General features: G+C 35.9%; 65 protein-coding genes, 1 other RNA gene and 1 other annotated feature (1 of these 67 running past the window's edge). Of the genes, 3 read left to right on the forward strand and 63 right to left on the reverse strand.

Going from position 1 to position 57,671, the window contains the following annotated elements:
• Positions 1–362 precede the first annotated feature (362 nt).
• The 16 genes from F5ESL0261_RS06825 to F5ESL0261_RS06900 form a co-directional block, all read right to left on the reverse strand.
• Complete coding sequence (locus tag F5ESL0261_RS06825) at positions 363–881, reverse strand: TetR/AcrR family transcriptional regulator (protein WP_109586524.1); 519 nt, start codon at positions 879–881, stop codon at positions 363–365.
• Between the two features lie 213 nt (positions 882–1,094).
• Positions 1,095–2,456 (reverse strand): DEAD/DEAH box helicase, encoded by a 1,362-nt coding sequence (locus tag F5ESL0261_RS06830; RefSeq protein ID WP_109586525.1) that lies wholly within the window; start codon positions 2,454–2,456, stop codon positions 1,095–1,097.
• Complete coding sequence (locus tag F5ESL0261_RS06835; protein WP_122052679.1) at positions 2,449–3,405, reverse strand: bifunctional oligoribonuclease/PAP phosphatase NrnA; 957 nt, start codon at positions 3,403–3,405, stop codon at positions 2,449–2,451. Before F5ESL0261_RS06835 ends, F5ESL0261_RS06830 begins: the two co-directional genes overlap by 8 nt.
• A 49-nt stretch (positions 3,406–3,454) precedes the next feature.
• Positions 3,455–4,591, reverse strand: a complete 1,137-nt coding sequence (dinB, locus tag F5ESL0261_RS06840) for a DNA polymerase IV (protein ID WP_122052680.1) — start codon at positions 4,589–4,591, stop codon at positions 3,455–3,457.
• Positions 4,584–6,032 carry a glucose-6-phosphate dehydrogenase gene (zwf, locus tag F5ESL0261_RS06845; RefSeq protein WP_122052681.1) on the reverse strand — a complete coding sequence of 483 codons (1,449 nt, stop codon included), beginning with the start codon at positions 6,030–6,032 and terminating at the stop codon, positions 4,584–4,586. Before zwf ends, dinB begins: the two co-directional genes overlap by 8 nt.
• A gap of 146 nt (positions 6,033–6,178) precedes the next feature.
• Positions 6,179–6,643: a preprotein translocase subunit YajC gene (gene yajC, locus F5ESL0261_RS06850; RefSeq protein ID WP_233560908.1), complete on the reverse strand. Its 465-nt coding sequence runs from the start codon at positions 6,641–6,643 to the stop codon at positions 6,179–6,181.
• Positions 6,644–6,714: 71 nt separating this feature from the next.
• A complete protein-coding gene (gene ruvB, locus F5ESL0261_RS06855; RefSeq protein ID WP_370448908.1) occupies positions 6,715–7,737 on the reverse strand; it encodes a Holliday junction branch migration DNA helicase RuvB in 1,023 nt (340 codons plus the stop codon).
• Positions 7,738–7,772: 35 nt separating this feature from the next.
• On the reverse strand, positions 7,773–8,357 hold the full coding sequence (ruvA, locus tag F5ESL0261_RS06860; RefSeq protein ID WP_122052684.1) for a Holliday junction branch migration protein RuvA: 585 nt from the start codon (positions 8,355–8,357) through the stop codon (positions 7,773–7,775).
• Positions 8,358–8,362: 5 nt separating this feature from the next.
• Complete coding sequence (mutL, locus tag F5ESL0261_RS06865) at positions 8,363–10,243, reverse strand: DNA mismatch repair endonuclease MutL (RefSeq protein WP_122052685.1); 1,881 nt, start codon at positions 10,241–10,243, stop codon at positions 8,363–8,365.
• Positions 10,244–10,245: 2 nt separating this feature from the next.
• A complete protein-coding gene (gene mutS / locus F5ESL0261_RS06870) occupies positions 10,246–12,828 on the reverse strand; it encodes a DNA mismatch repair protein MutS (protein WP_122052742.1) in 2,583 nt (860 codons plus the stop codon).
• A 159-nt stretch (positions 12,829–12,987) separates the two neighbouring features.
• Entirely contained in the window at positions 12,988–13,635 is a 648-nt protein-coding gene (gene pcp, locus F5ESL0261_RS06875) for a pyroglutamyl-peptidase I (protein ID WP_122052686.1), read from the reverse strand.
• A 19-nt stretch (positions 13,636–13,654) separates the two neighbouring features.
• Positions 13,655–14,578: a DUF979 domain-containing protein gene (locus F5ESL0261_RS06880; RefSeq protein ID WP_122052687.1), complete on the reverse strand. Its 924-nt coding sequence runs from the start codon at positions 14,576–14,578 to the stop codon at positions 13,655–13,657.
• Positions 14,579–14,586: 8 nt separating this feature from the next.
• Positions 14,587–15,255 (reverse strand): DUF969 domain-containing protein, encoded by a 669-nt coding sequence (locus F5ESL0261_RS06885; RefSeq protein ID WP_122052688.1) that lies wholly within the window; start codon positions 15,253–15,255, stop codon positions 14,587–14,589.
• A 126-nt stretch (positions 15,256–15,381) separates the two neighbouring features.
• Positions 15,382–17,010, reverse strand: coding sequence for a chaperonin GroEL (gene groL, locus F5ESL0261_RS06890; protein WP_122052689.1), 1,629 nt, complete (start codon positions 17,008–17,010; stop codon positions 15,382–15,384).
• Positions 17,011–17,029: 19 nt separating this feature from the next.
• Positions 17,030–17,314, reverse strand: coding sequence for a co-chaperone GroES (groES, locus tag F5ESL0261_RS06895; protein ID WP_034980276.1), 285 nt, complete (start codon positions 17,312–17,314; stop codon positions 17,030–17,032).
• A 161-nt stretch (positions 17,315–17,475) separates the two neighbouring features.
• Positions 17,476–18,111 (reverse strand): redox-sensing transcriptional repressor Rex, encoded by a 636-nt coding sequence (locus tag F5ESL0261_RS06900; protein ID WP_045928377.1) that lies wholly within the window; start codon positions 18,109–18,111, stop codon positions 17,476–17,478.
• A 277-nt stretch (positions 18,112–18,388) separates the two neighbouring features.
• Here F5ESL0261_RS06900 and F5ESL0261_RS06905 point away from each other — a divergent pair, with 277 nt between their 5' ends.
• Together F5ESL0261_RS06905 and F5ESL0261_RS06910 are read left to right on the forward strand one after the other, a co-directional pair.
• Positions 18,389–20,311 (forward strand): ABC-F family ATP-binding cassette domain-containing protein, encoded by a 1,923-nt coding sequence (locus tag F5ESL0261_RS06905; RefSeq protein WP_122052690.1) that lies wholly within the window; start codon positions 18,389–18,391, stop codon positions 20,309–20,311.
• A gap of 300 nt (positions 20,312–20,611) precedes the next feature.
• The gene (locus F5ESL0261_RS06910) at positions 20,612–21,016 is read left to right on the forward strand and encodes a GNAT family N-acetyltransferase (RefSeq protein WP_122052691.1); all 405 of its coding nucleotides are present in this window, start codon (positions 20,612–20,614) and stop codon (positions 21,014–21,016) included.
• 405 nt (positions 21,017–21,421) lie between these two features.
• Here F5ESL0261_RS06910 and F5ESL0261_RS06915 read toward each other — a convergent pair whose 3' ends face one another.
• From F5ESL0261_RS06915 to F5ESL0261_RS07035, 25 genes are all read right to left on the reverse strand, one after another.
• Entirely contained in the window at positions 21,422–22,591 is a 1,170-nt protein-coding gene (locus F5ESL0261_RS06915) for a hypothetical protein (protein WP_122052692.1), read from the reverse strand.
• Positions 22,591–23,760, reverse strand: coding sequence for a hypothetical protein (locus tag F5ESL0261_RS06920; protein ID WP_122052693.1), 1,170 nt, complete (start codon positions 23,758–23,760; stop codon positions 22,591–22,593). Before F5ESL0261_RS06920 ends, F5ESL0261_RS06915 begins: the two co-directional genes overlap by 1 nt.
• Positions 23,760–24,377, reverse strand: a complete 618-nt coding sequence (locus F5ESL0261_RS06925; RefSeq protein ID WP_122052694.1) for an ABC transporter ATP-binding protein — start codon at positions 24,375–24,377, stop codon at positions 23,760–23,762. Before F5ESL0261_RS06925 ends, F5ESL0261_RS06920 begins: the two co-directional genes overlap by 1 nt.
• 658 nt (positions 24,378–25,035) lie before the next feature.
• Positions 25,036–26,085 (reverse strand): tRNA (adenosine(37)-N6)-threonylcarbamoyltransferase complex transferase subunit TsaD, encoded by a 1,050-nt coding sequence (tsaD, locus tag F5ESL0261_RS06930; RefSeq protein ID WP_122052695.1) that lies wholly within the window; start codon positions 26,083–26,085, stop codon positions 25,036–25,038.
• 15 nt (positions 26,086–26,100) lie between these two features.
• Entirely contained in the window at positions 26,101–26,652 is a 552-nt protein-coding gene (gene rimI / locus F5ESL0261_RS06935) for a ribosomal protein S18-alanine N-acetyltransferase (RefSeq protein WP_158595204.1), read from the reverse strand.
• Positions 26,636–27,382, reverse strand: coding sequence for a tRNA (adenosine(37)-N6)-threonylcarbamoyltransferase complex dimerization subunit type 1 TsaB (gene tsaB, locus F5ESL0261_RS06940; protein WP_122052697.1), 747 nt, complete (start codon positions 27,380–27,382; stop codon positions 26,636–26,638). Before tsaB ends, rimI begins: the two co-directional genes overlap by 17 nt.
• Positions 27,383–27,409: 27 nt before the next feature.
• On the reverse strand, positions 27,410–27,928 hold the full coding sequence (locus F5ESL0261_RS06945) for a folate family ECF transporter S component (protein ID WP_034980295.1): 519 nt from the start codon (positions 27,926–27,928) through the stop codon (positions 27,410–27,412).
• A gap of 55 nt (positions 27,929–27,983) precedes the next feature.
• On the reverse strand, positions 27,984–28,721 hold the full coding sequence (locus F5ESL0261_RS06950) for an acyl-[acyl-carrier-protein] thioesterase (RefSeq protein ID WP_122052698.1): 738 nt from the start codon (positions 28,719–28,721) through the stop codon (positions 27,984–27,986).
• Between the two features lie 8 nt (positions 28,722–28,729).
• Positions 28,730–29,584, reverse strand: a complete 855-nt coding sequence (gene rsmI, locus F5ESL0261_RS06955; protein WP_122052699.1) for a 16S rRNA (cytidine(1402)-2'-O)-methyltransferase — start codon at positions 29,582–29,584, stop codon at positions 28,730–28,732.
• Between the two features lie 12 nt (positions 29,585–29,596).
• A complete protein-coding gene (gene yabA / locus F5ESL0261_RS06960; RefSeq protein WP_046332961.1) occupies positions 29,597–29,932 on the reverse strand; it encodes a DNA replication initiation control protein YabA in 336 nt (111 codons plus the stop codon).
• Positions 29,933–29,941: 9 nt separating this feature from the next.
• Positions 29,942–30,802, reverse strand: a complete 861-nt coding sequence (locus F5ESL0261_RS06965; protein WP_122052700.1) for a DNA polymerase III subunit delta — start codon at positions 30,800–30,802, stop codon at positions 29,942–29,944.
• Positions 30,802–31,125, reverse strand: a complete 324-nt coding sequence (locus F5ESL0261_RS06970; RefSeq protein WP_046332402.1) for a cyclic-di-AMP receptor — start codon at positions 31,123–31,125, stop codon at positions 30,802–30,804. Before F5ESL0261_RS06970 ends, F5ESL0261_RS06965 begins: the two co-directional genes overlap by 1 nt.
• Positions 31,126–31,130: 5 nt before the next feature.
• Positions 31,131–31,778 (reverse strand): dTMP kinase, encoded by a 648-nt coding sequence (tmk, locus tag F5ESL0261_RS06975; protein ID WP_122052701.1) that lies wholly within the window; start codon positions 31,776–31,778, stop codon positions 31,131–31,133.
• Positions 31,779–31,881: 103 nt separating this feature from the next.
• Complete coding sequence (locus F5ESL0261_RS06980) at positions 31,882–32,112, reverse strand: YaaL family protein (protein ID WP_122052702.1); 231 nt, start codon at positions 32,110–32,112, stop codon at positions 31,882–31,884.
• Positions 32,112–32,711, reverse strand: coding sequence for a recombination mediator RecR (gene recR, locus F5ESL0261_RS06985; RefSeq protein ID WP_122052703.1), 600 nt, complete (start codon positions 32,709–32,711; stop codon positions 32,112–32,114). The genes F5ESL0261_RS06980 and recR overlap by 1 nt, the downstream gene beginning before the upstream one ends.
• Complete coding sequence (locus F5ESL0261_RS06990; protein ID WP_122052704.1) at positions 32,712–33,041, reverse strand: YbaB/EbfC family nucleoid-associated protein; 330 nt, start codon at positions 33,039–33,041, stop codon at positions 32,712–32,714.
• 20 nt (positions 33,042–33,061) lie between these two features.
• Complete coding sequence (gene dnaX / locus F5ESL0261_RS06995) at positions 33,062–34,867, reverse strand: DNA polymerase III subunit gamma/tau (protein WP_122052705.1); 1,806 nt, start codon at positions 34,865–34,867, stop codon at positions 33,062–33,064.
• 57 nt (positions 34,868–34,924) lie between these two features.
• Positions 34,925–35,018: signal recognition particle sRNA small type (ffs, locus tag F5ESL0261_RS07000), an RNA gene on the reverse strand.
• A 28-nt stretch (positions 35,019–35,046) separates the two neighbouring features.
• Entirely contained in the window at positions 35,047–35,556 is a 510-nt protein-coding gene (tadA, locus tag F5ESL0261_RS07005) for a tRNA adenosine(34) deaminase TadA (protein WP_233560909.1), read from the reverse strand.
• Positions 35,556–36,176, reverse strand: coding sequence for a class I SAM-dependent methyltransferase (locus F5ESL0261_RS07010; RefSeq protein WP_122052706.1), 621 nt, complete (start codon positions 36,174–36,176; stop codon positions 35,556–35,558). Before F5ESL0261_RS07010 ends, tadA begins: the two co-directional genes overlap by 1 nt.
• Before the next feature lie 126 nt (positions 36,177–36,302).
• A complete protein-coding gene (locus F5ESL0261_RS07015) occupies positions 36,303–37,400 on the reverse strand; it encodes a C40 family peptidase (protein ID WP_158595205.1) in 1,098 nt (365 codons plus the stop codon).
• 76 nt (positions 37,401–37,476) lie between these two features.
• Positions 37,477–38,505, reverse strand: a complete 1,029-nt coding sequence (locus F5ESL0261_RS10170) for a C39 family peptidase (protein WP_199699945.1) — start codon at positions 38,503–38,505, stop codon at positions 37,477–37,479.
• A 133-nt stretch (positions 38,506–38,638) separates the two neighbouring features.
• Complete coding sequence (locus F5ESL0261_RS07025; protein ID WP_122052708.1) at positions 38,639–39,586, reverse strand: SLAP domain-containing protein; 948 nt, start codon at positions 39,584–39,586, stop codon at positions 38,639–38,641.
• An 11-nt stretch (positions 39,587–39,597) separates the two neighbouring features.
• Complete coding sequence (locus F5ESL0261_RS07030) at positions 39,598–40,167, reverse strand: L,D-transpeptidase (RefSeq protein WP_122052709.1); 570 nt, start codon at positions 40,165–40,167, stop codon at positions 39,598–39,600.
• Positions 40,168–40,198: 31 nt separating this feature from the next.
• Positions 40,199–41,221: a D-alanyl-D-alanine carboxypeptidase family protein gene (locus tag F5ESL0261_RS07035; RefSeq protein ID WP_122052710.1), complete on the reverse strand. Its 1,023-nt coding sequence runs from the start codon at positions 41,219–41,221 to the stop codon at positions 40,199–40,201.
• Positions 41,222–41,349: 128 nt separating this feature from the next.
• Between F5ESL0261_RS07035 and F5ESL0261_RS07040 the strand changes: the two genes are divergently transcribed.
• On the forward strand, positions 41,350–42,489 hold the full coding sequence (locus F5ESL0261_RS07040) for a C40 family peptidase (RefSeq protein WP_122052711.1): 1,140 nt from the start codon (positions 41,350–41,352) through the stop codon (positions 42,487–42,489).
• Between the two features lie 118 nt (positions 42,490–42,607).
• Here the strand turns inward: F5ESL0261_RS07040 and rplL are convergent, their stop codons facing one another.
• The 22 genes from rplL to radA all read right to left on the reverse strand — a co-directional run.
• Positions 42,608–42,973 (reverse strand): 50S ribosomal protein L7/L12, encoded by a 366-nt coding sequence (rplL, locus tag F5ESL0261_RS07045; RefSeq protein WP_045928398.1) that lies wholly within the window; start codon positions 42,971–42,973, stop codon positions 42,608–42,610.
• Positions 42,974–43,014: 41 nt separating this feature from the next.
• Positions 43,015–43,524 (reverse strand): 50S ribosomal protein L10, encoded by a 510-nt coding sequence (gene rplJ, locus F5ESL0261_RS07050; RefSeq protein WP_045928399.1) that lies wholly within the window; start codon positions 43,522–43,524, stop codon positions 43,015–43,017.
• Between the two features lie 39 nt (positions 43,525–43,563).
• Positions 43,564–43,687 (reverse strand) — a sequence feature (ribosomal protein L10 leader region).
• A gap of 33 nt (positions 43,688–43,720) precedes the next feature.
• Positions 43,721–44,389, reverse strand: coding sequence for a phosphate signaling complex protein PhoU (phoU, locus tag F5ESL0261_RS07055; protein ID WP_045928400.1), 669 nt, complete (start codon positions 44,387–44,389; stop codon positions 43,721–43,723).
• Between the two features lie 15 nt (positions 44,390–44,404).
• Positions 44,405–45,160 carry a phosphate ABC transporter ATP-binding protein PstB gene (gene pstB / locus F5ESL0261_RS07060; RefSeq protein WP_045928401.1) on the reverse strand — a complete coding sequence of 252 codons (756 nt, stop codon included), beginning with the start codon at positions 45,158–45,160 and terminating at the stop codon, positions 44,405–44,407.
• 14 nt (positions 45,161–45,174) lie between these two features.
• Positions 45,175–45,975, reverse strand: a complete 801-nt coding sequence (gene pstB, locus F5ESL0261_RS07065) for a phosphate ABC transporter ATP-binding protein PstB (protein WP_109586558.1) — start codon at positions 45,973–45,975, stop codon at positions 45,175–45,177.
• A gap of 10 nt (positions 45,976–45,985) precedes the next feature.
• Positions 45,986–46,879 carry a phosphate ABC transporter permease PstA gene (gene pstA / locus F5ESL0261_RS07070; RefSeq protein WP_045928403.1) on the reverse strand — a complete coding sequence of 298 codons (894 nt, stop codon included), beginning with the start codon at positions 46,877–46,879 and terminating at the stop codon, positions 45,986–45,988.
• A 7-nt stretch (positions 46,880–46,886) separates the two neighbouring features.
• The gene (gene pstC, locus F5ESL0261_RS07075; RefSeq protein ID WP_034980330.1) at positions 46,887–47,879 is read right to left on the reverse strand and encodes a phosphate ABC transporter permease subunit PstC; all 993 of its coding nucleotides are present in this window, start codon (positions 47,877–47,879) and stop codon (positions 46,887–46,889) included.
• Position 47,880: 1 nt separating this feature from the next.
• On the reverse strand, positions 47,881–48,747 hold the full coding sequence (locus F5ESL0261_RS07080; RefSeq protein ID WP_122052712.1) for a phosphate ABC transporter substrate-binding protein PstS family protein: 867 nt from the start codon (positions 48,745–48,747) through the stop codon (positions 47,881–47,883).
• 140 nt (positions 48,748–48,887) lie between these two features.
• Entirely contained in the window at positions 48,888–49,580 is a 693-nt protein-coding gene (gene rplA / locus F5ESL0261_RS07085) for a 50S ribosomal protein L1 (RefSeq protein WP_045928405.1), read from the reverse strand.
• 70 nt (positions 49,581–49,650) lie between these two features.
• Positions 49,651–50,076 carry a 50S ribosomal protein L11 gene (gene rplK / locus F5ESL0261_RS07090; protein WP_034980336.1) on the reverse strand — a complete coding sequence of 142 codons (426 nt, stop codon included), beginning with the start codon at positions 50,074–50,076 and terminating at the stop codon, positions 49,651–49,653.
• Between the two features lie 126 nt (positions 50,077–50,202).
• On the reverse strand, positions 50,203–50,751 hold the full coding sequence (gene nusG, locus F5ESL0261_RS07095) for a transcription termination/antitermination protein NusG (protein ID WP_109586561.1): 549 nt from the start codon (positions 50,749–50,751) through the stop codon (positions 50,203–50,205).
• A gap of 100 nt (positions 50,752–50,851) precedes the next feature.
• Positions 50,852–51,022 (reverse strand): preprotein translocase subunit SecE, encoded by a 171-nt coding sequence (secE, locus tag F5ESL0261_RS07100; RefSeq protein WP_045928406.1) that lies wholly within the window; start codon positions 51,020–51,022, stop codon positions 50,852–50,854.
• 3 nt (positions 51,023–51,025) lie between these two features.
• Positions 51,026–51,175, reverse strand: coding sequence for a 50S ribosomal protein L33 (gene rpmG, locus F5ESL0261_RS07105; RefSeq protein ID WP_081945356.1), 150 nt, complete (start codon positions 51,173–51,175; stop codon positions 51,026–51,028).
• A 178-nt stretch (positions 51,176–51,353) separates the two neighbouring features.
• Complete coding sequence (locus tag F5ESL0261_RS07110; RefSeq protein ID WP_045928407.1) at positions 51,354–51,572, reverse strand: hypothetical protein; 219 nt, start codon at positions 51,570–51,572, stop codon at positions 51,354–51,356.
• A gap of 70 nt (positions 51,573–51,642) precedes the next feature.
• Positions 51,643–52,218 (reverse strand): sigma-70 family RNA polymerase sigma factor, encoded by a 576-nt coding sequence (locus F5ESL0261_RS07115; RefSeq protein ID WP_122052713.1) that lies wholly within the window; start codon positions 52,216–52,218, stop codon positions 51,643–51,645.
• 210 nt (positions 52,219–52,428) lie between these two features.
• Positions 52,429–53,184, reverse strand: a complete 756-nt coding sequence (rlmB, locus tag F5ESL0261_RS07120; protein ID WP_122052714.1) for a 23S rRNA (guanosine(2251)-2'-O)-methyltransferase RlmB — start codon at positions 53,182–53,184, stop codon at positions 52,429–52,431.
• Positions 53,171–53,596 (reverse strand): Mini-ribonuclease 3, encoded by a 426-nt coding sequence (locus F5ESL0261_RS07125; RefSeq protein ID WP_370448911.1) that lies wholly within the window; start codon positions 53,594–53,596, stop codon positions 53,171–53,173. The genes rlmB and F5ESL0261_RS07125 overlap by 14 nt, the downstream gene beginning before the upstream one ends.
• Positions 53,597–53,716: 120 nt before the next feature.
• Positions 53,717–54,067, reverse strand: a complete 351-nt coding sequence (locus F5ESL0261_RS07130) for a type II toxin-antitoxin system YafQ family toxin (RefSeq protein WP_122052716.1) — start codon at positions 54,065–54,067, stop codon at positions 53,717–53,719.
• The gene (locus F5ESL0261_RS07135; RefSeq protein WP_046332419.1) at positions 54,064–54,360 is read right to left on the reverse strand and encodes a type II toxin-antitoxin system Phd/YefM family antitoxin; all 297 of its coding nucleotides are present in this window, start codon (positions 54,358–54,360) and stop codon (positions 54,064–54,066) included. The genes F5ESL0261_RS07130 and F5ESL0261_RS07135 overlap by 4 nt, the downstream gene beginning before the upstream one ends.
• A gap of 106 nt (positions 54,361–54,466) precedes the next feature.
• Complete coding sequence (gene cysS / locus F5ESL0261_RS07140) at positions 54,467–55,891, reverse strand: cysteine--tRNA ligase (protein WP_122052717.1); 1,425 nt, start codon at positions 55,889–55,891, stop codon at positions 54,467–54,469.
• A gap of 174 nt (positions 55,892–56,065) precedes the next feature.
• Entirely contained in the window at positions 56,066–57,565 is a 1,500-nt protein-coding gene (gene gltX / locus F5ESL0261_RS07145) for a glutamate--tRNA ligase (RefSeq protein WP_122052718.1), read from the reverse strand.
• Positions 57,566–57,639: 74 nt separating this feature from the next.
• Positions 57,640–57,671: the 3' end of a DNA repair protein RadA gene (gene radA, locus F5ESL0261_RS07150; protein WP_122052719.1), read on the reverse strand. 1,345 nt of this gene lie beyond the right edge of the window; 32 of the gene's 1,377 nt are visible here — the last part of the coding sequence; its start codon lies off the right edge, out of view — the gene reads right to left on this strand; it ends in the stop codon at positions 57,640–57,642.

Genomic DNA, 57,671 nt, shown 5'->3' on the forward strand with positions numbered 1-57,671 from the left:
TCGGATTTATTTGCTTGCGAAATTGACTTCGCTCTTTTGTTTTGGGTTCTGTTAAACCCGCACATTTTTGCGAAAACATTGTTCAGTTTTCAAGGTACTACCTGCTGCCTTCTTTAAAACAGCTTTTATATTTTCCCAGATTCAGCCGCTTTTGTCAAGCACTTTTTTCTGGGAGCTTTTTGCCGTCTTCCCTGACAGCGTTTATTATCTTACTAAAGCAGCTCGCTTTTGTCAACTGCTTTTGCTCGATTTTTTGTGCTGCCTCTTAGGCCTCTTGCCTTGCGGCTCATTGCCCGACGACAGTTATTAATACTAGCAATTATTTTTGCCTTTTGCAAGTCTTTTTTATAAAAAATTTAAGTTCACTCAGATTTTTTTATAGATTGCTCAATATGAACCAATAATAAATGGATACTTTGGTATACGTCCCTTATATCAAGTTGACACTCATCTACAACCCAATTGTAAACAATAGCATAAATTCCGTTTGCTACTAATTCAACTTTACGAACCGAAAATGATCCTCTAGGTCGCATATACTTCTCTATGGCTATAGCATATTCTTTTCGTAAAACACGATAAAATTCTTGTGGGTTTTGCGCAATTCTATTGAGGTTAATATAGAAAGTCTTATTTTCTTTTATTTTCGACAGCATCCTGTAAAACATGCGATCCATCGTTTCACCGTCAATACTTCGTAATGCCCGTCTAGTTTGTAAAGCTAAAACTGAAGTAAACAAATCACAAATATTACGGTATTTTCTATAAAAAACTCCACGGTTAATATTCAATTTCTTACAAAATTTAGTGACTGTGTACTTATAGACATTATATTTTGATAGCTCTAACACGAGAACTTGTTCATTCTTTGTTAAACTCATATTAAATGCTCCTACTTATAATGCTATAAGTATATCAATAATAGTAACGACAAGCAATATTATCTTGGAAAAAAATGATTTTATTTTTAAAATGCTAAAAAGAACTTAAAACGACAAGATTCTTTAATTTGTATGCAAAATAAAAAGCCAACATCTAAGTGAAATCGTGTGTTGGCTTTCTAGGAATAATTTAAATATAATTTTTATTTTAAGTTAGTCTTGACTATCACGCCTATTTTTTCTTTGTCGTTTAGCTTTTCGAATTTTACTGCGTTGTTCAATTCTATTTTTTTGCGCTCTATCTTGCTTAATAGCTCTTTTAATCTTTTTCTTATAGCCAGGTTTACGTTTTTTCTGCGCTTTTTTTACCATCCCTCTTACCTTATTATCAAGGCCTTGAGAAGTTGATTGTCTTAATTTGCGGTTATGATAATGCGTTCGCGGTACCAGAGAACTATCTTTAATTTCGACAAAATCAAAATGAATTCCCATTTTTTCCAGCTTAAGAATTTGATTCATTTCTTCTTCACGAATTAACGTGATGGCATGACCGCTCATCCCATTTCGGCCGGTTCTACCAATACGATGAATCACAAATTCTAATTCACGGGGAATTTCATAATTAATAACTAAGCTGACACCTTCAATATCAATGCCGCGTGCAGCTAAATCAGTTGCCACTACATACTGGTATTGTCCGGCTTCTACTTCACGCATTGTTCTTTTACGTTCGCGCTCAGTAATTCCACCATGAATTTTGGCCACTTTTAAGCCTTGATTAATGAGAAAATCTGCTAGTTCATCAACAGTTTGCTTTGTGTTAGCAAAAATTAGTGCTAAATACGGCTGGCCAATTGTTAATAATTGATAGAGTATTTTTTTGCGATTTTTTGAGCCAATATCAAGCAAATCGTTTTTCACTGTTGGAGAGATAACGGTAGGATTATCTATGATAATAGTTTCAGGCTTTGCCATGTATTTACGTAAAAAGTTAGCCAACTTAACCGGAATTGTGGCTGAAAAAGCAGTCAAAACACAGTTTTGGGGCAATCTTTGTGCAATAAAATCGATTTCACTTAAAAATCCCATGTCCAGAGTCATATCAGCCTCATCAATGACAAAGTTTTTGACATAATCTAGTGGCAAAATCTTTTTTTCAACAAAATCATGTAGTCTACCGGGAGTAGCAATGATAATTTGCGGTTTATGTCTGCTAATACTTTCAATTTGCCGCTCACGATCGGTACCACCTGCTAATAACGCAATAGACAGGTTTAGATTGGAAGCATCCCTTAACTGACGGGCTACTTGATACAATTGCTGGGCAAGTTCACGACTAGGCGTAGTCAAGATTGCCTGAGGAAATTGAAGATTCTCGTCAATTTCATTCATAACAGGAATCAAAAAGGCGTGAGTTTTACCTGAACCGGTAACTGCTTGCACTACAGCATTTTTGCGTGCCATTAAAACAGGGATCACTTTTTCCTGCACTTCAGTGGGTTTAACAAAGTTAATCTTTTTTAATCCCTGTCTAATTGCTGGATTTATCTGTTCATTTTCAAAAATATTATTCATGTTCCTCTTGATATTCCTTGGTTACCTGAACTAGTTCTGCGAAAATTTGTTTCACTTCCGCCATGTCTTTTGCGTTAGCTCCACTTGCTAAAGCGTGACCGCCTCCATCATGTTTTGCTGCTAATTCGTTAATTACTGGTCCCTTTGAACGATAATGGACTCTGAATGTACCGTCTGGTTTTTCAACAAAAACATTCCAGGCAATGATATCCTTAATTCGACCGGGAGTAGAAACAGTACATGAAGCTTGTTCTGAATCTACACCCAATTTATGCAAAGTATCTTGAGTTAAAATTGCATAGGCTGCACCACTAGCATCGACTTTCATATACTCCAAAACTTCGGCCTGTAATTTTGCCTGTTCGAAGGTAACATCACTGATATTACGCGCAATTTCATTAATATTAATTCCGGTCGCTGCCAATTTAGCCGCAATTTTAAAAGTATGATCTGTTGTTTCAGGATACATAAATCTACCGGTATCACCCACTATTCCAGCATAAAGGGGATAAGCAACTTCTGCAGTAAGTGGCATTTTTTCAGTAATAATAAAGTCTGCTACAATTTGTGAAGCAGCCGGAGCCTGATCATCAACAAAACTCATATCAGCATATGGTTCAACATCGGGATGATGATCAATTTTAATTAAGAAATCACCTTTGCTATATAGTTTATTAGAAATACGGGCTGTATTTCCGGTGTCTGTTGTGATTACAAGAGCTCCTTCATAATCCTTTTCAGTCACTTGATCCATATGATTGATCCATGCTAGATCGCCTTCATCATTTTCACCCGCGCATAAGATACGCTTATTGGGAAACTGCAGCTTTAAAGAACGTGCAAGTCCTGCCTGAGAACCTAAAGCGTCTGGGTCTGGACTAGTGTGTCTATGTAAAATAATGGTGTCATATTGTGTGATTTTTTGATATATTTCGGTAAAAGTATTCATATCTAAACTCCTTTGTTACTTATATAAATTCCAGCCTAATAACAACTTTTTATTGAGTAAACAAATCTAAATCCATATTTTCATAGTCTGCTTCTGTAAAATCTGTAGCAGTCACACCCAAAAGTCTTATTCCATCATTTAAAAATGAACTGGAAATAGGATCAAAAAGTTCTTTAGCAACATTGTATAACTCTAACGGATTATTAGTAGCATGATCAAGTTTACGCCTTTTAGTAACAGTCTTGAAATCACTGTTGCGGATTTTTAAAACAACAGTATTGGCATAAAAATTTCGTTCAATTAGCTTATCAGCCAGATCATTAACATAATTACGCAAATTTGTCAGTGCAGTTTGCTCATTGTAAACACTAGGTTCATAGGATCGTTCAATCCCAATAGATTTGCGATTACGCTCATCATCAGGAATTACTCGTGATAAATCAATACCGTTGGCGTGTTCAGCCATTAAGTATCCCATACGGTTGAAGTGTTTTATTAAATCACGAACATGCATTTTTTGCAAGCCACGTCCTGTAAATACACTCATTTCTGCTAATTTTGCTTGTGTCTTGGGCCCAATGCCATGAAACTGAGCAATTTTTTGCTTTGCTAAAAATTGCTGCGCTTCATCTGGCAGAATAACAGTGCGCCCGAATGGCTTCGAATACTCAGAACCCATTTTTGCTAAAAATTTGTTATATGTGACGCCAAAAGAACAATTAAGACCAACTTCTTTTTTTATTTTCTTCTGAAGATTAATTGCAATCTGCAACGCAGAGGTTATCCCTAATTTGTTTTCAGTTACATCCAAATACGCTTCATCAAGCGCGATAGATTGGACGTTATCAGTAATTTCATGCATCAACTGATGTATTTCTGCAGAAACACTATGATATTTGGTAAAATTTGGGCTCAAAAATACCAATTTATTTTTCGGTATCAGTCTTAATGCCTTAATTGATGGCATAGCAGATTGCACACCGTATTGACGAGCAATATAATTAGCTGTTGCAATCACACCATGACCGTGATAATTTCTAGGATCTTGACCAATTACCAGTGCTTTATTTTTTAATTCAGGATTATCACGTGTTTCTACAGATGCATAAAAAGCATCCATATCAAGATGAATAATTTTTCTATGTGTATCATTTATAGGCAAAAGGCCATCGTCAAAATTACTCATAAATCCAACGCTCTGTCGGTGACTCAAAAATTTTAGCAGCTGATTTAGGACCCATTCTGTATGGCAAATATTGTTCAGGCTCTTGACCCTGTTCGTTTTCTTTTTGCCAAGCTTCTTCAACATGGTCAATAAATTTCCAATAGTTTTTTAGTTCACTCCAGTGAGTAAAATTAGTTGAATCATTTACAAAAACATCATGCAGCAAACGTTCATAACCATCTGGCACCTGTTTTTGCTCTTCACTTGTAAGTCCGTAGCTTAAATTCTCACGTCTGATTCCAGTTTCATTGATTTTTTTACCGTTAATAGTAATAAAAATTTGCATCTGCGGATCTATAATGATTGAAATATTATTTGAATGAGCCATGCCATACTGATTCGACATATGCTTTAAAACAATGTCAATCCTATTTTTCTTTTCTCTCATTTCTTTACCAGTTCTAAAATAAATTGGTAAATCTGCCAGTGGCCCCTTTTTAAACTTTACTTCACCTGCTACATAGGTTTCCGTATGAGAATCCTCAGCAACATTAGGCTCTTGACGATAGCCAAAGGTGACATCGCTGCCAAGATATTGCCCCCTCACAAAATGCCGCGCAATTTCATCTTCTGTGGGAATTATCATACTATCAAGAAGTTCTTGCTTTGCTTTGTGGATACTTTGTGAAGTCAAATCCTTAGGCTCTGGCATTGCAAGCAAAGTTATGATTTGGAATATATGATTCTGTACCATATCGCGCAAAGCTCCTGATGTTTCGTAATATCCACCTCGAGCCTCAACTCCAAGTTGCTCAGCCAAAGTGACCTGAACGTTTTTAATATTATGATTATTCCAAATATTTTTAATCAATGGATTAGTAAGCCTCATTGGTAAAATGTTCTGAATCATTTCCTTGCCTAAATAATGATCAATCCGAAAGATATCATCTTCAGCAAAAGATGCAGTTATTTGCTTGTTCAACTCTTCTGCCGTGGCAAGATCACGACCAAAAGGCTTTTCAACAACTATGCGGTTAAAACCTGAACTGGTTAAATGTTGATCATTAATATGTTCAGCAATAGTACCAAAGAATTTAGGAGCCATCGCCATGTAGAAAATACGATTACCCTGTGCACTATATCGATCGTCAAGATCTTGCGCCAAATTTTTCAAGGTTTCATAGTGTTCCACATTTGTCACATCATGAGACTGATAGTAAAAATGACTGGCAAACGCAGCTAAATCATTTTCATCCACTTCATTATGTGTTTCGTGCACAGCGTCACTCACTTGGTCGCGCAAATATTCATGTGACCAGGGACGACGAGCCGTGCCAATTACAGCAAAATTATCGTGAATTAAACCTTGTTCAAATAAATTAAACAGTGCGGGGTATAGCTTCCTATGTGCTAAATCTCCACTACCACCAAAGATAATCATAATTACCGGAATATTATTCATGAAAAAATCCTTTCTGTTACCTTTTTACACTAGTTTTATTTTATACTATTTTGCCGGTAAACTCGCGCTTTGAGCAACATTTGCCAATATTTGTTTACTAATTTTGGTAACAAAAAAGTGCCTTGAAGGCACTTAAGTAACTGCTTTTATTTTGAATCGTCAGGAGTTTCATCAGATGAACTGGCTGGTCTTTCTTCAGTTGACTTTTCCGCTGGCTTATCTGGTTTCTGATCCGTTGTCGGTTCACTTTGCTCTGATTCTTCAGCTTTATCAGTACTTTCAGAAGTAGCAACTGGTTCAGCATTAGCCGTATTATTTGGCAGAATTTGCTGTACCGCCATTCTGCTAAAAGTTAAATAAATCCCATCTGCATCAAGTACCACAGTTTTGTCTTTAGTATTAACGGAATCAATTTTACCGTGCAGGCCGTCAATCATGATGACGCTGTCGCCTTTCTTCAATTGGTTCATCATTTCCATTTTCTTTTGTTGCTGCTTTTTTTGGGGTTTGATCATAGTAAAATACATCAAAGCAATCAAAACAACAAAGATAATGATTGTCCACAAACTTCCGCTTCCATTATTAGCATTAGCTAAAAATAAATTATTCAATGTTACACTCCTCAAATTAAAATTACTCATTGTCTAAATATTAATTATACAAAAAATAACGAACAATTGCATTATTTGTTTGGCAAGGGCAGGCCTAAATGAACGTAAGCTTTCTCAGTGACCATTCTTCCTCTTGGAGTCATTAATAAAAAGCCATTTTGCATTAAATATGGTTCGTACAGTGACTGGATAGTTTCAACGTCTTCTCCTGAATTTGCCGCTAAAGTCCTGATTCCTACCGGTCCACCACGATAATTTTCAATAATTACACGCAGAATTTTGCGATCAGTCTGATTTAGGCCTTCATCATCAACTTGCAATTGCCGTAAAGAATCTGTCGTAGTTTTAAAAGAAATTATTTCTTCTCCTTTAACTTGTGCAAAATCACGCACTCTTCTCAATAAACGGTTGGCTACACGTGGTGTGCCTCTCGATCTGCGAGCTAATTCATGTGCGGCCTGGGGGTCAATTTGAATGTTAAAAACTTTGCTGGAACGAGAAATGATTTTTTCTAATTCTTCCACAGTATAATACTGCAAATGTTCAACAATACCAAAACGTCCACGCAATGGTGCAGACAATTGTCCGGCTAAAGTGGTTGCGCCAACTAAAGTAAAGGGTGGCAAGGGAACATGTACTGCATGGGTAGTCTGGCCTTCACCAATTACGATATCAACATAATAATCTTCCATAGCAGAGTAAAGAACTTCTTCAATTGGCTTTGCCAAGCGATGGATTTCATCAATAAATAAAATATCACCAGGATCCAGATCGGTTAATAAAGCAACCAAGTCTCCAGCCTTTTCAATTGCAGGTCCACTAGTGCTTTTCAAATGAACACCTAGTTCATTCGCTATTACAAAGGCTAAGGTAGTTTTACCTAATCCTGGAGGGCCATAAAGCAGAACATGATCAAGAGCCTCATCCCTTTTTTTAGCAGCTTTAATATAAACTGCCATTTCTTTTTTGACACGATTTTGACCTAAATATTCCTTTAAAGTTTGAGGACGTAAAGGAAACTCAGCTTGCTTTTCTTCCTGTCCCTGTGTCTCTCCAGAAACAATACTGTTATCGTCTTCTGCCACCTGTTTCACTTCCCTTTAAAACATTAATTTTATTATAACAATATTTACTTCTTTAAGAGAAGAGCCAAACCTTTTTTAATGTACTGATCTGCTGTTGTCTTTTCCTCTTCTATTAAAGCCGGTGTAATTCTGTCTACTTCTTTTTTAGTATAACCTAATGCCAATAATGCCAATAATGCATCATTTAACTCTGGAGTTATTTCCGCTAAAGCTTCTTTATTTGCCTTCTTGACATAGTCTCCTAATTTACCTTTTAAATCAAGGACAATTTGTGAAGCCGTTTTTTTGCCTACACCAGGAAAACGGGTTAGGTATTTCACCTCACCCTGTTCAATGGCTTCTGCTAGAGAATTACTGTCTTCAGCAGCCATAATTGCTAAGGCAGACTTTGGTCCGATACCACTAACACTTAAAAGTTTTAAAAACAGTCCTTTATCATCTTCAGTTTGAAACCCATATAAGGTTACTCCAGTATCTCGCACGATTTGTTCAATAAAAACTCGCACTTTTTGTCCCTCTTGGTATGCGTATGGTGAGGGACTATAGACCTTGTAGCCAACTCCATTTACGTCAACTACTATAAAATCTGGCTTAATTAGAGTAATAGTACCATTTAAATATTCATACATTGTTATTAATCTTTCTTAAACATTTTGTGCAAATCACTTTTTCTTAGACGCACAATTGCCAAATTACCCTTCGCATCATGATACGGATCAGAAATTTGTCTCAAACTCGTCAAAATTTCACCACAATCTGCAGATGTCAGCCTTTTACGTCCAGGGACTTCCCTTTGAGCTTGATCTGCTGCTATTCTTTTAATTAAATTTTGAAAATTGCTGTCATCTACGTTTAAAAACGTGTCTAAAATTGTACGCACAGAATGTTCGACATCTGTACCCAGCCAGGTAGGATAGGATCTCAAGATGAAGGTATCTTGTCCAAAATCTTCTAAAAAAATACCAATTTTCTGAATATCTGCCAACTTATCTTTTATTTGTAGAAAATCTAAATTGCCAAATTCCAAAATTAACGGGCTTAATAAACCTTGCTGGCTGATCTTAGAATTAGACAACTCGAGCATAATCTTTTTAAAAGAAAGCAGTCTTCTGGCAGCAACCTGATCAATTAAATATAAGTCATCATTATTTGTGGCAATAATATATATTTTAGTTTGACCCACAAAACTTAATTCGGGTAAACTACTTGCCAGTAATTCATCCCCGGTAGAAATCACTCCGCTACTAGACTGCTTACTGGTGAAAGGCGTCAACTGACATTGTTTTTTAACATTCTCCGTCCAAGTTGCGGTAATCAGATAACGATCATCATCTCGCGGGGTATCTAAATTCACATACTGTGTATTTTGAATATGCTGGATTTTTTCAGGTACCGTTTCATTAATTTGGTCAGCTTGAGTTTCAGGTCTTTTAGTTTCAACCACGTTTTTATTTAAATTAAATTTTAACTGATCAACTAAAGTATCTTCTGTAGCGTTATTTAAATTGCTGATAGCATCAGATTTTGTTTCATTCTTCAAGAGCACAGTGCTGATTGCATTTGTTATTAAACGACTTAATTCAGTTTCTTTGGATAAACGTACCTCCCTTTTTGTGGGGTGCACGTTAACATCTACCAAAAGTGGATCAGTTTTTATTTTAACTACAGCTATCGGATAATGTTTAGCAGCAAGGTTATTACCATAACCAGCCATCACTGCACTAGCTAATTTGAAATTTCTAATGTACCGACCATTTAGTAAAATTGAAATAAAATTACGCGTAGATCTGGTAAGTTCAGGGTTAGAAATTAAGCCACTTAGCTCAAAATCATTATCATTGCTTTTAAAAGACAACATTTTTTCCGCAATATTTCTGCCATAAACGCTAGAAACCGTTTGCCGTAAATTATTGTTGCCAGCAGTTCTTAGTAATATTCGACCTTCGTTCATCAATGTAAATGCAATTTCAGGATAACCTAACGCAATCCGATTAACAATATCCACGATTTTCATAATTTCAGTTCTCGGACTACGTAAATATTTTAATCGCGCCGGTGTGTTATAAAATAAGTCTTTAACAGTAATCTGTGTACCCTTTCTGGCAGCAGCATTTTCCTGTGTTTTCTTAACTCCGCCAGCAAACTCGGCGCGCGTACCTATTTCATTAGCAGAATTAGTTAAAATTTCGACGTGACTGACTGCAGCAATTGAGGCTAAGGCTTCGCCTCTAAAACCTAATGTATTGACATTAAATAAGTCATGCTCATTTGCAATCTTACTGGTCGCATACCTGGTAAAAGCAAGATCAATCTGATCGCTATCAATTCCAGAGCCGTTATCTTGAACTACAATTTGCTTTAATCCGGCATCAGTGAATTCAATTCTAATTCTGCTGCTACCTGCGTCAATTGCATTTTCGACCAGTTCTTTTACCACGCTAGCAGGTCGTTCAATTACTTCTCCGGCTGCGATCTGATTAGAGAGATTGACAGAAAGCTCATGTATTTTTTCCATGACTAGTTCTCATCCTTTAAATCTTCTTGCCAGTTTTCGACTAACTGCATTACTTGCAGCGGCGTCTGATCAGCTAAATAAAGATTAGAAATTTCATCTAAGATATCTTTTTCTTTATCAGTTAATTCATCCTTAGAATCTGATGGTGTTTCAACAGGAACAGCTTCTTCTGTTTCACTAGCTGAACTAAACAAATCCAGCTGCGTGGAAGCAGGACCTAAATTACTTCCTTGGGCTTCAAGTCTATTAAGCAATTTAGTAGCTTTTCGTAAAACTTTTCGCGGCAATCCAGCAAGTTGTGCTACATGGATGCCATAACTTTGATCTGCAGGTCCTGGTAAAATTTTATGGAGAAAAATCAGCTTGCCGTTTTCTTCAGTTGCTCCTACATGAATATTTTTCAAATGAGGTAAGGTCTGTTCCAAGGCTGTTAACTCGTGAAAGTGTGTAGCAAATAAAACTTTGGCTCCAACTTCATCATGTAAATACTGCACAATAGCACCAGCTAGAGCCATGCCATCATAAGTGGCTGTTCCTCGCCCGATTTCATCAAATAAAACCAAGCTGCGTTTAGTGGCATGTTGTAAAGCATCATTTGCTTCAGTCATTTCAACCATAAAGGTACTTTGACCAGAAATCAGATCGTCAGCAGCCCCAATCCGGGTAAAAATTTGATCAAAGATTGGCAAATCTGCGCTATCGGCTGGTACAAATGATCCTATTTGAGCCATTACCGCAATAAGAGCCATCTGCCTCATGTATGTACTTTTACCTGACATATTAGGACCTGTTATCAGAAAGATATCAGTATCTTCTGTTAACTTAACATCGTTTGGAATAAAGGAACCAGCTTTCATCACTTGTTCAACTACTGGGTGACGTCCTAATACTACCTTGACATCTTGATTATCGGTATGAAAATGAGGTCTGCAATAATTATTATCTTCAGCTACCTGAGCAAAAGCGCAGAAGACATCAAGTTCAGCTACTTGTCCTGCTAACTTTTGTAAGGCTGGAATGTACTTCTTAACTTCCTCTCTTAATTTCACAAATAAATCATATTCCAAATCTGTTGATTTAGTTTGTGCTTCTAAAATAAGATTTTCATGTTCTTTAAGTTCTGGAGTGATATAGCGCTCAGCATTGGTCAAAGTTTGCTTACGAGTATACCGGTCTAAAGGAACCTTACTCTTATTTGAATTTGTAACTTGAATATAGTAACCAAAGACCTTGTTATAACCAACTTTTAAATTATCAATACCCGTTTGAGCTCGTTCATTCTGCTCCATTTCAGTCAGCCACTTTTTACCATTATTCATAGCATCCCGATAGCGATCTAATTGACTATCAACACCATCCTTGATTAATCCTCCTTCGGTAGTCAAAACCGGAGGCTGATCAACAATAGTAGCGGTAATCAATTTGGCAATTCCTTTTAAAGGATCAATTTGTCTGGCAAAATTTTGCAGATTTTTATTTTCAGCCTTTTGCATTGCTGTCAAAATTGTGGGCACAGCATTAAGAGAATGAGCTAATTGTAATAATTCTCTGGCATTAACATTACCAAAAGCAATTCGTCCCGTTAAACGTTCTAAGTCATACACTCCCTTTAGTGCGTCATTAATATTTTCCCGGGTAAAGTACTCATCAATTAATGCTTGTACCATCTCTTGGCGCCTGTTTAACTGCTCAACGGATAATAATGGCCGAGCCAGCCAGTGTTTTAACAAGCGGCCACCCATTGCGGTATGCGTTTTATCAAGCACCCAAAAAAGTGAACCCATCTTCTTACCTGTTTTTGCAGATGCCGTCAACTCTAAATTATCCCGCACGGTATGAGACATTTGTAAATATTGATTGACTTCATAGCTTTTAGCGACTTGTAAATGCGCTAAGCTGCGACGCTGAGTTTGTAATAAATATCCCACTAGCTGTTTTACAGCAGCTTTTTCAGCAGAGTTTGTCAGATCCTGTTCAGCAAAGGAAATCTCCGCATGTTTGCCAGTTAACTCTACCGGCTCTGATACAGTAATATTTGCTTTATGAAAAAAGTCATTATCCTGATCATTTAAATGACCATTGAAAACAACTTCCCGGGTGCGTAATGATAATAATTCATTTGAAACAGCTGCAAAGCTCTTCAAATGAGTGGCATAAATTTCACCAGTCGATAAATCGCTGTATGCCAATCCAAAGCAACTTTTGGTAGTTACAACAGAGGTAAGATAATTCGATTCCTTGGCTTCACTGGGTTTGTCATTCATCAAGGTTCCGGGAGTCACAAGTTGGATAATACCACGTTTAACCATTCCTTTGGCCTTTTTCGGATCTTCAAGTTGTTCGCATAAAGCTACTTTATAACCCTTTTCAACCAGTGTATCTACATAAGATTGCACTGCCACGTGAGGTACTCCTGCCATAGGAACAGGGTTTTCGGCTTTGTTTGACCTGTGAGTCAAGGTTAATTCCAAAATTTGGGCACCCTTGATTGCATCGTCTTCAAATAATTCGTAAAAATCCCCCACCCGATAAAAAAGAAAGGCATCGGGATATTGCTTTTTAATTTGGTGATATTGCTCCATCATCGGAGTCAGGTTTGTTTGCGCCATTATTCTCCTTCTTTTCTGCATTACTGTTATTATTATACGCTAAACTTCTTGTTAAAAGAAAAAAGACCGCAAGTAAAACGATCTCTTTTCATAATATGCTTTTTAGTTGCAATAATTGCTTTCTGTTTAAAAAATTTAAGCAATGTGACCTTCAATACTCTGTAAATCCTTTTTGCCATCCATTTTCACAATAGCGGTAATTGCGGCAGTAATGCCTTTGACATCATCTGCTAGGCTAAGACATGGAGTTTCAGGTTTAGCAACAACTTGCTCAGGTAAATATGGAATATGCATAAATCCAGCTTTTAAATTATGAAATTCCTTATCAATCATATACTGCACTTGATACATAATATGATTGCAGACAAAAGTTCCTGCAGTTGTTGAAACAGAGCTTGGCAATCCGATTTCACGAATTGCTCGTGCCATGGCCTTAACAGGAAGTTGTGTAAAATATGCGTTTTGACCATCTTTATGAATAGGACTGGCAATAGGTTGATAGCCTTTATTATCAGCAATACGTCCATCATCAAAATTGATAGCTACGCGCTCTGGAGTCAAAGCATAACGACCACCGGCTTGACCAATATTTAACACATAATCAGGTTTTTCTTTAAGAATAGCTTCATGAACCACGTCGGCACAGTCACCAAAAACTGTTGGTATTTCAAGTTTAACGATTTTTGCACCTGCAATTTCATTGTCCAGTCTTTTAACTGCTTCAATTGCAGGATTAATCTTATCTTCGCCAAAGGGATCAAAACCTGTTACAAGAATTTTCATTATCTTCTCTCCTTACTATCTAAAATGCTAAAAAGTACATTAAAATAATTTGAATGAGCAACATGCTAATTGCAATCGGAAATTGTTGTTTGATCACACCTAATTGATCTTTCATTTCCATTAATGCAACTGGCAAAGTATTGAAATTGGCTGCCATTGGAGTAAGCAATGTGCCACAATACCCAGATGTCATTCCCAGTGCTGCAACTACAATCGGTGAACCACCTTGAGCCACAACGAAAGGTATACCAATCCCTGCTGTAATAACTGCAAACGCAGCAAATGCATTACCCATAATTGCTGTAAATAATGCCATAGCAATACAATAAAGCGCAACTCCTAATAAGTGGTTTCCAATAGGAAAAAGACCAGAAATAGCCTTGGCAGTCACTTGTCCTACACCTGAAGCTGTAAATACCACACCCAAAGTAGCGAGTAATTGTGGCAAAATTCCGGCAGAGCCGACAGAACGCACCATTCTTTGTGTATCTTCGTAGACTATTTTGGTATTTGATTTAGTCAAAATTTGTGCAACAACAAGTGAAACTATAGCTGCTACACCGATACCTACTTGACCACCTAAATTGGTAAATTGGGCTATGACCAAAGCTAAAACTGCCAGCAGGATACTTGGTAAGAAAATCCAGTTGCCAATGCGTTTAACCGTTTTTTGAGCAACTTTTTCATCCAAATCCTTTATGTGCCCTACACGCACTTGTTTAAACAAAGATAATAAAGCAATGATCAGGATAATGCCACCATTAATTGCATTTGGCAACCATTGTCCAGTGCAGAAAAGTACTGCAAATAAGAGCCAAAATAATCCAGTACCCCAGCGAGCTGGATTAGCCTGATCGCGCCAAGATTCAATAGCAGCAGCCAAGAAAAAAAGGCCAATTAAAATATAGAATGCCAGTAAAACATTATTAATTAAAGTATCCATTATTTCTCCTATTTTTCCTTGCTTTTCATTAACTTTTGGTCAAAAGCGTGATTGTAGAACAAGCATAAAATATAACTGATAATAGCTACAGGAAAAGTGTATGAAACAATACCGGCAGGATCTACAGGATGACCCAGCGATTTCATTGTACTTGCAATAAGTAAAACACTTGAGGAAGCAACAAACAGGTTTTGGGCAAAGAAATTACCAAAATTTTCTGTTGCAGCAGCTCTACCTTTAATTTGGTCTACTTCTAAAGGTGTCAATTCGCTATTAACCTTACCGGCCGCTTGCGCCATTGGATTAATCAATGGCGCAATAAACTGGACGTGTCCTTGTAATGAAATACCAAAGGCACCGGCAATTTCACGAATGGCCTGATAAATATCGAATATACGACCAGGTGTCAGTTTTTTCATTTTTTTAATTAAATTAACAGCGGCTTGTTTTAAACCATGTCTTTCTAAAATTCCAATAGTTGGTAAAGTGAGAAAGAAAAGAGAAACCATTCTGTTATCCATAAATCCTTTACCTAGAATTGTCAAAAATGAGGTAAAATCTATTCCTGAAACTAATGCCGTAACTAAAGCAGAAATTACGACTACAGCTATTGTATCAAGCCCCAAGGCAAACCCTAACACTATAACAACAATACCCAACAAACTTAAATATTCCACTAATGTTCCTTTCTAGTGAATAATCTTAACCAAGATAAACTAAAAATGAATTGTAACAAAAAAATCCCACTAGCAAGCTCTACAGGATTGCTAGTAGGATTTATTAATTAACTAATAAAAACTAAATTACATCACACCTGGATTGCCAGCACCTGCAGCATTTGGATCAGTAGCAGGTTTATCTTCTGGTATCTCGGCAACAACTGCTTCAGTAGTTAGGAGCAAAGCGGCAATTGAAGCAGCATTTTGTAAAGCAGTACGGGTTACCTTGGTTGGGTCAATAATCCCGGCTTTAACCATGTTTTCCCATTTGCCATTAGCTGCGTTATAACCAACTTCGTTATCTTGACCTTCAAGTTTGTTCAAGATAACTGAACCGTCTTCACCAGCATTTTCAGCAATTTGACGAACTGGAGCAGTCAAAGCTTCTAAGACAATGTTAATTCCAGTTTGTTCATCAGCATTATCACCTTTAAGATCCTTAACAGCATCCTTAACGTCTACTAATGCAGTACCACCACCAGCAACATAACCTTCGTCAACGGCTGCACGAGTGGAGTTCAAAGCGTCTTCAATGCGGTATCTGCGTTCTTTCAATTCAGTTTCAGTAGCAGCACCAACATGAATAACGGCAACACCACCAGTTAATTTAGCCAGACGCTCTTGTAATTTCTTCTTATCAAAGTCAGAAGTAGTCTCTGCAATTTGTTTTCTAATGGAATCTTCACGATCTTTAATAGCTTCATCAGAACCAGAACCATCAACAATGGTAGTTGAGTCCTTAGTTACAGTAATGCGACGAGCTTGACCTAATTGATCAATCTTAGTGTCCTTTAACTCAAGACCTAAGTCCTCAGTAATAACTGTACCACCAGTTAAAGCTGCAATATCTTGCAGTTGTTCTTTACGACGGTCGCCAAAGCCAGGAGCCTTAACAGCAACAACGTTAAATGTACCACGAATCTTGTTCAAAACTAATGTTGGCAAAGCTTCACCAGAAACATCATCAGCAATGATCAAAAGTGATTTACCTTGTTGCACAATTTCTTGTAACAATGGCAAAATGTCCTGAATGTTAGAAATCTTCTTATCAGTGATTAAAATGTATGGATTGTCAAGATCTGCTTCCATCTTGTCATTATCAGTTACCATGTATTGTGAAAGGTAACCACGGTCAAATTGCATACCTTCAACTACTGATAATTCAGTTTCAATACCACGTGAATCTTCAATAGTGATCACACCATCATTACCAACTTTTTCCATGGCGTCAGCGATTAAATCACCAACTTCTTTTGAAGCTGAAGAAACTGAAGCAACTTGAGCAATTTGGTCTTTTGAAGAAACAGTATGACTAATCTTGTGTAATTCATTTACTACAGCTTTTGTGGCTTTTTCAATACCGCGGCGAACACCAACAGGATTAGCACCAGCGGTCACGTTCTTCATGCCTTCACGAATGATTGCTTGAGTCAAAACAACAGCAGTAGTTGTACCATCACCAGCAATGTCATTAGTTTTTTGTGCTGCTTCTGCAACTAACTTAGCACCCATATTCTCATAGTGGTCTTTTAATTCAATTGCCTTGGCAATTGTCACACCATCGTTAGTAATGTCTGGGTTGCCGTATGATTGCTCTAAAACAACATTTCTACCCTTAGGACCAATAGTTGCCTTAACAGTGTCAGCTAATTTATCAACGCCCTTTAATAGAGAACGTCTTGCTTTTTCTGAAAATTTAATTTCCTTTGCCATATTTTTCTGCGCTCCTTAATTACTTAACAATTGCTAAAATATCTTTTTCATGAAGGACTAAATACTTTTCGTCATCGTATTTGACATCAGTGCCTGAATATTTGTCATATAAAACAACGTCACCCTTTTTGACAGTCATAGGAATTTTACTGCCATTTTCGGCATAACTACCTTCACCAACAGCAACAACTTCACCTTCTGTTGGCTTTTGTTTAGCATTAGAAGCCAGGACGATTCCGCCTACAGTTTTCTCTTCTTCTTCTTTAACTTTAACGATCACGCGATCACCAATTGGTTGTAACACGTTTGTCCCTCCTAAAATTAAATTATTAATCTATTTTACGTGTCATTAGCACTCCTATTCATCAAGTGCTAACTTACATTTATGATAATAACCCCTTTTCATAAAAAATGCAAGAAAAAATTAGCACTTTGAGTAAAAAAGTGCTAATTGTATTTTTATACCTACTTTTTCTTATCTGAGTCAAGGAAGTAAATTAGAGTTTGTAATTCCGTTGCCAAATCAACGTTCTGGATTCTAATACCACTTGGAGCAGACAAACGAATTGGCGTGAAATTCATAATTCCTCGAATACCGGCTTCAACCATATCATCAGCAGTCTTTTGTGCTGTCGTGGAAGGAACGGTCAAAATTGCAATAGAAATCTGTTGGTCACTAAGCTGTTTTTTTAGTTCACTCATGTCATAAACAGGCACGCCACTGAGAATCTTGCCTGTAATTTTATCATCTATATCAAAAGCACATGAAATACGAATATTGTTTGTACGTTTGAAATTATAGTTTAATAACGCATGGCCTAAATTACCAACGCCAACCAGGGCAACATTTGTTAAGGTATCTTGATTTAAAATCTTTTTAAAAAAGGAAAGCAAACTTTTTACATCATAACCATAACCACGTTTTCCCAATGCACCAAAGTATGAAAAATCACGTCTGATTGAAGCACTATCTACTTGAACAGCCTCAGATAATTCAGTTGAGGATACCTTTTCTTTACCAGCCTCATTTAAAATTATCAGGTAGCGGTAATATAGCGGCAATCTTTTAGCCGTAGCCGTGGGTATTTTGATTTTTTCCATTTAAAAAGCCTCCAACTTGATTAAGAATATATTTTGTTTTGTGAATTTTTCAGCAATTACTACTATTTTATCTATAAATTTGCGCCATTTGCAAACATTTTTTTCACAATCTATCAAATTTTAGCATAATAGTAACAGGTTTGATAATAGAAATTTAATTTTTTACTCTTTTAATTAAAAAATGCTTCTTTTTTACATTTATTTCCTATATTTATCAATCAAACTCTCCCACAAGAATTTTGCTACGTATGCTAAAATGGTTTCTAGGTGAAAAATTATGATAATTGCTCAAGGGCACGATTTAAAAAAACAATTCGGTGCCAACACATTATTTAAAAATGTCAATTTTTCAATTGACTCAAATGCAAGAATAGGTCTCATTGGACCCAATGGTGTCGGTAAAACGACATTGCTTAAGATTATGACCGGCGAAGAAGAAGCCACACATGGCGACTTTACCATCAATAAAAATATAGATGTCGGCTATATTGCTCAAGAAAATGATTTAAATGAAAATAAAACTATTTGGGATGAAATGTTGTCTGTTTTTACCCCTTTAATTAATATGGGTAAAAAGATAAGGGATTTACAAGAAGAAATGTCTGCAAATCCGCAAAAAAAGGATCTGCTAAAACAATATGACCAATTGCAATACAGCTTCGAACAACAGGGAGGATACACCTACCAGGCCGATATCAAGAGTGTTTTAAATGGCTTTAATTTTCCTGAAGCAACTTGGACTAAAAAGGTTGGCAGCCTTTCCGGTGGAGAAAAAACACGGCTCTCTTTTGTCAAGTTATTATTACGCAAACCCCCGTTATTATTACTTGATGAACCTACCAACTATCTTGATTTAGACACATTAGACTGGCTTGAAAATTACCTTAAAAACTATTCTGGTGCCATTTTGGTAGTTTCTCACGACCAATATTTTTTGGATAATTTAGCAACGCAGATTTTTGAATTACAATTTGGCAAATTAACTGTGTTTAAAGGAAATTATTCTGCCTACGTCGCTGAACGTCAATTACGTGACCGTCAACAAGAAGAAGCATACGAAAAGCAGCAAGAAAAAATCAAAAAAGACGAAGAATTTATTCAAAAAAATATTGTTAGAGCCAAAACTACCAAACGAGCACAAAGCCGCCGCAAGCAATTGGAGAAAATGGAAAGAATTAATCCGCCAAAACGCAAAAGCAAAGTACGCATTAATTTCCAAAGCGAGCGGCCATCTGGTAAAGAAGTGCTAATTTTACGTGATTTAACTATTGGCTATCCCACAAAAACAATGGTTCACGGTATTTCTCTGCAAGTAAATAAAGGCGATCGCGTGGCCGTTATTGGTCAAAATGGTATTGGTAAATCAACTTTACTCAAAACCGTGATGAAGGAGTTAAAGCCGAAAAAAGGTTCAATTAAATATGGAGCATCCCTTGATATCGGCTATTATGATCAGGAACTTCAGGGACTTGATCCAACTAAAACGGTAATCGATACAGTTTGGGACCGGCACAAAACAATGCCTGAAAAAGATGTGAGGTCGATTTTAGCCAGTTTTTTGTTTACGGCAAAAGATATTGATAAAACTGTCGGGCAACTTTCAGGTGGTCAAAAGGCCAGATTAACATTAACTGTTTTGTCACTAGAACATAATAACTTTCTGCTGATGGACGAACCTACTAACCACTTGGATCTTGAAGCTAAGGAAGTTTTAGAACAGGCGCTACAGAACTATGATGGTACTTTACTTTTTGTTTCTCACGACCGCTATTTTATCAATCAGTTAGCAAATAAAATTGTAGAAATTAAAAACGGTATTGCTCAAGTATATGAGGGTGATTATAGCTATTATTTAGATGAAAAGAATAAGCAAGACTCAGCCTCAAAAAATGAATCATCCGAGAATAGAGAAATAGTAGAACCTGAGCAAAATAAAAATAAATTGTCCTATCAGGAGCAAAAGTTGCGCGATTCACAAAAGCGTAAATTGCAAAGAGAAGTTGAAAATACCGAAAATAAAATTGAAAAACTGGAAAAAGAACAAAAAGATATTCAATCTCAAATGGCTGATCCAGCAATTGCTACTAATTTTGACAAATTAGGTCCCTTGCAAGAACAGCTTAACGCTGTACAAAAACAACTGGACGATGCAAATAATGCTTGGGAAAGTGCATTGAATAAACTGGATAGCTTTGACTAAAATAATATATATTAAGTTAACACAACTCCAAAATAAGATTAACTAGCCTTTTATCTAACGTTTCTATTCTTAGCTAGTGCTAGATTTTTTTATTAACTATTAATAAAAATTTCTTTTTATTTATAAATACGTAATAATTATCAGACGCAAAAAAGATCATTATACTATTGCTTTTAAAATTGTAGTTGTTTAAACTTAAAGATAATAATTTTACTGGCTCTATCAAAAATAAATTGAGAGGTACACATGGAAAAATTACGCACTGCTCTTTAATTATTAATTAATTAAGGAGGAATAAAAATGAAATATATAGCTGACAAAAATATTGCTATGGATCAACTTATCAATTTATACACAAGCGTTGGTTGGAGTTCCTATACACAAAATCCTCGACAACTGCAAAATGCAGTTGCAAATTCGCTTTTTGCTATTGGCGCTTATGATCAAAACCAGTTAGTTGGATTAATCAGAGTAGTTGGTGATGGTCTGACCATCATTTATATCCAAGATTTACTTGTTAATCCTGCTTATCAAAGACAAGGAATTGGTACGAAATTAATCAATAGCGTGCTAAAGAAATATAATTCTGTAAGACAGAAAGTTTTGTTGACAGAAAATACCGTTAAAACGCGCATGTTTTATGAGAGTTGTAATTTTAATCCCTGTGACAAATACAACTTGATTGCTTTCTACAAAGATTTTTAAGAAACATAAAGAGTCTGGGAAAAAAACTATCTTTTCCCAGGCTCTTTTGCTCAATATTTTATCTTTTAGTTTTAAGAAGAACTCACACCAATCTAGTTGACTTTATCATGGTAGGTACCTTATTACCTGATTAGAATAGATAATACTGTAACATAAAATTTACACAGCAAGTTAAGATATTATTGAATATTAAATCTGTATATATTTATTTAATCAAAATGGGAAACTCTTTTGAAACGAGTTTCCCATTTTGTAATGACGAGTATGTTATTGCTTGTTATATATTTTTACACTTAGTTTTAAAAGACTTTTGAGTAAGCATAATTTAAATAAACAAATGAACGATCTAGAGTTATGATAACACTAAATTAGAAGTAAAAATATTAATTTAAGAAATATAAAATTTTATTCTTTATATTTTATATAACTGGACAGTAAAATCATAATAGTAATTATTAAAATTGAACAGCATAGCGTTAAAAGCCCTGTCGTATAGTTCAACTGCACATTTTGATAATTCATTCCTAAATTGCCAGATACTATGTCAACTGCGTTCAAGTAAGCCATTGGCAACCAGGCGCAAATCTTACGCAGCGGATCAACTATCATAGTTGCAATGTTGAGCCCTGGGACAAGTAAAATAGCGATAAGTAATGCTGGTAATTTATCACGAAAAATTCGGGCAAGGAACTGAACTAAGACAACATCGAAGATCAAGGTAAGTGCCTGCAATACAATTACTTTGATAATAAAGCTGCCAGTAGTTACACATTTAATAAGGGGACCACTAACTGTATATTGAACTACGATATAAGGGAAGGATAAACTACCAGTACCAGAAATAAGGGAAGCTACAATAAATAATACTAAGTTAATCCCTAAAAAACTACCAAGAGTCAGGACTATTCCTACTATGGTATTCGAAATCATTAAATTATTTTTTTCAAGCGGTAATAACTGCGCCGTATCTAACTTTTGATGGTAAGAATCAGTTAAAAACAAAGTTAATAAAAACAGAGCAACAAGAGTAAATACGTAAGGCAAATATTGCTGATTTAATTGCAGTAAGAATTGCCAGCCTGTTACTGGCATATCCTGACTTTCATAAGGCAAAGGCTCATGGCGTAAGTAGTTAAAGAATTGCAGTTTTTTCTCTACATTTGTCCTTGAATTAAGGCCTGTTGAATCTTGGCCATTTGATGTAATAGTTTGTTCTTGCTTTTTTTGTTGCCACATAATCGTGTAGGCTTTGCGCCATTTGCCTTTATTTGCCGCTTTTTGAACTTGTTTATCTTGCTTAACTGCATCTTGGTTTTGCTTAATAGCAGCTTTAGTATCATGGTAAACTTCAGTTTTTGATTTTTGTTTATCATGTTTAAGTAATCTTTGCTGCCGGTTAATTTCTTTTTGGCGGTAAGCAATCTCTGATTTAGCCCCCGCCTGCAAGGAAAATTGGGGATTAGTACGAATATTCATGAATAAGACAATACCCATTAACAAGAGCAAAATTGCTAAGCAAACTGGGGTTAGCTTATTCTTAAATACTTTTTTAAGCTGAAAAGCCAAATAGGACATTATGCCAATCTCCCATTTCTATGTGCAATAGTTGTAATGCGATCAATTAAAAGTACCAGCAAGAATAATAATATAGAACTTAGTATTAAGGTAAACACACCATTTGAAAAGTTAATCGCGGAATTATCCATTGCATAGGCTGTTTGGTTTGATACAACATTTAAAGCTTCTAAATAAGTACCAGGAAGCCACTGCGCAATCTTCTCCAACGGAATGATAAAAATTGTAATAAAATGACCGCCTAATAAAAGCAATAGCGAAACTAACAGAGTCGGTAACTGGTTATGAAAGATTTTAGCAGCCAGCTGCACAAACAAAACCATAAATATGAAATTTAAGAGCTGCAGTATAGTTGCTTGGGGCAACAATTTGGCGGTCTGAACAATTCCTGGCACCAAGTGGTCGCTAACCAGATGGTGAATGATGTAAGGATAGTCACTGCGACCAGTACCAAAAATGCTCGCTGCTCCACCGAAAACTAATAAGTTTAGTAAAAGAAAAATAAAGCTGACAACTGCCAACCCAACAATATTATTAGTCAGGGTACTTTGCAAGCGATTAATTGGCAAGACAGTCGAAATGTCAAGACCATTTTTATAAGAACCAGTAAATAAATAAGTCAAAACAAAAATCATTACTAAACTAAATAAGACGGGCAAATAGTTTTCATTCAAATCTAATAGAAACTGTATTCCAGTGACTGCGCTATCGCTTTCATAAGGCATAGGGTGAGCTATGAGATACTTTAAACGCAGTATTACACTTTTATGTCTATCTTTTTCATCCGAACTTAGATCAGTCAATTTGCCTTTTTGTTCCCTTTTTAATTTGGTCTCATAAACTTGCTTCCAGTGATTGTGATTAATATCATCAACAAAGGTTTGATCTTTTTTTAATTCCTTTTCAGTTTGTTTGATATCTTTTTCAGTGGCCTTGTATGATTTTCCTTGCGGTGAATATCGTTTGAGCGCTTGACGATCCGCTTGTAAGGCTTCCTTTTTCATGGCAATCTGACCTTGAGCATCTCCTTTTAAAGAACCAGTACCACTGAGCTGCGTAGACTTCATGTATAGTAAGCAAAAAGAAATTAATAATAAAATAACCAGTGAAATAATTGATAGATTGTGTTTAGTAACTTTTTTAAGTTGCAATGAAAAATATGAGATCATTAGTCTACCTCGTGCATCATTTGTTTTTGTAAAACGAGGCGGTGTAAGTTATTCACTTTAATCTCGCTGCTATAGTGAGAGGTTAGGATAATACATTTATTACGCTGAGTTACCTCATCATTTAGTCGTTCATAAAGAATTGCGCGACTTTCTTCATCAAGACCGTTAGTGATCTCGTCCATCAAGTAATATTCAGCGTCACTAACTAAGTACATGGCCACAATCAATTTTTGCTTCATTCCAAGCGAATACTTTTTAATCGGGACTTTGACATACTCACGTACACCCAGCAAATCAAGTTCTTGATCAAGGTCGACATTAGAATGCCATTGGCTTTTCACGAATTTTAAGTAATCAAGGCTAGTTAAATTGACGTTCAACCATTCATTGCTTTCAAAGAAAAAAAGCTTACGCTTATTTTTGGCATATGGTTTTCCGTCTAATAAGACTTTGCCAGAAGAAACTGGAATAAGATCCGTAACAGCACGCAAGAAACTTGTTTTACCAGAACCGTTCTCTGCAGCAATTTGATAAAATTGACCGGGTGCAAAATGATAGGAAAAATCGTGCAGGATTGGCTGCCTGGTTTTGAGCGATAGGTTTTGGACTGTTAACATCATTGTCTCCTTTTTTGAGTGGTGAATTAAGTTGAAAATGATAGAATACTATATCAGGATATCATTAAATTATATCAATTTCATTGTTTTTTGATTAGGAGTTTAAACATTTCCCCTATTTATTTGTAAGAACTTGGTTATATTTGAGTTTTATTAATAGTCCATGTTTATAAAATTCATAATCAAAGTGATTATCAAATTTTGTATTTCTTGAACTTACTTTTTTGATTTCCCACTTTACCTTTCTGACTTTATTATAATCTGGTAGGAAAACTAAATTAAAAAATGTCATATATGATTTTTGAAGTGACCCCCAAACTTAAAACAAATTTGGGGGTTCATTTTTATGACTAAATTATCAAAACAAGATAAAATTCAAACCTTTTTCAGAGTTTTGATAATAGGCTTCATTAATTAGTTGATTAAATTCTGCTTCTTTTCAATCAAAGGACTGATCACGCTCATTTAGTAATTGATACATAAATTTAATGTTTAAAATAGTTAATCTTAAAACGTATAATGACAAAAAAGGTCTAGGAAAAGCTAGCCCTCTTGACTTAATAAAACTAAAGCCGACAAACCACTTTTTTAGTGATTCGCCGGCTCTTTTAGTAAGATCACAGATCTACTTTTTTCACAGACTCTTTTATTGTTTATTTTATTGCAGCATTTCTGAAGCGTAAGGTAATTCTAAAGATGGATCAGCATCCAAAGTAAGATCAGCGAAATTTCCTTCTTGGTATAAGTTATAGGCCGCAGCACCAATCATTGCAGCATTATCTCCACACAATTTTAACTCTGGCAAAATTACTTTCGGTTGTAAGTTCCGAGGCAGGTTTGCTATTTCATGATTCATTCTTTCACGTAAACCGTGGTTAGCTGCAACTCCTCCACCCATAATAAAAGTTTTTGGAGCATACTGTTTAATTGCTCTAATAGTTTTAGTAGCCAAGACATCTATCACTGCGGCTTGGAAACTGGCAGCCAGATCATATTTATTCAGGTCTTGATGAATTTGTTCAGCGTGATGATAGGTATTAATAAAAGCACTCTTTAAACCAGAAAAAGAAAAATCATAATCATCTTCTTTAATCATTGCCCGCGGAAATTCAAAGGTATCCTTTCCTTTCTGAGCCCATTCATCAATAGTTTTACCAGCTGGATAATTGACCCCCAAAACTCGGCCAATTTTATCATAAGCTTCTCCAGCCGCGTCATCCCTCGTATCGCCAACTATTTCAAAATGGGTTGAATCTTTTAACAATACAATTTCTGTATGACCGCCAGAAACTTGCAGAGCAAGAGCCGGATAAGAGATTTCTTCCTTTAACTGAGCTGCCATAATGTGACCCATGATATGATCAACGCCAATTAAAGGAATACCTGTTGCCATTGAAGCAGCTTTTGCCGCGCTAACACCAATTAAAAGGGCACCTACCAAACCAGGTCCATAGGTTACCGCAATTGCATCAATATCTTTCCAAGCTACGTGTGCTTCTTTCAGAGCTTCATTGGTTATTTGTGTAATAACTTCAATATGATGACGACTAGCAACCTCAGGAACAACTCCCCCAAAACGTTGATGGCTTTTAATTTGAGTAGCTACTATCAAACTTTCCACTTCTCTGCCATTTTTTACAACAGATGTCGAAGTCTCATCACACGAACTTTCAAAAGCCAAAATACGGATGTCTTTTTTGTTTACCAATTTATTTTCCTTTCTTTAGTCACTTGTCAATTTAAGCACCATGTTAAAAGCATCTTGATGCGAACTCTGGTAATAATTAGGCCACACAAAACTTACTGTAAAACCTAACTTGCAATACAAATTTTGAGCAGTCAAGTTATCAACTCTTACTTCTAGACTAAGTTCTTTACAGTTTTTATTTTTAGCAATTTCAATCACTTTTTTGATTAAATAAGTACCTATACCCTTTTTTTGCCAGGCCGAATCAACCATCAGATTAGTAATATGTGCATTACTACTGTCAAAGCGTGCACAGATTAATCCAATGACACACTGGGTTTGCAATACAGCTAAATATAGTGAATCATTTCTACTTATTTCAGTATGAAAAGCCATTGAATTCCACGGTTGTTTCCCCTGATAAAGACTTTGCTCCAGCAACAATATTGCAGAAATATCTTTAACTTGGGCTTGCCTGACACTCAGAATAGATTGATTCACAGTGATTTTTTCTGGGGCAAACTTAATAAACTTTTTTTCTTTTGCTAAAAGCCAAAAAGACCCAAAATGCTTAAACTTCTTCCACATAATTGCTATCTGGTTTATAGGCTTCCCCTGTCTTTTTATGCCAGTCAATTTCAGCTTGCGTGCGCCGCAAATAATTCGGCAATAATTGATCAGGGTCATCAGGTTGAGCATTCAAAGCCAGCTTACCTATTAAACCAGCATGAACAACATTCTGTTTTTCCGTGCCCAAACTGAAGGGAATATTTGTCTTTCCTATAGCCTCTTCCTGCTTTTCAAAGCCAGTCCCAACATAAATCACTTTTTCCAAATTATTAGCTGTACAATATTCTGATATCGCACTTAAAAGAGTATCAATGTGATAGTGACCATCGGGAATCACGCAGACAGGTACATTACCATTTTCCTTATTTATATAAGCACCGGCAAAATAGTTATTATTGCGAGCATCTATACCTGCTACTATTAAAGTACCTTCTTCTGCACAACTTGCAGCCAGTGCTTGTAAAGTAGAAATGCCTACTACATCTTTATGTAATATGCTGGCAAACATTTTTACCGTAGTTACACCAATCCGTAATCCAGTATATGAACCCGGTCCTATCGCAACAGCAAAACGATCAATTTCAGCTAATTCCAGATTATGTTCTTTTAAAATTTGGTCAATTAAAGGATCTAGATGTGCACTATGATTGCGGGCATCATACTCATTTTTTTCCGCAATAGCCTCACCATTATCATTTAAAGCTACGCTTAAATTATTTGTCGCAGTCGACATACTCAAAATTTTCATTCTAAAATTTTTATACTCTTTTCAAAATTACCTTTTGATTCTCACGCGTGAAATGGCGTTTAATACAAAGTAACTAATAATCATCTCTAACCACGGAGTAATCGCTTCTTTAGGTATTCGTTGAATAAGGACAACGCGAAAGTCCATCCCGTAAAGAAGGTGAACCCAAAGCGTATTTAAACCTATATTAACAACAACAGTTACTAACAATGTTGCTAAAATTATTCGCCATATTTTAACTGGCTTTTGATAAAAAACCAATCCATAAATAAAGGGACCTATCATTGCACTCAATGTAAAGCCAAGGAAAAACCCTCCTTGATTGCCAAATAGAGCTGATGAAACCAAATCACTAATTCCACCACCAATACTGCCCCATACTGGTCCAAACAAATAACCTAGCATTACACTGCCTATAAATCCGAGGCTAACATGCACAATTGTTGTTCCAACTGTAAAACGACTAAGAATAATTTTCATTGCCACGATAATTCCTAAAAGGACAAGATCACGCAATTCGACCTTAAGCATCTCTTTAATAGTCATTTTCAGCACTTTCTTTCTTCAGTTAATTTTTGTGAGAACACAAAAAATAATTATATTATAATTTGCGCCAAGTTAGTTCACAAACGGCTTTATCATTTTTGTCCTCATCCGCAATTGTGTGATATGATTTAACACCATTCTCATCATTAATTACGCTCACGCGCGAATATGGTTCTTCCCCATAGCGCACTTCAAGGTTAAATTTAATATCAATAGTCTTGACAATATGGTTTTTCAAAAAGTCACGGTCCAATGTATCAATAAACCAGTTAAAATAGTGGCCATTGGTCATGTGATGGTTTGTATCTAAATCATCATAACGTACCCGATATTGTCTCTCATTTTGATATTCATCTTGTACTCTTAATCTAGGAAAACGAGGTAATTTTTTTAGAAGTGGAACGCCAATTTCAGCCATCATTTCTTTATCTGTGGAAACCAGTTTACGAGTTTTTAAATCAAATAGCACCCATTCGCTCTTAACAGTTATCAGGTCATTGCCATTTTGATCTGTAAAAGCATAATTTCTATATTCTAAAAAACGGTTATAGCCGAATGGTTCGGTTGTGATGGTAATTTCTTCATTTGGTCTGGGCAGACGCGCCACTTCAATATGATATTGTGTTACAACCCAGCCTAATCCTCTTTTAGTTAACGCACTTGTACTGCCATTGCCTGAGTCTAATTGATGCTCTGAAACGCTCATCATTAAATCAATCATTGCAGGCAATTTCAAATTTTTATTTTCATCACACTCATAATAATTTACTATATGCTTTTCACTATACTTCATACTTTCACCTACTTTTGATGATAACGTTCATATAACTCATTTTTTGAAACATTATTTTCTTGAGCTACTGTCTTAATCGCCGATTTTTTACTTTCTCCTGTGTCAACCAACCGATTCACCGCTTTAATTAATTCGGCCCACGACAATTGCGTTTCTTGAGCGGCATTAGGAGAGATTAAAACAACGAATTCACCTCTGGGAGCATTTTGTTCAAAATAATCTGTAACCTCACTGATTGTACCACGAATAAATTCTTCATGAATTTTAGTAAGCTCTCTGGCAACAACAATTTTACGCTCAGAATTCAATATTTCAGATAAATTATTGAGAGTTTTTGTCAACCTGTGTGGCGCTTCATAAAAAATAGAAGTAGCATGAGCTTTTTTCATTTGCTCAAAAAAAGGCTGTTGTTCACTTTTTTTACGGGGTAAAAAACCATAGTATGTAAAAGGTTGGGCGTCAAAGCCAGAGGCAATCAGGGCAGTAGTAAATGCGGAAGCGCCGGGCAGAGGAACTACGGGAATATTATTTTTGATACATTCTTGCACCAGAATATATCCTGGATCAGAAATGACGGGCATCCCCGCATCGCTAATCTCAGCAATAACCGCTCCCTCTTTCATTAGCTTGATTAATTCAGGTGCCCTTTCTTTTGAATTGTATTTGTGAAAGGAAAGCATATGATTATGGACCCCAATTTTTTCAAGCAAAATTCCACTTGTTCTAGTGTCCTCAGCAGCAATATAATTAGCTTCCTGTAAAATTCTTTTTGCTCTAAGGGTAATGTCCTCAAGGTTGCCTATCGGAGTTGGCACTAAATAAAGTTTGCCGCTGTCTTGGCCATAACTACTTTGCCTTTGCATTTAATCAATCCTTTAATGTTTTTTCTTCTTTTCGCCAAAATTATCAAGAATATCCAAACAAAACATGCAGTCAGTATTGGGATCACGGTGAGAGCCATAGTACATATTGCAAATATGGTAACCTGAACTGTAAATTTGCCGTAAAGATTCAAGACCACTCTGAGTTTTAACGGTGTTATTGTGGGCATTATTCATTTTGTCCATTTTTTCACGCAGCAACTGATTCTCTACTTTTAACTCAGTATTTTCTTTCAATGTTTCCAAAATACTATTTTCTAAACTCTCGATTGTTTTGGTCATGCTAACCATTGAATCATGAAGTTGCTCTAACTTTGAATAAGAATCCACCTTAAACACCTACCTTTTCCATTGCAAAGCAAGAAAGTCCAATAAATTGCGAAAATTGACATTGCTGTACTGCATTTTGTCAATTTCAAGCAAATACTTTAACATCCTTGCCCCGATTTCTTGATTACTGCTGTTTAATTCAGCTTGAGCCCATTTTTTAAGTAAAAAAAGAATATAATTTTGCTCACTTTTGCTTTTAGCCATTTCCGCTAACTGATGTGCACTCACTAGTGAAAGTGAATTGTGTTCAAGCATTTCTTGGTAAAAATATTTGCTTCCTTTATCTAATTTAGCTGTATCTTCCAGTGAGTCAACTTCACTCGGACTAAAACCATTTGCCAGTAATTCTTCACTCTTATCATGTTTTTTTTGATTGAGCGTGAAATTAATAATCTGAGTACGTGAACGAATTGTGGGCAAAATTTGATCGGTATTATTTGTAATTAAAATAGTAACAACAGGTGCTATAGGTTCTTCCAACAAGTTAAGTAAAGCATTAGCCGCAGGCAAAGTTAACTTCTGGGCTTCATTAATAAAAAAGAAACGCACACTGCTTTGAACCGGACTTTTAGCTAGTTCTTCCTTCAAAACACGAACTTGATCAATTCCCAAATTTTGCTTGCCTTCAGGCTCTACCAGTAACACATCAGGGTGATTGCCTGAAATAATTTGCCTGCAATTCTGACACGTACCATCCGGTTTTTCAGTACCGCTACAATTAAAGAGACAAGCTAACCAATATGCTGTATTTAATGCCTGAACTTCATTGGCATCAACAAATAAGTAGCTATGAGCCAATTTGTTTTGCTCAAAAGCTTGACGCAAAAGTTCAGACTGTTTCTTGCCTCTTTTACTAATATCGACCGACATCAGAATTGCTTGAATTCTTCAACAGGCAAAACAAAACAAGTGGCTCCCCCAACCGTAATTTTTACTGGTTGGCTACTCATTTCAAAACCTGTCATCACCAAATTAGGGTTCATATATTCTTCACGGGATTTAGACTCTTCCTTAATGATGCGCAAAACCTGCTTGACATGTTTATCATCTATTCCGATAAGAAAAGTAGTGTTGCCTTCACTTAGAAATCCTCCAGTCGTAGCAAGCTTAGTCGCACGAATGCTTTCCTTGACAAAGGTACGTTGGAGCCTATTAGCATCTTCTTTTTGAACAATTGCAACTATTAACTTCATTTTAATCAGTCCTTTAATAAATCTGCTGGTAATTGGTTTGCAATTATTTTAACACAATCTTCTACTACTAAATTAAAGGGTTTATTTGCATCAACTACCTTTATTCTTTCAGGATGAGCCTTAATTACTTCTTGATAACCCTGATAAACTTTTTGATGAAAATTTAATTTTTCCTGTTCCAAGCGATCTTCTTTTCCAGCTCGCTCTTTAGCAATTCTGTCTAAGCCAACTTGCGGTTTAACGTCGAGAAAAATAGTGAGATCAGGTTCAATTTTACTGGTGGCAAAATCATTAATCTGTTTCACAGCGGCAATACCCAAATCTCGTCCTGCTCCTTGATAAGCAAGTGAACTATCAACAAATCGATCAGAGAAAACTACCTTACCAGCTTTAAGAGCCGGTATCACAGTTTCAAACATGTGCTGACTGCGAGACGCTGCATAAAGCAATGCTTCAGTTTTAGCGGACATTTCTTCATTCACAGGATCTAAAATTAATTGCCGGATTTTTTCTGCAATTTTTGAGCCTCCAGGTTCCCTAGTTACTAGATATTGTGTCTTAAGTCTAGGACCAATTTGAGCTACAACTTGCTTTAAAACTGTACTTTTTCCTGACCCATCTGGTCCTTCGAAACTGATAAAATAACTTTTCATAAAACTCTCCATGTTTCTATTTTACAAGAGTTCTCTTTATATGAACACCCCAACGTACTTTTAATTTTTGCGCAAAATAAAAAGTCCTTTCACTAAGGACTTTTTATTCTGAAATCGCATTGGAAAAACCACTAAATCTTGTATGACGATGACGAGCTTCATTATATAAAAAAGAATATTTTGCTCTTAAAATTTTACCTGATACCACGTTATCCTCAGACATATCAAGTGTCGTTGGATCAAGATTTTTTTGAACGGCAATCTGCTCCTGCAAATCTTCAATTGTGGCCATTAACAATTCGTCACCCATTTTTTTAACTTTATTATGTGCCATTAGATTGAAGTTCTCCCTTGTACCGCTCTTTTTAAAGTAATTGAATTAGCATATTCAATATCACTGCCAACAGCCAAACCAGCAGCCAGACGGGTTACTTTAATACCGGACGGCTTGATCAGCTTACTGATATACATAGCCGTTGATTCTCCTTCTGGAGTTGAATTTAATGCCAAAATAACCTCTTTTACGCAATCCTGCTTTTGCAGACGAACTATTAATGACTTGATATTAATTTCTTCTGGGCCAATACCATCCATTGGGGACAAAACTCCGTGCAAAACATGATATAACCCGCTATATTCACCCATATCTTCAAAAGCCATCACATCTTTTGGCTGCTCAACTACCATAATAGTCGATTGATCACGTTCAGGATTACCACATATAGCACACGGATCTTTTTCTGTAATGTTGCCACAAATAGAACAGCGGTGAAGTTTTTCTTTCACCTCTTTTAGTGCAGTACTAAAACTATGAACGTCGTCATCCGGCATATCTAGAGTATAAAATGCAAGCCTTGTAGCTGTTTTTTCACCAATACCAGGTAATTTCATGTAAGAATCAATTAAATGCGCAATTGGTGCTGGATACTGCAATTAAATCATGCCCTTCGTATACTTGCCTAAATTTTGCTGGGTAGCTTGGTCTATTTCTGCTAATCCTTTATTAACCGCATCAATAACTAAATCTTGCAACATGTCAGGATCGTCAGGGTCAATCGCATCTTTATCAATAGTAATATTTTTCAATTTGCGATCTCCGCTAAAAGTAGCTACAACCAAGTCATCTGCTGACTTGCCTACAAATTCCTGTGCAGTAATATTTTGTTGTTCTTGCGCCATCTGCTCCTGCAACTTCTTAGCCTGCTTCATCATTTGTTGCATATTCATGCCGCCCATAGCACCAAAATTAGGTCTTTTACTCATATTATTTTCTCCTTTAAATTTTAGTCTTTAACATTTACTGTGTCACCAAATAACTCTTTAGCTTTTTCTACAATCTGATTGCTTGACTCGTCTTGTTCAGAGCCTGAATCTGATTGTTTTTGCTTATTAAGCAGTTCTTTACCATGCTTTTGCAAAAATTCTGCACGAACTGTAGACCAGTCCTCATCAGGTACCAGCACTATTTCATAGCTATGCTTAGTAAATTTAGCAATTTCATCTGTCAATACATCTAGTAAATTACCATCTTCGCTGGCTTTTTCAAACCAAAGAGTATATTTGCATTTCATTACTATCTGATTTGAACTGGCTGCAACAGGATTCAGCACATCTAGCAAAGCACGTTGCGATACGCCTAAAACTGACTGCAGATCCGGCCAAACATTTTTGATAGCCACAAGATCATCCTTAGTGGCATTTTCTAAGACATGATAAACTTGTTTCCGATTTTGTTCATTAGCCTTTTTTCTACTTCTAATTGTTTTTCTAGGTTTGGAAGCAGTTTTTGCTTTGGAATTTTTACTTTTATTTTCATCGATTCGATCAGAAACTGCACTATCAAGATGAAAAATCTTATCGCTATTTTGAGTTTGCTTTTTGCTTAAACTAGAAACTTTTTTAGTTAAGTTTGAAACCTGCTTTTTTAATGCCTCTAATTCACTAGTCAAATCAGTATTTGCATTCCTTTGACTTTCTGAACTAGCCAAAACATTTTCAGAATCTACTTTGCTATTTTGTTTGCCAGCACATTCAACTAAAAACACCTCTAGTGGTATCTGCTGCTGATTAGTATAGCGTAAATCATTTAATGCAGTATTAGCTGATGCAATTACTTGAAAATAGCGGTCAGAATTTACATCTTGTATCTTTTTTATAAAGTCAGCGTTCAAAAAGTTTTTCTGACTATTGTCTTTAGTTTTAACAGCCATTAACGCATTAGTCGCCATTTCAATCAGTTCATCTAAAATGTTTTTTGAGCTGGCACCATTTGCAAGTTCTGTCTGCGCCAAAGACAATGCTTCAGTTGGATCATTATTCAAAATTGCCAATAAAATCTGTTCAATCTTTTCTTTATCAGCAAAACCTGTTATTTCAAGAGCTGCATCATATTCAACTTTGTTTTTGTCAAAACTTAAAAGCTGATCTAAAATGCTTAAGGCATCCCTCATACCACCATCAGCTACCTGAGCAATTACGGCTAAGGCTTTTTCATCATAACTGATTTTTTCTTGCTCAAGAATATACTTCATTCTTTTTTCAAGGTCAGCTTGAGTTATACGCTTAAAATTATAACGCTGAGTCCTTGATATGATGGTTGCTGGCACTTTTTGCAATTCCGTAGTGGCCAGAATGAAAACAACATGCTCTGGCGGTTCTTCTAATGTTTTAAGTAAAGCATTAAAAGCACCCATAGACAACATGTGGACCTCATCTATGATATAAACTTTATATTTGCCCTGAGTTGGGGCATACTTAACTTTATCTCTAATATCACGTATTTCATCAACGCCATTGTTGGAAGCTGCATCAATCTCCATAATGTCTGCCATCGCGCCCTTGTCGGCTGCAAGACAATTGGCACACTTGTTGCATGGCTCACCATCCTGCAGATTGCTACAATTCAATGCCTTAGCCAAAATTTTTGCACATGAAGTTTTCCCAGTACCACGTGGTCCAGCAAACAAAAAAGCATGGGAGATTGTACCTCGCTTAATTGCATTTTTCAAAGTATCCGTAATATCATCTTGACCAATCACACTATCGAAAGTGCGGGGTCTCCATTTGCGGTATAACGCTTGATAAGCCATTGATCAGTCTTCCCTAGTAAAAAACTCTTAACTCTTTCGAAAGAGTTAAGAGTTTGTAATTGTCTAATAAAAGGCACATGCCCGAGCAACCTTAGTGCTGCTACCTTCCGGTCCTGACACGCTTTGGAGGTCAAACATTGCCCATAAGATATATTAACGTATTTTAAGGTATTTTTCCACTAATTTGCGAAATTTTTGTCGGAGTCCTTTTCTGCTTTTTGTTTTTGTCTAATATCTTTAAAAAAATTTTTTAGCATCTGGCTTGACTCTTCGCGGTATAGTCCCCGAATAACGTTAGGATGATGATTAAACTTTTCAATATCAAAAAGGTTAACCACACTACCGGCTGCACCAGCTTTAGGGTCAAGTGCTCCAAAATACAAACTCTTAAGGCGAGAGTTAATAATCGCACCTGCACACATTGGACAGGGTTCTAGGGTGACAAAAAGACTACAGTCTATTAAACGCCAAGTACCAAGATTATTGCAAGCTTCCCTGATAGCAATCATTTCAGCATGTTGCGTAGAGTCCTGATCCAATTCTCTGCGGTTAAATCCTGTACCTATAACTTGCCCATCGGGAGCTACCACAATCGCACCAATTGGAACTTCTCCTAAATCTTGGGCTTTTTTTGCTTGCTGAAAAGCTAATTGCATAAAGTCTTTTTTTTCTGCACTTGAAAATGGCATTAATTATTCACCGCCTGCAAAACATAGTAACCTTTATCTCTTTTTAAAATGGTACAATTGCCAAAAGTTTTTGTTAATAATTTACGGGCACTCGGCTCACCTTGTTTTTTTTGAATTACTACTAGTAAAACCCCATCACTTACCAAATGATTTTTCGCACCAGACAGAATATTGGAAACAACTTTTTTACCAGCTCGAATCGGTGGATTAGTCAGAATTAAGCCATATTTCTTTGCTGATGAAATATTGCTATAAGTATCAGAGGAAAAAATAGCAACATTATCTATATGGTTAAGCTCAGCATTCTTTTTTGCTAGATCTAATCCACGCTGATTAACGTCTATCATTTCTACTGTTTGCTTTGGCCAAAATTTAGCTGCAAAAAGACCGATTGGTCCATATCCGGTGCCAACATCTAAAATATTGTTTTGAGGAAAATCAACATCAAGCATTTTCTTAATTAAAACACCTGAACCATAATCCACGCGTAATTTCGAAAAAACTCCAGCATCAGTAGTAAATTTGAGATCAATGCCGTTAACTTGATAGTCAATTATATGCTCATCATGCTGAGAAGAGGGGTTCTCAGTAAAATACATTTGGTTTTGTTTTTCAGTCATAATTCGCTCATTTCTAAAACCTTATCCAGATAATTTTAGCGGACATCTAAATTTTTGCAAATATAAAAAAACTAATTATGCTCGATAATTTCTATAGAGTATAATTAGCTTTTCCGTTTTTCATTATTATAACTTTTGATGAACTTTAACGGTTTTTGTTACTGGAAATACACGTTTAGCATAATAGTATGGGCGGAAATTGGCATTCCATACTGTTACGCCAGCATTAGGCCAAGAATGTAAGACTTTATTATTGCCTAAATAAATCCCTACGTGATAACAAGTTGGCTTTGGTTGACCATAAAAAATTAAATCTCCCCGCTTTAATTTATTAAGGCTAACCGTTTGCAAAGTCGGACTTTGAACAAATGAACGACAGCCCCATTCATGAGTAGCATGCCATCTCGGGTTAGCAGGAGAGGGATCAATTCCTGTTGCATACATACATTGCATTACTAAACCAGAACAATCTACAGAGGTTCCTGGTTTTTTAGTAGTAAAATCAACCCAAGCTGTACCAGCATTCTTATATTGGTAACCACGCTTGATAAAAGCATTAACATAATCATTTCTGGTAGAAGCATAGTTTAAGCTTTTATCAAGTGGACTGGTATAGAAGCCCTTGAGATGCAAACTCTTCATATGTAATTGGCGATACCTTTTTGGTATTTGATAACGCCTAACAGTATTTATAGTTATTTTGTTACTCTTAGCTGCTGTAGCATCTTTTGTTTTAGGAGCATAAAGTCTCCAGGTTGAATGTTTGTGATGATACCAAGATGAAGGATAAGTTATTTTAAAGGTTCCCTCTTTATTTGTTGAAAACTTTTGAACATTAACGTATTTTTTGCCGTTCCATTTTTGCAAACTGACTGATCTTTTTTCATGGCTATTTAATGCTACTTGATCAGTAATTTTATCGCCCGCTGTCCATTTAAATCTTGTATGTAATTTGTTAAATTTGGTTTTAATTTTTTCAGGTGCTTTAGGCTCTTCTGTGGGTTTATTTGAATTTTCAATACCGCTTGTGTTACCAGATTGACTAGATTCGTCAGCGTTATTTGTCTCATTGGTATTATTAGTTAACTGACTATCTTGATTATTTTGTGATTCATCAGTTACTGGTGATGCACTAGTTTGTGCACTAACAATTGAAGTAGTTCCAAAATTTGCAATTAGAGTAATAGCAGCAATGCCCAAAAATAATTGCTTTTTATATTTCATATTCTTTCCTCTTTTTTTAAAAAATAAGATACAAAATAATAATATCATAAAACTATTATTAGAGCGTTAAAACATTTTAATAGCTCAGCGCTCTGTACCCATCTCGACTCCAATAGCTGATGAAGTCAGCACTATTAATTTGAGCTTTGGTCCCTGTCCACGGATCATTGTAGTACAGTTGTTGATTATGATATCCAGTCAAAGTAAGTGCATGGTTCGAAAAACCATCTATGCCGTTAACCCAGACAACTACTAAGTGAGAGTGTAGCAATTTATTTTTAATTGCACTTAACCTACAACTAGTCATAATTTTAGCCTTACCCAGATATCTTTTAACAACACCTTTTAGTCCACCAGGTGCTACCCAATAACCTGCAGGATAAGCTTTATAAGGAGAACCGATGAAACCTTTGTTGGGATTATTGCTGCGAGGAGTTTCATTGGCAATTTTTAATTTAGACACTTTTTTACCAGCAAAATTAATCATCATTGTAGCTGCCGTCATTTCGCACCCGGTTGGTAATTCTGGTCTTTGACAAATACATTTGGCATAGTTTTTTATGCCCTTGACTACACCCTTTTTAATCCAATAATAGGCTTTCTTGGTAGATACTGATTTCTCACTTCTTTTACCGTTAGTCATATAGTAGCTGTAGGTAGATTTACGCGGTGTTTTTCTTAGTCCACTTAGCAAAACACCGTGTTTATTAAACAAGTAATGATATTTTTTTATTTTTACTAGTCCTTTGACTTTTCTATTATTTTTGTAAAAATATTTTTTCTTTCCCCTTTTGATCCAACCCTGTTTAATTTTGGGTTTTACCAGTGGAGTCTTTTTATTTTGCTCTTTTTTCGGCGTTTCATTATGAGTATTCTGCTTATTTTGGTCACTATTACTATCTACGGTTTTATTATCATTTGCACTAGAACCAGCATTATCATTATTTTTGTTATCAGATTTGTTTTTATCATTAGTATTATTATTTTGAGCATTAACTGTAGTATCTTCAGAATAGCCACTGGAGTCCGCTTTTACGGTATTTGCTGCCTGAGTCTCAAACAATGAAATAATAAATACTAGCCAAAAAATATATCTTTTTTTCATTATATTTACCTTTAATAATATGAGTTATATTGCGGATATATTCAGTTTGTTGGACATATTAGAACTATTAATTAAACAACTTATTAGAACAATACTAATTCATTGCCACTAGATAGCTTTTAAAAATACGTCTTTAATATATAACGCCAACTGAAGAAAAAATCTGGCCACTCTTTTTATCTGCTAACGCACCAAGACCAATTGTTTTATCGTTAGGAGCAAGCAAAATATCTCGATGTCCCCAATTAGACTGCGCATCATTATAAATATATTCATAAAGCATGTTATCAGCAACCAAAGCACTGCTTGCAGTATTTTTAGCATTAATCAGCTCGTTATTTGAACGATCTATGGTTGCACCCCAGGGAAACATTGCTAGACATTCAGCAGTAGTTTTACGCACGATACCTGCTTTATTGAAAAAATCATTCAAAATAAAATTACCGGAAGAATCATTATGGGAAAAATTATCAGGCAATAATTTGGTTCTTTCCTGTACAACTTCATCCAAATGAGAATCTTCCGTCACTGGGCTTAACCCACGTTTTGTTCTTTCATTATTCAACTCTTTTAAGAATTCCTGTCTAAACTCACTGATTGAAAAATCAGCAATTGTAGAATTATTTTGAGTAGGCTGAGTTGTACCTGTATTAGCAGAGTTTGCAGGTGTATCTGTATCTACTGGATTGGTAGAATTACCTGGATTGGTTTGGGTGCTTTGATTTACAGGCTGTTTTTGTGGCTTTTTAATCTTTGACTTAATATTTGCAACATCTTTTACTAGAACAAATCTATTTTTAGTTACAAGATAAAATTTTTTTCCTTTTATTTTCTTGGCTTTTTTAACAACCGTTAGCTTCTTGCCCTTTTTTAAAATCTTTTTCTTTAACTTCTTGCCTTTTTTATTATAGTAATATGTTCTTTTTTTGACTTTTACCCTTTTAACAGCTGGTGCTTTCAAAACCATACTGCTGGAAACTTTCTTAGCTTCTGTGGTCATTGAGCCAAAAGACAGACCGCTTGCCATGCTTGTAAAAGTTAATAGTACTACGACAGTTTTACGATAATTAAATTTTTTCATTGCTTTCTCCTTTATTTAATAATAACTCTTAGTCCAGTTGGTGCTTTTTGATAGAACCATTTTGCATCGCTTGTGCTTAAATGAATACAACCATGAGAGGTTGGCTTTTTACCTAATTTGTTAGCTACCTTTTTAATTAATTTGTGGTGAATATTACGCGGATTTTCATGAAAAAGATATAAACCACCTTGCAGCCAACCTACTGCAAATCTTGCACCCATTTTCTCACTGGCAGAATAAAACCACGGTGCCCGATAAGTATTAATACGAAAATGTCCCTTAGGTGTTGAGTTATGTGCTCCAGTTGAAACATAAAATTCGTATCTGGTTTTGCGACCACGAATCAAATACGCGCGTTGCTTTTTTAATGAAACTACTATCTTATCTTTTTTAGCGCTCATCCCTTGAGGATATGGTTTAATTTCAGAAGATTTAGTATAACTAATCGGTTTACGCATATATTCTCGTGGAATTTCACTAACGGATTTTGCAAAGATTTTCTTTTGCCCAAAATTTAATATGAATCCGCCAATAATAATTAAAAAGCTAACTATTACAAATTTATTCTTTTTTATTTTCACTATCTATTACTCACCTTCTTTAATATGTCGACTAACTACGATGCTTATACGTAAATTTTACTAATTTATTCGCATCCGAAAACTCATCTTTGTCATGCAATACCACTACAATCCGTCCGTTGCCCTTGTTACAACTTCCAACAAAGCAATAGCCTGATCGCGGTGTCCAGCCTGTTTTCATGCCATCGGTTTTTAAGGATTTAACGTTATACTTACGACCAGGTAACGTATCATTATAGTTATGTAATTTCTGGCCTGCCACATACATCTCAGGTGTGGCAAAAAATTTCATCAAACTGGGATAATCATGAGCAACATGATAACCAATTATTGCAAGATCTTTTGCCGACAATAAGTTTCCTGAACTCCAAGCACCTTTAACATAATAACCATAAGGTGCTAAATCACTGTTTTCAAGCCCTGAAGCTGATACGAAATTTGCAGAAAGATGCCATAGCTTTGCTTGTTTATTCATCATTTTGATGAATTTCTTATTTGAACCTGCAACCCATTGACCCAACCGAATTGCAGAGTTATTGTCGGAATCAATTATTGCTGAAGACATGATCTCGTTGACAGTATACTTTTTTCCTTTTTTTACATGGAAGCAGTTAAGGTTGGGATTCTTGGCCATTTTTACCAAAGGGCTGGAAAACTTGAGCTTTTTTTGCCAATCATGCGGATTACGGGCAAGCTTGCGCCTGGCTAAATAAATTGTCATTAGTTTCCCAGTAGATGCTGTTAAATAGCACTTCTTCGCATTTTTTGCCAACAGTACTTCTCCAGTCTTACGATCCAAAACTAGGTAAGCTTTTGCTTTGGTTTTAGGCGTTTTTCCATGAATATACTTAGTATATTGGCCAACTGATTTGTCTTGATTGTGACTATAAACTGTAGTTTTATGTTTTTTCTTTTTAGGTTTTTGATCCACTTTATTGTTTGCACTATTGCTGTCAATTTGAATGGTTTCATCAGCCTGAACTACAGAAGTGCTAACAAAAAAAGCTGCTATTATAGAAAAAAGTCCAAAAATAAACTTATTTTTGACTTGCACCTATACCTCCCTAAACATTTTCAAATTTAAAATTACAAGTGATATTTTAAAATTAATTAACTATAAATTTAATTATATTATAAAATGGTAAATGTAGTTAAATTTTTTTAAAATTGATTGGAGCTAAAATGTTAAGCAAATCAAAACTATTTTTAATGTTTATCAGTCTATCATTTTTGGGAATATTTAGTTTTAGTGTAAAAGTTTCTGCAGATACTATCAGTACACAAACAATCACTAATCAGACAAACAATGAACAAAAAGAGCAAAACCAATCTAAATCAGACATTAGTGATAATTCCAATTCTGATAATAATCAGACTGTAAATTCTAACAAGAATAAAGATAATTCTCAGTCCCACAAGTCAATCAACACTGATAAAAAACAAAAGAAAGCACCAAAGATTACCTATTTAAAGAAAAAAGGCAGTGGTAAAATTTACCAAACCCATTATCGCTTTAGTAAAACATTAACCAGTAAAAAAAATTCAGCCAAAAATTGGTATAAAAAACAAATTAGTTACAGCAAATTAGCCAAAACTAACAAAGAGACTTTTGTTAAGACAAAGTACGGATGGTTAAATAAAAAAGCTTTCAATCAGTTTTTATTAACTAAAAATAAAATAAATTATAAAATGAAAATTGTCAGAAATGCCAATTTGTATAACTTACCTGCCCACACTAATGATGCCAGAAAAATAGGAACTAGCAAAAATTTGCATTTGAAGAATAAATGGGTTCATGTAAATATGATTGCCCATACTAACTTGCATGCAGTATATTATCGTTTTAAACATCGGGGACAAAATTATTGGATTTTAGGCCAAAATATCAAATATAATTTAAAGGCTCTAGAAGGCAACAAAAAGTCGCTTGAGCGTATTATCAAAATCGGTGAAAAAATGATTGATCATTCAAAATATGACGAAAAATCACGACATTTTGACTGTTCTAGTTTTATGAATTATCTTTTTACTAAAGCAGGCCATCATCTAGGATCAACCACATTTAGTCAATGTTATAATGGCAAACCCATTAATTATAAAAACAAAAAACGTGGCGATCTCATTTTCTTCGATGATAAAGACGATGGTCATTTAGCCCATGTTGGAATGTACCTCGGAAAAGGATTATTTTTACATGATAGTCCATACACTGACAACGGTGGGGTTGGAGTTTCCAGTCTGCAAGACAATTTCTGGAACTCACGCAATTCAAAGTATTTATCAGTTCACTATCCTGATGGCATTGTCAGAAGAATTATGTAAAAATAACTAACCGCCTTTAGCTTAAGTCCAATTTTAATAAAATCTCTCGAAAAATAAAAAGACGTATTTGCAAATTGCAAATACGTCTTTTCTTATAACTTGTCCGATCGGACTACAATTATTTCAATGTAACTGTAGCGCCAACATCTTCAAGCTTAGATTTAATGTCATTAGCTTCGTCTTCAGAAACGCCTTCCTTAACGTTCTTAGGAGCGCCATCAACAAGATCTTTTGAGTCCTTAAGGCCAAGTCCGGTAATATCACGGACAGCCTTAATAACCTTAACTTTTTCTTGGCCAGCTTCTGTCAATTCAACATCAAATGTTGATTTAGCAGCAGCTTCGCCACCAGCAGCACCTGCAGCAGCAACTGGAGCAGCAGCAGAAACACCAAATTCATCTTCAATAGCCTTTACCAGGTCATTTAATTCAAGAATTGAAGCACCTTTCAAGTCTTCAATAATCTTATCAGTATCTAAAGCCATACTTATTTATCCTCCGAAATTTTAGATATAAATTATTTTATTTATTCTGCAGATTCATCTTTTGAATCAGCAACAGCCTTAACAGCATATGCGAAATTGCGAACAGGGGCTTGTAATACAGAAACAAGCATTGACAGTAAGCCTTCGCGACCAGGAATGGCAGCAAGTTCCTTGATTTCTTCTTTAGAAGTCAATTTACCTTCTAACATACCACCCTTAATGTCGATAACATCATAATCATCTTCGTATTTTGAAACGATACGAGCTGGTTCGGTAATGTCATCAGCATTATCAGTATAAATTACAGCAGTAGGACCTACAAAAGTCTCATCAAGACCTTCTATACCGGCCTTAGCAGCAGCACGTCTTAAGTAAGTATTCTTAACAACCTTCATGTTAACATCGTTTTCACGAAGTTCCTTACGCATGTTAGTAACTTCTTCAACAGTTAAACCCAAGTAGTTAATTATTAAGATTGCTTTAGCAGCTTTAAGTTCTTCAGCAAACGCATCAACAAACTTTTCTTTTTCAGCAATAGCAGCTTTACTCAATCGATTTCACCTCCATCAAATTTAATAATAAATTCCATCAGGCCCAAATAAAAACTCCATGCCAAGAAAGACATGGAGCTTTAAACTCATCAATATCTTCTGGCCTCGGCGGGAAATTAAGGCGTCATGCCACCCGAGTCTTAGGTAGAATTTACTTTATTAAATATAACAGGATTATATTTTAAATGCAAGTCAATTATTTCTTTTTAGGTTTAATTAACTCAAATAATTCACCTGAAGTTTTGTAAATTACCCAACTGGCCAAGTTCACAATATGATCACTTATTCTCTCTAGTAATCTGATGATAACAAAGTAACTGGCAGAAGCAACAGCGGCGTCAGGTTCTTGTTCTACACCATCTATAATCATTTGTCTGGCATTCTTATAATCTTTAAAAACCTTAGCATGTCCAAGTACCATTTTTCTAGCATCTTTTTCATTTTCTTGAACATAAGCAGTTAATACTTGTACCAACATTTCACGCACTTGATGGGTCATGTTGGAAATTACTTTTTCAACTTCTGGCAGACGTGGATTACCTTTGACTCTGACAGTTTCAACGGCAATACTGTTTGCATTTTCGCCAATTCTTTCTAAGTCCGTTGTAGCTTTTAAGATACTAATAACAACGCGAAAATCTGTCGCAACCGGCTGTTGCAATGCCATTAATTCCAAAGCCTTTTTTTCGATCTTGACAGCTTCTTTAGCTACTTCCTTGTCTTCGGCAATCATTTCTTGCGCCGTCTTTTTATCATGTTCAACGAATGAACGCGTACCCTTGTCAATCAAATCATTGACCAAGACTCCCATTTCCATAAACTGAGCGTTCAACTTTTTCAGTTCATCTAAAAATATTTCGTGCATAATCCACCTCCAAAATTAGCCAAAACGGCCGTTAAGATAATTGTTTGTCATTTCTTTTTTAGGTGACAAGAACATTTCTTGTGTCGAACCTGATTCAATCAATTCACCATTCATTAAAAAAGCTACCTGATCTGAAACCCGACTCGCCTGTTGCAAGTTGTGTGTCACCATAATAAAAGTATATTTCTGTTTCAAAGCCATTAACGTTTCTTCAATTTCTGAACTTGATATTGGATCTAAAGCAGATGTCGGCTCATCAAGTAAAACAACTTCCGGTCTGATTGCCAGAGCCCGAGCTATACAAATACGTTGCTGTTGTCCTCCTGAAAAAGCAAGAGCATTACGCTGCAAACTGTCTTTAGTTTCATTCCAAATTGCAGCTTGCTTCAAACTTTCTTCAACACGCTGTTCAATCAAATCTTTATCTTTAACACCAGCTATGCGTAAACCATAAGCTACATTATCAAAGACGGAAAACGGAAACGGCGTGGGCTGTTGAAACACCATTCCTACCTTCTTACGTAAAGCAACTAAATCAATATGAGAATGATAAATATCTTTTCCTTCTAAAAGTATCTCACCAGTAATATTAATATCGTCAATATCATCATTCATACGATTTAAACAGCGCAAAAAGGTAGATTTGCCACAGCCAGATGGTCCAATTAAGGCAGTCAATTTTTGAGCGGGAAAAGCTAAACTTATACCATGTAAAGCTTCAAAACTGCCATACTTAAGTTTAACATTTTTAGCCTCCATCACATTTGTCATCAATAACGCCACCTTTATCCAAAACTACCCTGAATGTACTTCTCAGTAATTTCACCTTGAGGGTTGGTGAAAATATTTGTAGTAGTATCATATTCTAACGCATGTCCCAAGTGAAAGAATGCTGTATATTCACTAATTCTTGAAGCCTGCTGCATATTATGCGTTACCATAACCATGGTATATTTCTTTCTCAACTGCTTTAAAGTATCTTCAAGCTTAGCAGTAGATACTGGATCTAAAGCACTAGCAGGCTCGTCAAGAAGTAAAATTTCGGGTTTTAGGGCAATCGCTCGCGCAATGCATAGTCTTTGCTGCTGACCCCCTGATAGTGCCAATGCACTTTGGTCGAGTTTATCCTTTACCTCATCCCATAAAGCCGCAGCTCTGAGACTTTCTTCTACAATTTGATCCAGTTTCTTTTTATTCTGCTGACCGTTTGCTTTTAAGGCATAAGTGATATTTTCTCTAATTGACTTCGGAAAAGGATTAGGCTTTTGAAAAACCATTCCAATTGCCTTCCGCAATTCATAAACATTAATTTTGTTCTGATTAACATTAAGGCCATGAAACATAATTTTGCCGTCAACTCGTGCTACCCGGTCATTCATACGATTAAGTGAGCGCAAAAATGTTGATTTACCTGAACCAGATGCTCCTATTAATGCAGTAATTGTATTTTTCTTAAAGCCTAAGCTAACATCAAACAACTTTTGAACTGTACCACCATAGAAAACACTCAAATCAGTAGTTGAAATTGCACAGTCATCTTCAGGAAAGGTCTTAATGTAGGTTTTTTGTTTTTGCCAATTTTCCATAAGAACCCCTTTACTTTATTCTTGCGGCAGTAAGCCGTTTATAGATCCAGTTTCCTAGTGCTCTAGCACCGAAGTTAAAGATAATGACAACAATGACTAGCAAAGCAGAAGTAGCAGCTGAAACCACATTCACATCCGGAATTATCCCTTCAGTATTTACTTTCCAAATATGTACAGCTAGCGTTTCTGCTGGACGCATTACATTCAAAAAACTAGTAGGACTAAACATATTCCAGTTAGAATAATCAACCGTTGAACCACTTTGCCCTGCGGTATAAATCAAAGCTGCAGCTTCACCAAAAACACGTCCAGCGCTCAAAATAACACCAGTAATTATTCCTGGCAGGGCTGCTGGCAATACAATGCCGTGAATGGTCTTCCAATTAGATAAACCCAGAGCCCAGCCAGCTTCTCTTTGAGTTTGAGGAACACCTTTAATGGCTTCTTCAATATTACTAGTAAGAGTTGGCAAGTTGAAAAAAGTTAGTGCTAAAGCGCCAGCGAGAATTGAAAAGCCAAATCCGAATTGAACCACAAATAAAAGATAGCCAAACAGACCAACAACTATTGAAGGTAAAGAGCTCAAAATTTCAATCGTGGTTCTGATTAACTGAGTAAACCAGTTATCAGGAGCATATTCGGCTAAATAAATGGCAGCACCGAGTGCAATTGGCATAGAAATTAGTAAGGTAAGTAATAAAAGATAGATAGAATTAAATAATTGGTCTCTAATTCCACCGCCTGCTTCAAAAGAGGACGATTCTGAACTCAAGAAATGCCACGATAAATGCGGTAATCCCGAAACTAAGATATTACCAAGAATACCAACCAAAAGAAGTACAACGATTCCAACTAAGAAATAAATCACGCCAGTAGCAATTCTATTTGTTTTTTTTGCGTTCATAATACTACTAACTCTTCTTTCCAATTAAATGTACCAAGAAATTAAATACCAGTGACATAATTAATAACAAAAGTGCCAAAGACCATAATGAATTGTTAGGCAAGGTACCCATAACAGTATTGCCCATTTGACTAGTTAACTGACTAGTTAACGTTGCTGCTGGGCTAACCAAGTTATATGGCATTAAGACTGCATTCCCGATTGCCATTTGCACAGCTAAAGCTTCACCAAAAGCACGAGCCATACCGAAAATAACTGCTGTCATGATACGTGAGCGAGCTGCTCTCAGCACAACGTGATATATAGTCTGCCATTTCGTAGCACCAAGAGCTGCTGAAGACTTTCGCAAATCTTTGGGAATAGCTTTAAACGCATCAACAGTAAGAGAAGTTATTGTGGGCAGAACCATTACAAAAAGTATTAAAGTGGCAGTCAAGATGCCAAAGCCTGTTCCACCAAAAATAGTTCTGACAGCTGGAACAACTACCATTAAGCCAATAAAGCCATAAACTACAGAAGGAATACCTACTAAAAGCTCCATTACGGATTGCAGTAACTGCACTCTCTTACCAGATTCATATTCTGTCATAAATAGTGCCACGGCAATCGAAAATGGTGTTGCAATTAGTGCTGCCAGCAGCGTTACTGCAAAAGAAGTTACAATCATTGCTGCGGCACCCACATGGTTTTTACCAGCATTAGGATTCCAGTCAGTAGAAAACAGAAAATGGAAAATGTTCACTTTATTATCAATAAAAGTTGCTAACCCATGCATGCCAACAAAACCAATGATTGCAACTATTAATATTCCTATTAATATAATTGCCAAAAATGTTAATCCTCTGCCCCACCATTCTTGTCGTGTTTCTTTTGATGGCTTAGTTAAGCGATCAACATCAATATTTTTGGGATCAATACCTTTGAACTTAACATGTGGTACTTTTTGTTCGGCAAGAGCATTCTCAACAACTTGTTGTAAATCTTGTTCTTTTTTTGCCATTTTATTTACCTATCTTCGTAATTTTATTTTGACTATCACGCGCAACTTTCATTTCATGTACACTTATATAGCCAATTTTAGGAACTAAATCTTTTTGAACTTTTTTACTCAATACGTATTTAATAAAAGCTGCAGTAGCCTTATTCGGTTTACCTTTTGTATACATATGCTCATAAGACCAAAGTGGCCACTTGTTCGTGGGTATGTTTCTATTATCTGGTTGAATATTATTTATACTTATTTTTTGAATATTTTGGTCATTGGCATATGGGAAAGATATGTAAGAAATAGTACCCGGTGTAGAATTGACAATTTTTTTGACAGTTCCATTTGAATCCTGTTCTTGAGAATTAATTGCTTCTTTTCCATTTAGAACCAAGTCCTCAAATGTCGATCGCGTACCACTTCCACGAGAACGGTTGATCACAATAATTGACTGATTTTTACCACCTACTTGATGCCAATTTTTAATTTTACCAGTAAAAATATCAGAGAGTTGTTTAGTAGATAAATTTTTAACTCCGACACCCTTATTTGCAATTGGCACAATACCAACTACTGCCACAGGGTAATCTTCCAGTTTCTTTGCATCAATGCCTTTTTGCGTTTCAGCAAAAACATCAGAAGTACCAACTTCAACGGCCCCTGCTTGCACTTGGCTTAGTCCTGTACCGGAGCCACCACCTTGAACTACAATGTTGCTGCTCATGTGGGCTAGGTGATAGTCATTGCCAGCTTGTTCTATTAAAGGTTGTAAGGCACTGGAGCCAACAATAGTAATTTTTTCTCGGTTTTGACTGCAACCTGTCAAAAATAGGGACATAAATAATATTAATGTCAGCAGTCTGCCTAAATTACTTTTTTTCATATAAGATTCCCTCAATTAAACAAATAAAATTTAGCTCTAGTTTATCAAAACTTTTACCTTTGACCAATCATAAATACTCATAAATAGATAAAAAAAGCAACCTGCTCAATCGCAAAGTTGCTTTAATTAATTGTTCAATTTTAGTCCAGATTTAATGGATCAAGTTTAATCCCAGGTCCAAAGGTTGCAGCTACAGCAACACTCTTAATGTATTGACCTTTAGCAGCAGATGGACGCGCACGTAAAATAACGTCACGCAATGCATCAAAGTTTTCAATTAATTGTTCATCAGTAAATGAAACTTTACCAATTGCTGCGTGAATAGCAGCTTGACGGTCAACACGATATTCAACCTGACCAGCTTTTACATTCTTAACGGCTTTTTCAATATCCATTGTAACGGTACCAGTCTTAGGGTTTGGCATCAAACCTTTAGGTCCAAGTACACGACCTAAACGTCCAACTTTTGCCATCATTGTTGGTGTAGCAACAACGACATCAAAGTCTAAGTAACCGTTTTGCACTTTTTCAACTAAGTCGTCAGAACCAACTTCATCAGCACCAGCAGCCTTAGCTTGTTCAGCTTGAGGACCCTCAGCAAATACAATAACTTTTTGTGTCTTACCAGTACCATTAGGCAAAACCAATGAGCCACGAATTTGTTGGTCTGCTTGTTTAGGGTCAACGCTCAAATTGTATGAAACTTCAACTGAAGCATCAAAGCCTGCGTATGAAGTTTCTTTAACTAACTTCATTGCTTCAGCAACTGAATATAATTTCTTTGAATCTACTTTTTTAGCAGCTTCTAAATATTTTTTACCATGCTTTGGCATGTGATTTCCTCCTTAATATGTGGTCAAGCGAGCTAAAGCTCTCCCACCTAAATTGTTATAAATAACAGGATTAGTCTTCGACTTCGATACCCATGCTTCTAGCAGTACCTTCGATCATCCGCATAGCAGCTTCGACATCAGCAGCGTTAAGGTCCTTCATCTTAGTTTCAGCAATTTCCTTAACTTGATCCTTGGTAACCTTACCAACTTTCTTGGTGTTTGGTTCACCGGATGCCTTGTCAATCTTAGCAGCCTGCTTCAAAAGTACTGGAGCTGGTGGAGTCTTAGTTACGAATTCGAATGAACGATCTTCGTATACTGTGATGACTACAGGAATAATCATGCCCTTTTGGTCAGCAGTTCTAGCATTGAAGTCCTTAGTAAAGCCAACAATGTTAATACCAGCTTGACCTAAAGCTGGACCAACTGGAGGAGCGGGTGTTGCAGCACCAGCTGGTATTTGTAATTTAACAACATTTATAACTTTCTTTGCCACGGTCAAAACCTCCTTGATTCCGTGCGTGGTTAAAATGGAAAAGTTACCTACTTTTCCTCCCACAATAATAAAAGTACTTTAATATATTATCATCTATTTAGTAGTTTTGCAATAATTGACTTATTACTAGCTAATTTTCTTTACTTGATCATAGTCAAGTTCAGTGGTGGTAGCACGTCCAAACATATCAACTGAAACAAATAATTTATATTTATCAGGTTGAATTTCAGTAATTTTGCCTTCAACACCGTTAAAGGCCCCATCAATAATCGTAACTGTTTCACCAACTTCAAAGTCAATTTGGGGTCTTTTAGCTGGTTCACCTTGTTGACGTAAGAGCCTATTGACTTCGTCTTCTAAAAGTGGGGATGGCTTAGAACCACCACCATGAGAACCGACAAATCCTGTTACGTTTGGTGTGTTCCGCACAACAAACCAACTTTCATCGGTCATTACCATTTCAACAAGAACATAACCAGGGAAAATCTTTTCTTCGACTTCTTTTTTCTTGTTGTTTACCTTTTCAATCTTTTCTTGTTCAGGAACCATTACTCGAAAAATATAGTCTTGCATCCCCATGCTTTGAGCTCGCGACAATAAGTCTGATTTGACCTTGTCTTCGTAACCTGAATAAGTGTGAAGCACATACCATTGCTTTTTAGTAGTTTCTACCATTATTACATATTCTCCTTATATTTTTGGCAAACAAAAAAGCCTCTACTCCGGAGGACTTTCCAATTAATATAATTATACCACAAATAAAAAGACTGTGCTATTACATAACTATTTGCGTAACATTGGTAAACAAAAGATCGAGTAACCCTAAATACGCAGCAAACAAAATTGAAGAAACAATAACAATTGCGGTGTCGTGACGGTTTTGTTTTGCTGTTGGCCAAGTGACCAATTTCATTTCCTCAACAACACTCTTAAAGAATTTAACCATAATTTACCTCGTTTCTTTATGTAACGTCATTTTACCGCAGTGCTTACAAAATTTTTTTAATTCAAGGCGCTGAGTGCGATTCTTACTTGCAGCGATTGAGTAATTACGAGAGCCACAGATGCTGCAAGCTAATGATGCTTTTTTCACTGCCATAATCTCACTTCCAAACTATTGTATTTTAGCAAAAATGGCTAACTTAAGCAATTAATTTAATAATTACTTGTAAACTTAATTATTACAAAACAAAAGCAGTTGCTCATTCAAGCAACCGCCTTTGTAGTAGCCAAACAAATGCGTGACCACAGTGCGTAGAACATTGTATTAGTCGGATTTACTTCTTAAGATTTTCATTAACGAAGGATTCGATTTTATCGTCAGAGTCTTTCAGGAATGGAAGCATAGCTTCTTCCGTCTTAATGGTATCTCTGCCATTCTTTTCCATAAAATAATCCCAAAGGGCATCTCTAACTGGAATATCTGAGTCACTCCAGTCAAAAACTTCTTTCATGTGACGATCTAACAATGCAGTCTTCATAACTTCATCAGCCATCTTAACTACCTCCTAAAATTTATTCTACAATAACAATTATACCGCAATTTCTAGATGTCAACTATAAAAACTAATCGAGCAATGTTTGACGCATTTTCTGTGCAAGACGTGAACGCGCTCTTGATAAGGTTAATTTACTAATTTTTAGTTTTTGAATAACTTCTTTTTGTTCTATCACACCCAAGCCCACCAATAGCGCATTGGTCTCCAAATGAGACAACTTACTTGTCAAAATAGCAATATTTTCACTTAAAGGAATTTCTGGTATAGAAACAAATGATTTATCTAAAGGCAATAAATTGTTTTTCTTGGCTGTTTCTAATGAAACTGATTGTTTCAAAGCCTGCCTCCGATAGGCATTATCATATCTTACAAGTGAGCGTGCATGATTGATCAGTCGTGTTTTAAAATAGCTGCCAAATTTTCCTTTATTTAAGTCAAAACTTTTCGCCGAAGCATGACAAATAATCATTGCATCCTGTTCCCAATCTTGGTTGTCATAATAGCGCACGTGATACATGCCTTTCACTTTGTTAATTAATGGCTTATAGCGAAAACATAAGTCTAATAAAGCTTCATCCTCACCATTTTTTATTTGCTTAATAAGTTCCGCCTCACTTTTAATATTTATTCCAGTATTCTTCATTTTGCTTCTCCTATTTAAATTTTTATTGAAGAATACAGTAACTAATGAACCTCAAAAATCGAACCTAAGTTCAAATTCAGCAACTATTTTTTACTGTCAGTTCGGCAACAACAAAAAGCCAGATTTGTTGAAATCGCATTAAATAAAAAAGAGAATATTACTTTATTTGGCCACAAAAATACACTCTGATTGATCAGAGTGTTAGAAAAGCTATTTAAGAGGATTGCGGCTGTTAAGCATCTGATAAAGCAAAACACCAGTTGCAACACTGGCATTCAGTGATTGCACATGCCCGACCATAGGCAATGTCAGCATTTGGTCCATCTGCTCTTTAAGAAGGCGTGAAATTCCTTTACCTTCATTGCCGATTACCAAAACAGTTTTGCCATTACTGTCCCACTGTCGATAATCTGTACCTTTCATATCAGTACCAAAAAGCCAATAGCCACGTTTTTTTAATATTTTTGCAGTTTGCACCAAATTATTTACCCTTGCTACTGGCACATAATCAATTGCTCCAGTTGAAGTTTTAGCTACAACAGAAGTTAACCCTGTAGCACGTCTTTTAGGAATAATAATGCCGTCAACTCCAGTGGCATCTGCTGTTCTCAAAATAGAACCCAAATTATGGGGATCTTCAATTGAATCAAGCATCAGTAGAAACGGTTCGTGATTGCTGTGGTCAAATTTATCCAGCAGCTGATCCAGATCGGCATATTCAAAACTAGCTACCGTTAAAACTATTCCTTGATGATTTCCACCTTGAACCAATTTGTCTAATTTGTTTTTGGGTACCGTTTGGACAATTAACCCCTTCTGCTTAGCCAAGGTAAATACTTGATTGGCAAAATTTTCTTTAATACCCTGCTGTAAAAATATTTTGTTGATATGATCGGCATCTTGGGTTTTTAAATAATCCAGTCCTGCATGCCTGCCAAAAACAAAGTCTTTGTCACTTGAAGTCATATTCCTCGATGCCCCCATTTTCAATTGTTTTAATACACCATTCGGTCAGCTGCTTTATACGATCTTTTTTGTTTAAGAGTTCTAAGTATCCCCAAACAGCTTCAAAACCGGTAGATAACTGATAAGTAGCTAAACTGGTATTTTTTGCTTTAGTATAAGTTTTCGAATTGCGACCGCGGTGAAAAGTCGCCACTTCATCATCAGTAAGCAAATTTTCTTCCTGAAGTTTGGAAATTAATGCTGCCTGCGCTTTGGCCGACACATAATGAGTAGCCCTTCTTTGCAAGACTTGGGGTTTAACAATGCCACATTTAATTAAATGCCTCCTAATAAAGATTTCATAAACTGCATCCCCCAGATAAGCTAATGTTTGCCCATTTAAAGTATCCGGATTAACATCATTTTCTATCATTTTTTTAGTTTGATTCACGTAGCCACCTTGTTCCTTTAGGTGTATCTTCAACTGTAATTACCCATTCGCTTGAGTTCCATCACGTAGAGCACCATGATTTTTTTAAATTAATTTTTGAGTCTATTGTTTTTTATATTTTACCGAGCTATCAAGTCCATTAAATAACTTTGAATGGCTACCGACTCTCAATCCAACTACAATTAACTTATTTTCTACAATTCTATATATTACAACAACATCATTACTTTCAACAGGTGACTTCCCTTTTTCAGGAGTTCGAACATGAAAATCACGATAACCCTCTAAGCGACCAGTTAAAGCATGATCCATAAATTCAGCTGGTAATTGATGATTTTCGCAAAGTAAATCAATGTCAGCCATCACATCATCAATTATTGTTTTATCAATACGAGCTAGTTCTTTTAAATCTTTTTGAAAATCTTTTCTAGGAATAAATCTTAGTCTTCTCATCTCTTAAATTGTTGCCAAAATTCTGTCCAGTTATCCTTATCTATTACAGGATCATTGTCATTCAGTACACCTAATTCAATTAACTTGTCCCTTGCTACAGCGTGATCCGTAGTTCCCTCTTTGGTCTTAGCAAATAATTCCAAATATTCATATTTTTCCAACTTTTTAGTTGAAATAACAGCAACTGCACGATTTTTTGGTCGGGTAATATAAATTGTATCATCATTATCATTTACAAGATCCAAGCAAGATTTAATATTATTTCTAAAATAAGTTTGATTCAGTGTTTCCATATATCTCACCATCACTTTCAACTATAAAAAGTGTACATTATTATGTACACTTTTCCCAGCTTAATGATTCATTGTTATCAAATTAAATCATGCATTTAAATAAATCTTATTCACGTAGCCACCTTGTTCCTTGTGGTGTATCTTCAACTGTAACACCCATTTGTTTAAGTTCGTCCCGCAACGCATCGCTTTGTGCCCAATCTTTGTTTTTACGTGCTTCTTCACGTTTTTTAATTAGTCTCTGAACTTGCTCATCATCATTTTGATTTTCAGCGGTAATTAAGCGCTGTACATCTATCCCGAAAACAGCTAACCAGCTTGTCAAAAGTTTAGCCGCTTTTTTAAGAGTATCTTTATCAGCATTTTCAGCATTAATATTGGCATTAATTTCCGGTAATAAATCGTAAATGGCAGTTAAAGCATTCTGAACATTAAAGTCATCGTCCATAGCATTAATAAATTTATGCTGTGTCTCTTGAATTTTATTGTCCAAAATTTCTGACTTTTCACTATCTGTTTCATCTTTTAGTCGATATTCAAGATTGTTAAGAGTATTCTTAAACCTCTGTAAAATAATTTGTGCTTGTTTTAAATTATCAGTCGAATAATTAATTTGTTTTCTATATTGAACACTGGCCATAAAGAAGCGCAACACTTGTGGATCAACTTTTTGCAATAAATCATGTACAGTCACAAAGTTATGCAATGACTTGGACATTTTTTCTGCATCTGCTCCAACTGTAACAAAACCATTATGCATCCAATAGTGAACAAAGGGTTTACCAGTTGCTGCTTCACTTTGAGCAATTTCATTTTCATGATGAGGAAATTCCAAATCTTGACCACCACCATGAATATCAATTGTTTCACCTAAATATTTTGTAGCCATTACTGAACATTCAATATGCCAACCGGGACGGCCCTTGCCCCAAGGAGAAGCCCAAGCTATTTCATCAGGTTTCTTTTGCTTTTTCCATAAAGCAAAATCTATTGGGTCCTCTTTACGTTTTTGTTCTTCTTCATTAACATGCTCAGAAGCACCCTCTTCAAGCTCTGCAAGATTTTGGCTGCTAAGAGCACCATAATTTTTAAATTTTCTGGTACGATAATAAACATCACCATCTGACTCATAAGCATAACCCTTAGAAATCAGCTTTTGGATAAATTTAATAATTTCGTTGACTTCGTGAGTTGCACGGGGATTTTTAGTTGCCGGCTTAACGTTTAAAGCTGAAATATCTTCACGATATGCTTTAATGTAGCGCTCAGCTAATTCAGGAACAGTAACATTTTCAGCTTTAGCCTCAGCGATCATTTTATCGTCTACGTCAGTAAAATTGGACACAAAATTTACCCTAAAACCGCGAAATTCTAAATAGCGCCTAATGGTGTCAAAAGCAATAACGCTCCTGGCATTACCAATGTGAATATAATTATATACAGTTGGTCCACAAACATACATTGTTACCTGACCTGGGTTTATCGGCTTAAATTCTTCTTTAGTATTAGTTAAAGTGTTGTAAATTTTCACTGTGGCTAACTGACCTTTCTACATTCTAAATCTTATTTTACCAGAAACTTTAATCAATTTTTTCAACCAAAAGTTTACAATCTTGTTTTTTGCCATAATCACGTTTTGCCTAACTGCAAGTTAAAACAGCGTATTACTCCCATTCAATAATAGAATAATACGCTGTTTTGATAACTATAAGCCGTTTTCACTCATTTGCTTGAGAGTTAAATCTAAATGCTCTAACACACGCTTTTTGCCTAAAAGCTCCATAGCTTCACCAATTCCTGGTCCCACCATTGATCTGGTAGTAGCAATTCTAATTGGCATGAATAAACGTCTACCTTTAATTCCTGTTGCCTTACGAGTTGCTTGTACAGCATTCATTATTTGAGGAGCAGTAAACCGTGGAATCAAATCAATTTGCTTCTTAAATTCTTCAATTACCGGTCTAGCTTCATCTTTACGAATTTCTTCAATTTCTTTTTCACTTAAGTCTTTAGGAGCATTAAAGAAAATTTTTGCTAGGTCAACGATCTGCTTTGTATATGACATTTGAACGGAATAGATGTTAACTAACTGTCTGACCCACTCCATTTTTTCCGGATTTGGATCTTTTTCAACCAAACCTGCTTCTTGCAAATTATTAAGTGCCAAGTCTAAAAGAGTATCACGATCAGCCTTTTTAATATACTGGTTGTTAATCCACTCCAATTTCTTCTGATCAAAAGCAGCAGGAGAATTAGATAATCTTGCCGGATCAAATTGTTTAATTAACTCACGTTGGCTGAAAATCTCGCTTTCACCAACTGGAGACCAGCCTAATAATGTAATAAAGTTAAACATTGCATCAGGTAGATAACCAAGATCTCTGTATTGCTCAATGAATTGTAAAACAGATTCATCACGCTTTGAAAGTTTTTTACCAGTTTCCGAATTAATAATTAAAGTCATGTGACCAAATTTTGGCGGCTCCCAGCCTAGAGCCTCATAAACTGCTAATTGCTTAGGCGTGTTTGAAACGTGATCATCTCCACGCAAAACGTGAGTAATTTTCATCAGGTGATCATCAATTACCACTGCAAAATTGTAAGTAGGCATGCCATCGCGTTTTTGAATGACAAAATCGCCACCGATGGTATCAGACTCAAAACTAAGATGACCCTTAACAATATCATCCCAAGAATATGTTTCCATTTCAGGAATATGGATACGAACAACCGGCTTTAAGCCCTTCTTTTCTGCTTCTTCTTGCTTTTGAGCAATTTCAGCAGCTGTCATGCCTTCATATTCGTAGGTATAGTGGGGCGCAATGCCCATTGCCCGCTGTTCTTCACGCTGCTCTTCCAATTCTTCTTCAGTTTTATAAGAATAATAGGCTTTACCCTCATCAATCAGCTGTTTAATATATTTATTGTAAATATCCTTACGCTCAGATTGACGGTAAGGGCCATAAGCGCCACCTTTATCAGGACCTTCATCCCAATCGATGCCGAGCCAGTGCAGGTTTTCCATTTGCGACTCTGAGCCGCCTGCAACATTACGTTTCTGGTCCGTATCCTCAATTCTTAAAACAAAAGTTCCCTTATTATGCCGCGCGAATAAGTAATTAAATAGCGCAGTCCGTGCATTACCAATATGTAAATGCCCCGTTGGACTTGGGGCATATCTTACCCGAATTTTTTGTTTAGCCAAAATTCATGCCTCTTTCAAAAAGTAAATATAAACAATTTAAGTTTACGCGTAATAGTCAAAAAGTTCAATATTCGTTAGCCTAAAACCAGTTTTAATGCTTGCGGAA

The sequence above is a fragment of the Lactobacillus sp. ESL0261 genome, from assembly GCF_003693025.1.
GTDB classification, from domain to species: domain Bacteria; phylum Bacillota; class Bacilli; order Lactobacillales; family Lactobacillaceae; genus Lactobacillus; species Lactobacillus kullabergensis.

What these genes read in the sequence shown, in the direction of transcription:
- F5ESL0261_RS06825 (WP_109586524.1), bottom strand. Translation starts at nt 881, where the DNA reads ATGAGTTTAACAAAGAATGAACAAGTTCTCGTGTTAGAGCTATCAAAA.
- F5ESL0261_RS06830 (WP_109586525.1), bottom strand. Translation starts at nt 2,456, where the DNA reads ATGAATAATATTTTTGAAAATGAACAGATAAATCCAGCAATTAGACAG.
- F5ESL0261_RS06835 (WP_122052679.1), bottom strand. Translation starts at nt 3,405, where the DNA reads ATGAATACTTTTACCGAAATATATCAAAAAATCACACAATATGACACC.
- dinB (WP_122052680.1), bottom strand. Translation starts at nt 4,591, where the DNA reads ATGAGTAATTTTGACGATGGCCTTTTGCCTATAAATGATACACATAGA.
- zwf (WP_122052681.1), bottom strand. Translation starts at nt 6,032, where the DNA reads ATGAATAATATTCCGGTAATTATGATTATCTTTGGTGGTAGTGGAGAT.
- ruvA (WP_122052684.1), bottom strand. Translation starts at nt 8,357, where the DNA reads ATGTATGAATATTTAAATGGTACTATTACTCTAATTAAGCCAGATTTT.
- mutL (WP_122052685.1), bottom strand. Translation starts at nt 10,243, where the DNA reads ATGGAAAAAATACATGAGCTTTCTGTCAATCTCTCTAATCAGATCGCA.
- mutS (WP_122052742.1), bottom strand. Translation starts at nt 12,828, where the DNA reads ATGATGGAGCAATATCACCAAATTAAAAAGCAATATCCCGATGCCTTT.
- pcp (WP_122052686.1), bottom strand. Translation starts at nt 13,635, where the DNA reads ATGAAAATTCTTGTAACAGGTTTTGATCCCTTTGGCGAAGATAAGATT.
- F5ESL0261_RS06880 (WP_122052687.1), bottom strand. Translation starts at nt 14,578, where the DNA reads ATGGATACTTTAATTAATAATGTTTTACTGGCATTCTATATTTTAATT.
- groL (WP_122052689.1), bottom strand. Translation starts at nt 17,010, where the DNA reads ATGGCAAAGGAAATTAAATTTTCAGAAAAAGCAAGACGTTCTCTATTA.
- F5ESL0261_RS06900 (WP_045928377.1), bottom strand. Translation starts at nt 18,111, where the DNA reads ATGGAAAAAATCAAAATACCCACGGCTACGGCTAAAAGATTGCCGCTA.
- F5ESL0261_RS06905 (WP_122052690.1), top strand. Translation starts at nt 18,389, where the DNA reads ATGATAATTGCTCAAGGGCACGATTTAAAAAAACAATTCGGTGCCAAC.
- F5ESL0261_RS06910 (WP_122052691.1), top strand. Translation starts at nt 20,612, where the DNA reads ATGAAATATATAGCTGACAAAAATATTGCTATGGATCAACTTATCAAT.
- F5ESL0261_RS06915 (WP_122052692.1), bottom strand. Translation starts at nt 22,591, where the DNA reads ATGTCCTATTTGGCTTTTCAGCTTAAAAAAGTATTTAAGAATAAGCTA.
- F5ESL0261_RS06920 (WP_122052693.1), bottom strand. Translation starts at nt 23,760, where the DNA reads ATGATCTCATATTTTTCATTGCAACTTAAAAAAGTTACTAAACACAAT.
- F5ESL0261_RS06925 (WP_122052694.1), bottom strand. Translation starts at nt 24,377, where the DNA reads ATGTTAACAGTCCAAAACCTATCGCTCAAAACCAGGCAGCCAATCCTG.
- rimI (WP_158595204.1), bottom strand. Translation starts at nt 26,652, where the DNA reads ATGTGGAAGAAGTTTAAGCATTTTGGGTCTTTTTGGCTTTTAGCAAAA.
- tsaB (WP_122052697.1), bottom strand. Translation starts at nt 27,382, where the DNA reads ATGAAAATTTTGAGTATGTCGACTGCGACAAATAATTTAAGCGTAGCT.
- F5ESL0261_RS06945 (WP_034980295.1), bottom strand. Translation starts at nt 27,928, where the DNA reads ATGACTATTAAAGAGATGCTTAAGGTCGAATTGCGTGATCTTGTCCTT.
- F5ESL0261_RS06950 (WP_122052698.1), bottom strand. Translation starts at nt 28,721, where the DNA reads ATGAAGTATAGTGAAAAGCATATAGTAAATTATTATGAGTGTGATGAA.
- rsmI (WP_122052699.1), bottom strand. Translation starts at nt 29,584, where the DNA reads ATGCAAAGGCAAAGTAGTTATGGCCAAGACAGCGGCAAACTTTATTTA.
- F5ESL0261_RS06965 (WP_122052700.1), bottom strand. Translation starts at nt 30,802, where the DNA reads ATGTCGGTCGATATTAGTAAAAGAGGCAAGAAACAGTCTGAACTTTTG.
- F5ESL0261_RS06970 (WP_046332402.1), bottom strand. Translation starts at nt 31,125, where the DNA reads ATGAAGTTAATAGTTGCAATTGTTCAAAAAGAAGATGCTAATAGGCTC.
- tmk (WP_122052701.1), bottom strand. Translation starts at nt 31,778, where the DNA reads ATGAAAAGTTATTTTATCAGTTTCGAAGGACCAGATGGGTCAGGAAAA.
- F5ESL0261_RS06980 (WP_122052702.1), bottom strand. Translation starts at nt 32,112, where the DNA reads ATGGCACATAATAAAGTTAAAAAAATGGGTGACGAATTGTTAATGGCC.
- F5ESL0261_RS06990 (WP_122052704.1), bottom strand. Translation starts at nt 33,041, where the DNA reads ATGAGTAAAAGACCTAATTTTGGTGCTATGGGCGGCATGAATATGCAA.
- dnaX (WP_122052705.1), bottom strand. Translation starts at nt 34,867, where the DNA reads ATGGCTTATCAAGCGTTATACCGCAAATGGAGACCCCGCACTTTCGAT.
- tadA (WP_233560909.1), bottom strand. Translation starts at nt 35,556, where the DNA reads ATGCCATTTTCAAGTGCAGAAAAAAAAGACTTTATGCAATTAGCTTTT.
- F5ESL0261_RS07010 (WP_122052706.1), bottom strand. Translation starts at nt 36,176, where the DNA reads ATGACTGAAAAACAAAACCAAATGTATTTTACTGAGAACCCCTCTTCT.
- F5ESL0261_RS07015 (WP_158595205.1), bottom strand. Translation starts at nt 37,400, where the DNA reads ATGAAATATAAAAAGCAATTATTTTTGGGCATTGCTGCTATTACTCTA.
- F5ESL0261_RS10170 (WP_199699945.1), bottom strand. Translation starts at nt 38,505, where the DNA reads ATGAAAAAAAGATATATTTTTTGGCTAGTATTTATTATTTCATTGTTT.
- F5ESL0261_RS07025 (WP_122052708.1), bottom strand. Translation starts at nt 39,586, where the DNA reads ATGAAAAAATTTAATTATCGTAAAACTGTCGTAGTACTATTAACTTTT.
- F5ESL0261_RS07040 (WP_122052711.1), top strand. Translation starts at nt 41,350, where the DNA reads ATGTTAAGCAAATCAAAACTATTTTTAATGTTTATCAGTCTATCATTT.
- rplL (WP_045928398.1), bottom strand. Translation starts at nt 42,973, where the DNA reads ATGGCTTTAGATACTGATAAGATTATTGAAGACTTGAAAGGTGCTTCA.
- phoU (WP_045928400.1), bottom strand. Translation starts at nt 44,389, where the DNA reads ATGCACGAAATATTTTTAGATGAACTGAAAAAGTTGAACGCTCAGTTT.
- pstB (WP_045928401.1), bottom strand. Translation starts at nt 45,160, where the DNA reads ATGACAAATGTGATGGAGGCTAAAAATGTTAAACTTAAGTATGGCAGT.
- pstB (WP_109586558.1), bottom strand. Translation starts at nt 45,975, where the DNA reads ATGGAAAATTGGCAAAAACAAAAAACCTACATTAAGACCTTTCCTGAA.
- pstA (WP_045928403.1), bottom strand. Translation starts at nt 46,879, where the DNA reads ATGAACGCAAAAAAAACAAATAGAATTGCTACTGGCGTGATTTATTTC.
- pstC (WP_034980330.1), bottom strand. Translation starts at nt 47,879, where the DNA reads ATGGCAAAAAAAGAACAAGATTTACAACAAGTTGTTGAGAATGCTCTT.
- F5ESL0261_RS07080 (WP_122052712.1), bottom strand. Translation starts at nt 48,747, where the DNA reads ATGAAAAAAAGTAATTTAGGCAGACTGCTGACATTAATATTATTTATG.
- rplA (WP_045928405.1), bottom strand. Translation starts at nt 49,580, where the DNA reads ATGCCAAAGCATGGTAAAAAATATTTAGAAGCTGCTAAAAAAGTAGAT.
- nusG (WP_109586561.1), bottom strand. Translation starts at nt 50,751, where the DNA reads ATGGTAGAAACTACTAAAAAGCAATGGTATGTGCTTCACACTTATTCA.
- secE (WP_045928406.1), bottom strand. Translation starts at nt 51,022, where the DNA reads ATGGTTAAATTCTTTAAGAGTGTTGTTGAGGAAATGAAATTGGTCACT.
- rpmG (WP_081945356.1), bottom strand. Translation starts at nt 51,175, where the DNA reads ATGGCAGTGAAAAAAGCATCATTAGCTTGCAGCATCTGTGGCTCTCGT.
- F5ESL0261_RS07110 (WP_045928407.1), bottom strand. Translation starts at nt 51,572, where the DNA reads ATGGCTGATGAAGTTATGAAGACTGCATTGTTAGATCGTCACATGAAA.
- F5ESL0261_RS07115 (WP_122052713.1), bottom strand. Translation starts at nt 52,218, where the DNA reads ATGAAGAATACTGGAATAAATATTAAAAGTGAGGCGGAACTTATTAAG.
- rlmB (WP_122052714.1), bottom strand. Translation starts at nt 53,184, where the DNA reads ATGACTTCAAGTGACAAAGACTTTGTTTTTGGCAGGCATGCAGGACTG.
- F5ESL0261_RS07125 (WP_370448911.1), bottom strand. Translation starts at nt 53,596, where the DNA reads ATGATAGAAAATGATGTTAATCCGGATACTTTAAATGGGCAAACATTA.
- F5ESL0261_RS07130 (WP_122052716.1), bottom strand. Translation starts at nt 54,067, where the DNA reads ATGAGAAGACTAAGATTTATTCCTAGAAAAGATTTTCAAAAAGATTTA.
- F5ESL0261_RS07135 (WP_046332419.1), bottom strand. Translation starts at nt 54,360, where the DNA reads ATGGAAACACTGAATCAAACTTATTTTAGAAATAATATTAAATCTTGC.